Here is a 57,671-nt window from a genome sequence, read left to right as displayed (position 1 = left end):
ATTAGCAACTGCCTCATATCCTTTTTGTACCGCTCGCAAAAAGCTAAATGTTGTTTTTTGCTTCCCACTTGGTGAAGGGTATTTCATAATTTGATCAATTTTCGTTAACGCTTCTTCCAATGTAGCAATTTCATAGTGAAACATTTTATAAACAGCTTTCATATCTTCTAACAGCGCTTGCTCTGATTTAAACTGGACAATTACCGTTCCATGTTGTTTATCTTCTGTAACTGGCAAAATTTGATTTATTGTTGCTGTCGTTGGGTTTGGCGATACAGGAAGTACCTTTTCACCGAGCAATGCGTTAGCAAATGATGATTTCCCAGCACTAAAAGCTCCAAATAACGCTACTGTAAATTGCTTCGTTTCTACACGCTGTCTTTTGCCAACTACTTCTTGCTGTAGATGTTTCAGTGTAGGCAATGGATCTAATATCGTTTCAGCTTTCTTCACTTTTTCTAATATACGCTGAATATTTAAAGCTTTCGTTCCTTTAATCTCTTCTTCACTAGCCGCTACGTTATCATTTACAATTTCTTGCTCTTGTAGTGTAAACTTCTCACTAACAACTTGTTTTTTACTTTGTAATATTTCGTCTATTTGCAATCCATCTGGTATAGAAATATTTTCATTCCAAATATCTCCTAAATAGTTCTCATATTCCTCATACGTCTTAATGTACTGTAATTTTGTTTCTTTTGCTGTTTGTAACATCGTGTATTTTTCAATTTCTTCTTCAATACGAGCAATCTCTATCTTCACTTTCTTCTGCAATATACCCGTACTTTTTCCAAAGATTTGCTGAGATTTCATAAAGTATCTTTTCTTTAACTCATTTGCAACGTCAGCAGTATAAAGAAGTAAGTAATCACCTGTAAATCCAGCCCCCTGTTTAATTGGTTCAGCCAACACTTCCGGTCCGAAAGCAATTTCTAACGCATATATGTCTTTCCCTATTTCCTCTGTAAATAACCCTTCTTCTTTTAAGAAGGCTACAATAAATTCTTTCACATGAAAATCAAGTTGCGTTTCAACAGTCTTTTGAAGAGCAGAATAAAAAGCATCTACACGTCTCTGTTTTTCTTGCTCCGTCTTTCCTTTCGCAAATAACAAGCCAACTTTAAACTTCGTTAATTTCGTTTCTAAATATTTATTTGCCAATTCTCTCATTTCAAATGGCATTAAATACGCGTTATCTAATATGGCTTGTAAACCTTTTATAAATTCATTTCTCACATCAGATTCTTTACTAGCCACCCGATTTTTATTTTCAGTTAACTCTTCCTTTTTTTCAACTATCTCTGAAAGTGACAGTGGTGATGTTAATTCTTCTTCATATTTCATGAGATGTTTTTCATTTTCAGAAAGAATAAACGAACAATGTTCTTGCAGTAAATATTCTGTTTCTCGCTCCATTCCCTTTCTTACATACTGCTCTTTTTCTTTCATGATAGAAAAGATTAATGCTTCTAAACTTTGAATTTCATTGTATGGATGATTCATCATTCGCAATGATGTATAGAAAATACCATCTACTTCAATATCCCAGTTAGAAAAAGACTGTTTTACACTATCTCTATACTCTTCAAACGATAACTCATTTGCTTTATGTTTATCTATTTGGTTTACAACGAGATAAACCGTTTTATTACGTTGTTTCAATTCTTTAACAAACTGTAAGTTAACCTCTGATTGGACATGGTTATAATCCATCATATAGAAAATAACATCTGCTAGATGCAGTGTTGATTCCGTCGCTAATTGGTGGGCATCATCTGTAGAATCAATTCCCGGCGTATCAACTAACATAACCCCATCAGGAATTGGCGCATCATTTCGATAAATATGAACACCAATTACTTCATCACCGTCTTTACATATTTGTTTTAATTCTTCTGCTGAATATGCGCCGTCATATTCATACTGTTCTCCAGACTTAATCGTTACAACAACACGATCAGATCCTCTTTCAATTTTAACAACGTTAGCACTCGTTGGAATCGGACTTGTCGGTAATAATTGCGCTTTATATAGGTGATTCATCATTGTCGATTTCCCCGCAGAAAAATGACCACAAAAAGCTAGCATAAGCTGCTCTTGTTTATATTTTTGAATCACTTCAAACAACTTCAAACTATTCTCTACATCGCCGTTTTTTTGCCACTCTTCATAAAAACAAACAAGTTTTTTCATACCGTTTGTCTGTACTATGTTTGTCATCCCCTTGTTCCCCTTTATCCAAGATGTATATACTTTATCCCGCTATTTGTGGGCAGTAAAAACCCGTTTCGTGCGGGCTAGTAATCAGTGAGGGATAGACCTCCCCGCTGATTAAAGTTTCACTTTATTATCATACTAAATTTTCAGCATATTCACATCAAAAATAAAAAATCCCTTTCATTCTTTTTACAAATGAAAGGGATTTTATGTAATATTATTCATTTTGTTGTTCCTACTCCATTTAAAACATACTTTGTAACACCAACATATATAGCAATCGTTCCTGCAACAAGTGCATACACCATATTAACACACCAACCTTTTTTGATAATGATTATCACTTTTGAATACATTTTATCATTAAAGAGAATCATTATCAACAAATTTATAAAAAAAGAAAGCTCCTTCGGGAAAAGGAGCTTTACTGCCTGTTTTAAAGAAGTTTAAAACTTGCTGTGCACTCTTATTATATCTCATAATGCACATCTTAGCAGTTTTAAAAATTGGAAATTACCTATATACCCTCCTCTTTACATTTTGTATAATAAAAGGGAATTACTTAACAAGGAGGAAAATAATGACACAAAATATTTCACAAGGCGAGAGGATACATTCCATCGATATTATTAGAGGAATAGCTGTACTAGGTATTTTTCTTGTTAACTGGCCTGTTATCGCTGGGATCGACTCACGTGATCTTTCAGGAGTCTATGAGGGGCTAAATAGCTATATCCGTCTATTTTACGATATGTTTATTCAAACAAAGTTTTATACTATCTTTTCGTTTTTATTCGGCCTAGGCTTTTACATTTTTATGACTCGTGCTGAAGCGAAAACGGATCGCCCAAAAACTTTATTTGTTCGTCGCTTGCTCATTTTATTATTATTTGGTTTCTTGCATTACGTTCTTTTATGGGACGGAGACATCTTACATAGTTATGCCATCGCTGGATTTTTCTTATTGTTATTTTATAAGAGAGAGCCTCGTACTATTTTAATATGGGCATTAGTTTTACTAAGTATTTTTCAATTTTTCATGCTAATCGCTAGTATAGTGGTTGCCTTAGTACCAAAGGCAGAGTTAGGGTTTTCCTTACCGATCATGCCACTTGAAGACTGGGTGTCACAAATACAAAATCGTTTCCATGCATTTTATTCTGAAGGAATTGGACTAAATGTATTCATGCTCCCAGAAACAGTTGGACTATTTTTACTTGGTTTATACGCCGGCAAAAAAGATATTTTCCGCCGCACGAAAGAGTTAGATCCAAAGCTTAAAAAATGGCAAATCATTATGTTCATTTTGACATTACCAATGTGGTTCTTCATGGTCCGTTACTTCTTATCAAAACCATCTTATGAACCATTTTATATGCAGGCCTTTACAATGTTTAGTGGAAAAACATTATTCATATTCTACATTTTCACACTCATGCGTTTATTACAAAAAGAAAGATGGCAAACATTATTACGCCCATTCCAATATGTCGGACGAATGGCGTTAACAAATTACATCACGCATACGATTGTTACGTTACTTGTATTCGGCCTATTTTTCAAAAAGTATTATCCCGCTCCATTATGGGTGGGACCACTATTTTGCATCGGCTTTTATACGTTACAAATCTTTATTAGCCGCTGGTGGCTTTCACGTTACCAATATGGGCCACTTGAATACATTTGGCGCCTTGGTACGTACGGTAAGATGATGCCACTTAAAAAGAAAAGCAAGGTCTCATAATGAGACCTTGCTTTTTACGCTTCTCTTACTGCACTTTGCATAGAGACTGGTTCTTCTTTTACTTTTACTTTGCGATGCGGCACCATATTAAATACGATATTTAAAAGTACTGCTGACGCACTTCCAAGTACAATTCCGTTATCTGTTAAAATACGGATGTTTTCCGGAAGCTGTGAAAATAACGTTGGAACAACTGTAACTCCAAGTCCGATTCCGACAGAACATGCGACAATTAATAAATTTTCTTGTTTTCCAAAATCAACACTGCTTAACATTTTAATACCATATGCCATAACCATGCCGAACATTGCTAGCATTGCACCGCCAAGTACTGATTTCGGAATAATTGTTGTAATGGCTGCGATTTTAGGAATAAACCCAAGAGCAATTAACATACCACCACAAGTATAGATAATGACGCGATTTCTTACTCCAGTTAATTGAACAAGTCCTACGTTTTGAGAATATGTTGTGTATGGAAATGCGTTAAAAACACCACCTAGAACCATTGCTAATCCTTCTGCGCGATAACCTTTTGTTAATTCTTTTTCACCGATCTTCTTATTACAAATATCAGATAATGCAAAATATACCCCTGTTGCTTCCACAATTCCTACGCAAGCAACGAGAATCATCGTAATAATTGGCGTTAATTCAAATGTTGGTGTACCGAAGTAAAACGGCTGAATACCGTGGAACCAATCTGCCTCTCCAACCGCTTGCAAGCTTACTTTCCCCATAAATGCTGCGACGATTGTACCGAACAAAAGACCAAGTAATATAGAGATTGAACGGATAAATCCATCAAAGAAACGATACATAATAATGATAAATAATAAAACACCAAATGCTAACGCTAAATTTTCTAGACTTCCGAAATCTTTACTTCCAACTCCTCCAGCCATATCATTAATAGCTGCTGGAACAAGTGTAACCCCAATAACTGTAACGACAGATCCTGTTACAACAGGAGGAAACAGTTTTACAAGCTTCCCAAATAATTTCGCGAAAATAACAACAAATAATCCCGCAGCAATAATTGCTCCATATATAGAGGACACGCCGTATTGTTTACCAATTGCAATCATCGGTCCAACCGCTGTAAATGTACAACCAAGTACAACCGGAAGCCCAATACCGAAAAAGCGATTTGATAATGCTTGTAAAATCGTTGCTACGCCGCACATTAATAAGTCAATCGATACTAAATACGTTAATTCTTGTTGATTTAAACCAAGTCCCCCGCCGACAATAAGAGGAACAATAATTGCGCCAGCGTACATGGCAAGCATGTGCTGCATACCAAGCGATGCGATTTTAAATGGGTGCTGCTTCATCGTTAGTTCACCTCCGCAGTTTCTTGCTGTACAAATGTAACTGTGCCGTTATCAAGTGATGCAATTTCTGCTAGTGATTCAACACGAACACCCTGTTCACGCAGCTTCTTTCCTCCATCTTGAAATGCTTTTTCAATAACAATGCCAATTCCCGCAATACTTGCCCCGGCTTGCTCTACTAAACTCATTAAACCTAAAGCAGCCTGACCATTTGCTAAAAAGTCATCAATAATTAATACATGATCATTTTCATCAATATGATTTCGAGATAATGAAATCTCGTTCGTTTCTTGTTTTGTAAATGAATATACGTTTGCAACATACATATTATCTTGTAACGTTAACGATTTACGCTTTCTTGCAAAAACTACTTTTACACCAAGCTCTAAAGCAGCCATAACCGCTGGCGCAATGCCTGAAGATTCAATCGTCACGATTTTTGTAATGTTCTCTTCTTTAAAACGCTTAGCAAATTCTTTTCCGATTTCTTGCATAAGTACTGGATCAATTTGATGATTTAAAAATGCATCTACCTTTAATACATCACCAGATAAAACCTTTCCTTCGTTCAAAATCTTTTCTTGTAATACTTTCATGTTAGTTCCTCCTCTTATGCAAATAAAAAACTCCAAAAGCCGCCACCACTCGTTACAAGTGAGAGACGTGCTTTTGGAGTTTCGCAAAAAAGAATGCTAAACAAGCAAATATATTCGTCCTCACTCATAGTCAAAGTATTTACGGTACTTCGGTAGAAACTTGCAGGCCATATCCCCGCGATTATATGAGTGTAGCTAACTTATTTATTTATAGAAGGATTATAACGCACTTTTTTCACTTTGAAAAGCATTTATCGAAAAAACACGTACGAATTTTATGAAAACACCATTTTTGTTCGAGTTTTTCAAACTTTCACATTTCATATTACAACGTCGTTAATATGATAGGACCATCCTTCGTAATCGCAATTGTATGCTCATACTGTGCAGATAATTTCCCATCCATCGTCCGTGCAGTCCATCCGTTTAAATCTACTTTAGAATATCGCATACCGGCATTTACAATAGGTTCAATTGTAATTACCATTCCTTCTTGTAATTCTGGTCCTTGCCTTGGCTTACCAAAATGAAAAATTGCTGGTTCCTCATGAATTTCTTTACCAATTCCGTGTCCCGTAAAGTCTCTTGCAACAGAAAACCCTTCAGAGGCTACATAACTTTCAATTGCGTATCCAATATCTCCAACATGGTTACCACTTATTGCTTGCTCAATCCCTTTATATAAAGCACTCTCTGCTACTAACAATAACCTTTTTGCTTCATCAGAACTATCTCCAACTATATACGTCCATGCAGAATCCGAAAGCGCACCATTTAAGTTTACTACCATGTCAATTGTCACAATATCCCCTTCACTTAAGGGAACATCTGTTGGAAACCCATGACACATTTCATTGTTCACAGATGCACATATTGCGTATGGATAATCGTTATACCCTTTCTGTTCGGATCTGGCACCATGCTCTTCTAAATATGCTTCAACAAACGTATCAATTTCTTGTGTAGTGATACCTGGTTTCATCATTTTTGCAATTTCTCTATGACAAGAAGCTAGTAACTTCCCCGATTCATGCATCAAATCTATTTCATTTTTCGTTTTAATTATAATCATACTACCTCTCCTTACTAAACTTGCTATTTGCTACTAAACTTCAATCATACACATCCTCTTCCAAAATTTCAAAACTTCTAATTACAACAAGTACAAAAACAAACATCATTTATTTCTACATCAAAATAAAAAAACAGAAGCTCTCCTCTGTTTTTTAATCATTTTCACATATATAATTCATTTTCAAAAACTCAAAACAACTACCATTTGTTTTCTGTATAAACGTTCCAACAGCTTCGAATCCTGCTCTTTTATACACTTTAATCGCTCTTTCATTAAATGTCGCTACTGATAGTGTTATATAATTGCATCCGTATTTTTCTTTACTAAAATCTAATCCAGCTTTTACGAACTGTAAACCTAATCCATTGCCTGTTATATCAGGTCTCATTCCAAGTCCTATATCAACTGTTTGATTATTTATGTTACTAAAACTAAAGAAACCAATGAGAGTACCATTTTCCTTCACAGAAAATGTATGATTCCCTCTACTCTCATCCTCTAAAAACTCAGCTAAATCTTCTTCATCTGCCTCTATATCATAAAAGGAATACTCCCCTTCATAATGCCAGTTGTATGCAATTTCTTCTGCTTCCGCTTGCGACATTACTGTAAACATATAGCCCATTTCTCTCACCCCCTCATAAAAAAAAGCTGCAATTAAGCAGCTCCTGTTTTATAACTCATAAATCTCTTTATATTTAGCTTCTAAATAATCAGCTAAGTAGTTTGCATTTAAACCTTCACCTGTCACATCTTTTAAAATTTCAAGTGGTTTTTTCGTTTTTCCATATTGGTGAATATTCTCTGTTAACCATTCACGAATTGGTGTCACGTTTCCTTCTTCTAATAATGCATCAAAGTTTGGAATATCCTTTAGCATCCTATGTTTAAATTGCGCTGCATACATATAACCAAGCGCATAGGATGGGAAGTATCCAAATGAACCACCAGCCCAGTGAACATCTTGCAATACACCTTGTGCATCGTTTTCCGGACGAATTCCTAAATATGCTTCCATCTTATCATTCCAAGCCGATGGCAAATCCTTCACTTGTAATGTACCATCAAATAATTCTTTCTCAAGTTCATAACGAACCATGACGTGAAGCGGATATGTAAGCTCATCTGCTTCTATACGAATAAACGATGGCTTCGATTCGTTAATCGCATCATAAAACTCATCTACTGATATATCATTGAATTGACCATCGCTATACTCTTTTAATAAATCATAATTTTTCTTCCAGAATGATTTATTACGACCGATAAAGTTCTCAAAGAATAATGATTGTGACTCATGAATACCCATAGAAGTTCCACTACATAGCGGTGTACCTTCAAATTTCTCTGCAATATTTTGTTCATATACAGCATGACCACATTCATGAATCGTGCCGAAAACAGCCATACGGAAGTCTTTCTCATCGTAACGAGTCGTAATACGAACATCCCCTCTATTTAATGTAATTTCAAAAGGATGTACCGTTTCATCAAGACGACCCGCTTCAAAGTTATAGTTCAATTGTTTTAATAACTCTAAAGTAAAATTCTTTTGTTTTTCTTTTGAAAAATGTTCAGCTAAAGCATTTGTTTTCAACTCTTTTTTAGACTCAGAAATTTCTTTCACAAGCGGAACGATACGTTCACGTAGTTGACCAAATACATGATCTAACACTTCTACTGTGATTCCCGGCTCATACATGTCTAATAGCGTGTTATATTTGTACGTTTCGTAACCCCAATATGTAATAAACTTCTTTTTGAATTCAACAATTTTTTCTAAATACGGACGGAACATTTCGAAGTCAGATTTTTCGCGAGCTTCTTCCCATACACTTTCCGCTTTCGCTTCTAATTTCACATACGCTTCATATTCCGCTTGTGGAATTTTCTTATTTCTATCATATTCTTTACGACACTCTTCAACCATTTTCTTTGTCGTTTCAGAAAGTTTATTTTCAATAATTAAAGATTCTAGTTCAGTTAAATAGTTCCCCATCTCATCTGAAGTCGACATCGCAAACACTTCGGATGAAAGCATTCCAATTACTTCTGAACGCTGGTCTACTCCTTGCTTTGGTGCACCTGTTCTTAAATCCCAAAACATTAAACTTAATGCCTCTCCGTAATTCTCTATCTTCTTCACATATGTTAAAAATTGTTTTTCCACTTCATATGTAGCAACTGTCATAGTATAAAAAACCTCCTTTTTCTACCTCAAACTTATTTCGACACTGAAACATAAATTCCTTTTCTAATAGAAAAAAAGCTTGGCAAATGCCAAACTTTTCCCTACAACATTTTTTCGCTTAAAGTACTTTTCCTTCTACCGGAAGTACTTTCTTCACTGCTTCTATCACTTTTTCATCTTCATTATCTGATAAGAATAATGATATAGCACCTTTATCTTCACTTGTACGAATTAAACGTCCAATTCCTTGGCGAAGACGTAAAATCATATAAGGCACATCTACGTCCCAGAATGGATCATTCACATGTTTACGCTTCGCCTCAAACACAGGATCGTTTGGAGGGAATGGTAATGACCAAATAATAACATGTGATAATGATGAACCTGGAATGTCTAAACCTTCCCATAAATGAACGGCACAAAGTACAGTCTCTTCTTCATTTTGGAAACGAGAAACGAGCTGACTAATTTCTTGATCTCCTTCATATAGGAACGGCACTGACATTTGCTCTTTACTTACATATTCTTTAAACGCTGCAAGTTCTTGCGTTGTACGGAATAATACGAGTGTACGTCCATTTGTTTTTTGTATATTTTCAAGTGTATATTGACACTTTCTTTCCCATTCATTTTCTTTCGTATACGGAAGTAAGTTTACTGTCATTTGCTCTTCATAATCAAACGGCGAAGCAACTGAGAATGATAAGTAATCTTTTACCCCTAGACTATTTGCAGTAAATGCGAACGAATCATTGTCAGATAATGTCGCAGAAGAGAAAATATATGGAATCTTCTTCGAGAATACTTTTTCTTGTAACACTTCTTCAACTGCACGCGGCATAATAACTAACGTGAAAGCACCATCGCCTTCTTCACCCCACGTAATTACATTTTTCTCGTGCATGAAAAGACGAAGTGAATGCTCTAACACATCTAAATGCTCATCAACAATATTTAAATCGTATGTGTTTACTGTATGCATTTCACTTTCAAATACTAATGCATCACCGACTTCACCGATTTTCGCATAAAGTCTTTTCGCTTCTGCAGTTACCTTTTCTGTCACAGTAATTTCTAAACGATCAGAACCTTCAATTTCCTTTTTATTCTCTTGTAGTACCCCAAAGAATTGTTCAGTTTGCCAAATTGTTTCTTCTACTAAATGTGCGAACTCTTCACGAATATCATTTTGTAATAATCTCGTTAAAAGTTGCTCCATCATCGTTTGTTTTAAACGGTACGTTAAAGCTTTTTGAGCTGCATATTCTACAAGATGCCCTTCATCGAATACAACGCAGCTACTTTCTGGTAATAACGGAATTTGTCCTTCACGTTTGCGAGCTTCGTACGTCCAAATATGATCCATATAGAAATCTTGAGAACAAATGATTAAATCTGCCGCTTTACGATAATGCTCGCGCGAAAGAGTTTGACCACAACGATGACGAGAATCACAAGTGAAGCAATCTTGGAAGTAATCCCAGTTTACCTTTGACCATTCCTCGTCATTTAACAGTGGAAATTCTTTTCGATCACCATAGTGAGTAAAGTTCTGCATCGTACCATGATCGAATACGAACTGAGGTAATTCGTAATATACATCTTCAATTACTTCTGGAGCTCGTCCACTCATAACATCTTCAAGTTTACGTAAACATAAATAATTATCCATTGACTTCGCAAGTCTAACATCAACAGATAGCCCTAATGCTTCAGATAACTTAGCAATGTCTCCTTCTTCTTTCACAAGCTGCTCAATTAACGTTTCATCTGCACAAGCGATAATAGCCGGCTTCCCTGTATAACGTGCATAACAAATTGCATATAGAAGATATACAATTGTTTTCCCTGTTCCTACACCTGCTTCTGCAAACATAACTTTCTTCTCTTGGAAAGCGCGCTCTAACTGAAACGCCATAAAAATCTGTTCATCACGCTCTTCAAAACCTTTTTCCGGAAGAATGTCGTAAAACACATCTCCAATCCACTCATTCAACTTATCATAAAAATTATCTTGTTTTCCTACTTCAAATGGTAACCTATTCTCAGTAAACATCCTTAGCCTCCAACCAAACAGTTTTTCTATAAAAAGATATAGCAACTGCTACTCACATGTGTGCAGCCACTTTCCCCTGTTACAATACATAGAAATACACGAAAAAAAATTTTCCTTTCGAAAAAGGAAAATTTTTTTCTATATTAATGACCTTAAATAACGTTTATCAATCGCTGTTTCATGTGAAAGAGCTGACAAATATTCTTCCTGCGCTTTTTGTATTCCCTCTACAATTGCACCTTGACTATCCACTTCTTTTCCGAGCTCATCATACGTACGGTGAATAGCTTTTTGAATCATCGAGAATTGGAAACTATCCATATCACTTCCTCCTTTACGCATTACATAATAGCCAGTATATGCGTGCTGGAGGAGTTTTATACTATGAATTACGCGGTGGACGCTTTCCGAAGTATTGATAGTAATCTGTACGGATAAATCCGTTAAACAGTTTACGCTTTTTCGATGCATCTTTCCCATAACATTTCTCAAATGCTTCATAACTTGTTAATAAATACATTGACCACGTATCTAATGGGCGGAATACCTCTCCCATTTCTTTATATAATTTTTCAACAAGCGCTCTTTCACTTAAACGTTCTCCGTATGGAGGATTCGTTACAACATAGCCATATTCCTCTTTTGTCGTGAAATCTTTTACTTGCATTTGTTTAAATGATATAAGATCCCCTAATCCAACTTCTTCTGCGTTATCTTGGGCAACTCTTATCATACGGTGATCGATATCTGATCCAATGATTTGCAATGGTTGATTATAATTAGCTAAATCTTCAGCTTCTTGACGAGCTTCGCGCCAATTTTGTTTACCAACCCAGCCCCATTCATCCGATGCAAAGCCTCGGTTAAATCCTGGTGCGATATTTTGTCCAATTAATGCAGCTTCAATTGGAATTGTACCAGACCCACAGAAAGGATCAACGAAAGGACGATCCGCCTTCCAGTTTGTTAACTTAATTAAAGACGCAGCTAATGTTTCTTTTAAAGGCGCTTCACCTTGCTCAAGACGGTATCCACGTTTATGAAGACCTACACCACTCGCATCGATTGTTAACGTCGCAATATCCTTGAGCATTGCAATTTCAATACGGAATAACGGTCCATCTTCTTCAAACCAAGTTGTGCGTCTATACGTTGTTTTTAATTTCTCAACAACAGCCTTTTTAACGATACGTTGGCAGTCTGAAACGCTAAATAATGTTGATTTCAAAGATTTCCCAATAACGGGAAATTCTCCATTCTCTGGAATATAATCTCCCCAATTTAACGCTTTTGTTTTTTCAAATAACTCATCGAATGTTGTTGCTTTAAATTCGCCGACTTTAATTTTCACACGGTCTGCAGTACGTAACCATAAATTCGTACGACAAATCGCTTTTTCATCCGCTTCAAACGTTACCTTTCCGTTTTCCACTTCACATTCATAACCAAGATCGCGAACTTCTCGGGCAACTAACGCTTCAATACCCATTGCCGCTGTTGCAATTAAAGTAACTTTTCCCATTTGCATTCACCTCTTATGTATAATCAAACAATAATTAATAACATGTTTTCCTATTAATTATCACATATTACGAAGAATATTCTCATTTACCATTTTAACTCACAACTTATAACTTCATACAAATAAAAAGCCCTCCTCTAACAAAGGAGAGCTGAGTTATTTCATAGTTGGTTCATAACGTTCTGTAAGCCATGTTCTGTTCCTTTGTACTGCAAACGGCCCACGCCTCGTACTCCGGTGGTAATCATCTATCTACAGGTTACGAAAACCTGTCCTTTTCCGTCGTTCATTTCCTTGGAAAAGATTCCCCTACCATTATTTGGGTTTCTCGCTCGTGGGGTTTACCTCGTTCCACTCCTATCATTTCTTCAAGGACTTCGTCACTGTGGCACTTTAAAGGTAGTCAAACCATATCCGAAAGGACTTAGGTTTTTTCCCTGCCGTTAAACCAGCCTTGCAGCCAGAATACCCTAGCTTATGACTTGGCTAGGCACGAACACTACAGCCATCTCAGGCCGTGCGAGCATGGACTTTCCTCTACAACGTTGGCGTTGCAGCGATTACCCAAACGTTATGACAAACATTAGTATAGTGGAAACAAAAAGATTTTGCAATGTTTTTTTCTATGTAAAATACTTTAACCTTTTTGTTACCTTAATTTATTCGTATAACTTACTTCCAAATACAGCTTTTTCTAAATTAGATAGACGTTTTAAAATATCCGTATTCGTATTGTTATACACTGGTTGTGCAACTGGTGTTTGTACCGGTTGTTGCGGAACTTGTGTTGCCGCTACTTTCTGCTCTTCTAATTCACGTTTCAAACGAACGTTTTGTTGTTTTAATTGATCAAATTCCTTATGAAAAGCTTCATAATCTTTAATAATCATATCAAGAAACTTATCTACTTCTTCTTGTTGATAACCTCTCATACCTGTTTTAAATTCTTTTTCTAAAATATCTTTCGCTGTTAATTTAATTTTATCCGAAATCATTTTCTTCACCTCTAATTTTTGCCAAAGCTTTCATTAACTAAATTTTTTCAGAAACAATGCCTTTTGTCAATCAAATATACGAGTACTATATTACATATTACTCTGCATTATTCCACTGTTCCTCTTCCATTATATCTTGTAAATCAGAAAAAAGAATAAAATAACTGTGATAATTTTCTATTTCTCCTTTTTTCTTAGCTGCTTCTACAATATATTTAGGGCTCCCAGACTTTTCTTCATCATATACAGCTAAAAGTGCATCGCTTTTTTCAATAAAAAACTGATTCTTTAATTTAAATTGCTCTGGGCTTTCGTACTTCCGTTTCGTAATACTATCAATGTGATCTGCTTGCGAAAGAATAAATTCGTAATATTCACGGTTATCTTCCTTCCAATTTTCTTCTTGTTCTAAAAAAGGAGTAAATACCGCTAATTTTAAATCTGGATATTCTACTTGAATTTCAAAAACAACTTCAGCAGCCCATAGCTCTACTCCTAACTGGCCGCTAATAATAACCCATTCCAAGCCTTCTTCTACAAAAACAGTTAATTTACGACGCAGCGCCTTTTTTATACACTCTACTCCTGGATGATCATTTTTAAATATTCCAAGTTCAAACGGCTTATATCCTGTTACAGCAACAACCTTCATATCAACACTCCAATTACAAAAAAAGAACTAGCATTTCGCTAGTTCTAACATATCATTTACTTTTTAAACATTCCACCAACGTTTGGTCCGATATTTGGTCCAAATGGTGATACATTCGGTCCTGGTCCAAATGGTGATACGTTCGGTCCTGGTCCAAATGGTGATACATTCGGTCCTGGTCCAAATGGTGATATTTGATGCCCATGGTGATGATGGCCATGACCGCATGGTCCACATCCTCCGCCGAATCCTGGATCCCCAGGATCTACAACGTTTACGTTCGAGTTTGTTTGTGGGAAGAAGCTTTGATTTTTAATTTGTTGATGATGAACATGCGTTGTATGGGTTGGAAAAATGTGTGGCACCACCGTTGTTGAAAAAGAATGTGTTACGCATTGTTTTGTTGGATGAATGACAGGAGCTGTCGTACAAATAGGTCCTACAGGCTTATGCCCTCCAAAGCAAGGATGACAATGATGCATAGTTTTTTCTCTCCTCTCTCATTAAAAAAATCTGACTACACTTTACAATATGAGCGAGGGGGTAAAGCCGCTTGTTATATATACCCATTTATTTCATGGAAATTTGTCTAGTATCCAAATTCATACGTAATACCTATTATAGACAACCCCCTACTATTATTTACCAAAAAAGCCCCCGACTTGCTTAACAATCCCTGTTACTTGATTCATCGCGTTCATCATTTGTCCAGCTGTGTTCATCATTTTATTTACATCGTAGTTACCATCTGATGATTTAAATTGTGAAACAAAACTAGAAAACTGACTTGGTTGCTGTTGCTGTTGCTTTTGTTTATTCATCGTTGGATATGGTTGTTTTGGTGGATAAAACATAGCTTGTTGATTTACATATTGAGCTGGCGACATGTAGTTTTGTGAATTCATATACGCTTGCTGTGGTTGATTCGTATACATTTGCTGCGGCTGATCCATGTGCGGTTGTTGCGGTTGATTCATATACGCCTGTTGCGACTGATTCATGTGCGGTTGTTGCGGTTGATTCATATGCGCTTGCTGTGGTTGATTCGTATATGCTTGTTGCGGTTGATTCATATGCGCTTGCTGCGGTTGATTCCCAAAAGACACTTCAAATGGTTGATAATAATTTTGGTTTCCATAATGAGGCTCGAAAGGATACATATTATATCGCAAATATGTATCCTCATTATATTGGTACATATTTTGCTGTGCATATGGATTTGCTTGCTGATATACATTAGGTTGTTGAAACATGCATTCTCTCCTCCTTGGCATAAGTTTCTACATATAGAATATGTACCTATAAAATAAAATGTGTGACGGAGTACCTGTCTGTTTTTGTCGGAAGTTTAAATTTTTAAAAAAATTAGAAAGTAAACCCTTCCATGCTATGATAATAAGGAAGAAGATTCTCATGGGGGAGGAATCAACATGGTATTAGGGGATTTAAAACAAGCGTTTTCTCAAAAAAAGGGGTATTACACAGAAAATTCGAATGAACTGTTAGACTTTGCAAGACATTGTTATCTTGAAGGAAAAATATGCATATCAGATTACCGAACATTAATACGTGAATTAGAAATAAACGGTGCAACAAAACCTACAACAGTGACCGAGGCATAAAAAAACAAGAGGGTTTTCCCTCTTGTTATTTACATTGATCTACGATATTTTGCAAAGTATACGAAATAGCTTGATGAGTTTCAAAGAAACGTTTACCTTTTCCCTTATTAACAAAACATTGTAGCACATTAGTTTGTAAATTATCATACACTTGATCAATTTGTTGTACATGTATATACTTAGGTCTTTCTTCCTTTATCCACCTATAAGCTAATTCTTTCCACATCTCTAACTCCGCATCTACAATATCAACAAATGGCTTCATATCCTTATAAAAATCATATTCAGCCATCTCTCTTTTTTTCACATTCGCTTCATCATTATACTGCATTAACTTCTCCGAAGACTGGATTAATGCTTCATGTCCCATTTTGTTCCCACCTTATTATGCACTCACTACGACGTTTTGAAATGTCTTTACCCAGCTCCCTTTTTCTTCGTGATGCACTAATTTATTTTCCATATGTTCTATATGCATTTCTGTTATTTCTATCTTATTGCATATTTTTTCACCTTTATCCTTCAATGCATGATTCATTCTAATCCCAATCTTCATTTCCAGCAAATCGAGAGAACTTAACATTTGATCCATTTTTTTCATAACATCTTCCTTCTGAACCATCGCCATATTTAAAACGCCCCCTTCTTTGCCTTTCCTTTGTCATGTAATTTCGCCGATTGATTAATTACTCCTTCTCACATGACAAAACTAGTTGATATTCGTCAAAGAAATCATTTAGTATGCCATTTTTAGAAATGGTAACAATACAAAAAGGAGGTGTATTACGATGGCAAAAAATAAAAACGAAAAAAAGAAAAAGCAAAACAAACAACAAAACCAACCTGAGACTGGTAATCCAAAGCTTGATGGTCCAAATTTCCCCGCTACATAAAGTGAAACTTTAATCAGTCGGGTTTTGTTCATCCCCCACTGATTATCAGCCCGCACCAATCGGGTGTTTACGGACAGCAGGGCTTCCACCTACCTTCTTTGCTCCAGCCAAATTTTGAGGTGGGAGTTTTACTGTCCACAAATAGCGGGATAAAATGACACTTTAACCAAAGTGGCTTTTACAAACAACTATTTTCTAGTCTACCTTACCTCTTCGCTTTCGATAAGTGTTGAAGTTAAAGTCGTACTGCCGGCAAATAGCCGATTAGAAAGTAACTTGTTGTAGAGCTTATTACTTTTAATAAAGAAGTCCCGCCTTCATTTAAGAAGGCGGGACTTCTTTATTATATCATGAACTCATCTATTCTTTTAACAAAACTACTTAATATAGAAAGAGTATGTATTTGCTCCCTCTTCTTTCTATACCATTCTGTTATATTAATTTCCCCCTTAGGTTTTTCAAGTAAAAATAATGAATCTATTTCCAACCCGTCACTAAACCAATCTTTTTCAATTAATTTTTCATGAGTGACAATAGAATACACATCCCGAAGAGCCGGCGTACATGATTTTCTAATTCCCCTTATATTACATTCATAATCCATCCTAGATCCTGTATGCCTAGTTTGCACTGCAAATTTATAAAAAGAAGCCTTATACTTTGAATGAAATAATAACCAAGCTAATTGCTTCCCCAGTTCTATACGTTTTTGCAACGTTTCAAATTGATAAACTGAAAATCCATACATTCCCCCTTCCACCATTGGAAAAATAACTGCACTAACGTGAAATATTTCTTGAAATTTGAATAGTGCAGTATCAAATACATGTTTTTGAAAGTATGCATTCTCAATTACTGGTTTTTGAATTTTATTTTGTTCATTAATAATAAGTGCCGTCATAAGCCTATTTATATCTTTTTTCTCCCAAAACGCGACCCATTCTTTTTCCATAAAAATTGATATGTTGAAAAATTGTAACAAATGAAAGAGCGGCGCACATCTCTTTTTACTTTCCTCATACAGTAATAGTTGAGGAAATGCATCTAAAAAAATGAGCCAATTGGCTTTCTCATACAAAAGAAATAATCGTCTCTTAACTGTTTGAGATAAAAGATTAGAATAATATTCTCCTTCTAAATCTGTCATGTTCCATCCCCCATTCCTTGAAACCATGCTTGCTAAAAAAGACCATCTAATTTCTCTATTTCTCAAATAATATTCTTGGTAAGATTGTGTACGTGAAATATTATCTACGTTAGCTACATCCGTGCTCTCCTTAATATTAAGAACTATAGCTTTTTCCTCTTCTGTACAAAAAATATCATTACGGGTCTGTTTAATTTTTTCGTAATCATTCCATCGAAACATGAGTAAGTCACCATACCTTTCTTGAAAAAGGTCACATCTTTTTTCATTTTTTGATATAATCACCTTTGTAAGTAAATCTTATCAAGTTGGGAGTGGACAAAATATGACCATTCGTTACCCAAATGGAAAAAGGTACGATCAAGCTTCACAACCTCATAAAACACCAATAAAAAAACATACTTACAGTAATAGAGGTATGTCCCTTGAAGAGGAATTGAATGACACCAATCAATATTACTTAACCCATAATATTGCATGCGTACATAAAAAACCTACACCTCTTCAAATTGTAAAAGTAGATTACCCCGCTCGAAGTGCTGCAGTGGTAAAAGAAGCGTATTTCAAACAACCTTCTACAACAGATTACAACGGTGTATACAAAGGGAAATACATCGATTTTGAAGCGAAAGAAACTAAAAATAAAACCAGTTTTCCACTTCAAAACTTCCACCTTCATCAAATTGAACATATGAAGCAAGTAGTCGCTCATAATGGAATTGCATTTGTTATTATTAAATTTACACTTTTTGATGAATTTTATTTATTAGATGCAAAACATATTATTGCATTTTGGAATCGTCAAAATACTGGTGGACGTAAATCGATTACAAAACAAGAAATAGAAGAGCATGGGTCTTTATTATCATGCGGTTATCACCCTCGAATTGATTATATCCGCGTACTAGACACGGTTTATTTTTCGTGATAGAGTCATCACTAAGGCTCTTTTTTCGACTTTTGGGGGAGAGAATGAAAGGTAGGAGAAAGTATAATGTCAGATAATTATCGTTCTCGTACAGAACGAAATCATGTAAAAAATCAAACGAAAGAAACAAATAATAAAGAAGAAAAACCAAAGAAAAAAGGTTCCTTTTTCAAGAGATTTCTTATAGGTTGTCTACTTCTTGGTATCGTCGGTCTCGTAGCTGGCGTTTCGGCCTTCTTTGTTATGGTAAAGGACGCTCCAAAACTAGACAAATCAAAGCTAGTCAATCCTTTATCAACAAAATTCCTTGATAAAAACGGGAATTTCTTCTATGAATACGGTGCTGAAAAACGAACCCATGTTACATACGATCAAATTCCAAAAGTAATTGAAAGTGCATTCCTTGCGACTGAGGATGCTCGTTTCTACGATCATAATGGAATTGATTTTAGACGTACTGGAATGGCAGTCATGGAAAATGTCACTGGTGGTTTTGGATCACAAGGTGGTAGTACGATTACACAGCAAGTAGTTAAAAACTATTTTCTAACGATGGACAAAACTGCAAAAAGAAAAGTGCAGGAATGGTACTTATCTTATAAGTTAGAGCAACAGTACTCAAAACATGAAATTTTAGAAATGTACTTAAATAAGATTAACTTAGGTAATCGCTCTTATGGTATTTCCACAGCTGCCAAAAAATATTACGGCAAGGATTTAAAAGACATACAACTACACGAAGCTGCAATGCTCGCTGGTTTACCCCAAGGTCCTAACATTTATGATCCAACAAAACCAGATAACGTTGATAGAGCAACAAAACGTCGTAATATCGTATTAACATTAATGAACCGACACGGGTATATAACGAAACAAGAAATGAATGATGCGATGCAAATCCCTGTAACACAAGGACTTCTTCCATCTTCAGAAGTGACTGAAATGAAGTATCAAGCATTTATAGATGCTGCTGTAAAGGAAGTTGAAAAAGAATACCCTGATGTAAATATCGGTTCAGATGGTTTAACGATTCATACAACACTTGATCAAGATGCTCAAGATTACGCTGAAAAAATTATGGATGGGAATCTCATCAAGTATCCAAACGATCAATTCCAAGGATCATTCGTATTTATGGATACTCAGTCTGGAGAAGTTCGAGCAATCGGCGCTGGTCGTAAAGAAAGTAAGTCTACTTTCAAAGGTCATAATATGGCAGTTGATTTAAAACGCCAAGTTGGTTCAACAATGAAACCAATTTTCGACTATGGTCCTGCAATTGAAAACCTTCAATGGTCTACTTATCATCAATTAAATGACTCTGATTACACTTACTCTAATGGCACAAAGATTAAAAATGCTACGGGTAATTTTAAAGGTGACGTTTCACTTCGTGAAGCATTGAAGAAGTCATTAAACATCCCGGCTTTAAAGACAGCTCAAACAGTTGGTCTTACTAAGTCACAAGAGTTTGCTGAAGGTTTAGGCATGACGTTTGAATATGGAGTACATGAATCTACTGCAATTGGTAGTAACGATAGTTCTCCATTAGCAGTAGCAGGTGCATATGCAGCGTTTGGTAATGATGGTGTATACAATAAACCTCATTTCGTTAAAGAAGTCATCTTCCCAGATGGGAAAAAGAAAAGCTTTAAACCGAAAGAACAACGCGCGATGCACGACTATACAGCTTACATGGTCACTGACGTTCTTCGTGACGTAGTAAAACCTGGTTCTGGCGGTACAGGTCCAACAGCATATGTTTCTGGATTCGACGTTGCTGGTAAAACAGGAACACAAAACTTTGATGCAAAAGATATAAAAAAATATGGCATCCCAGCTGATGCAAACAGAGATAGCTGGTTCGCTGGATATACACCACAATATACGATGGCTGTGTGGACTGGTTACGAAAAGAATGGTCCAGAAAATTATATTAGCGATCGTTATACTAAAATTGCACAACAAATGTTCCAAGTAATGATGAGCAAATTCGCTACAGATAAATCTCGTTTCGAACGTCCTTCTTCTGTACAAGAAATAAATGAAGAATTGTACATTAAAGGTGCGAAAAAAGATGCAGTTAAAGAAATTAAAGTAGATCCACCTAGTGGCCTTAATGTCGCTTTCGATGGCGCTAGCACAGTGACACTGAACTGGTCTGGACCATCATCAAATGTTGATGCATACGCAGCAAGCTATAAAGCTACTGACGGTTCTAGTGGTAGCTTATCAGTAAGCGGTACGACAGCTACTCTTGGTGGTATTAAACCAGGTGTTACTTACAGTTTCTCTGTAGTAGCGAAAAAGGGTACTGGAACAAGCCCTGCAGTTGGTGCATCCTTCACTGCCCCTGGCGGAACTCCAGATGCGAAAAAAGCTGACGAAGAAGCTAAGAAAAAAGCTGACGAAGAAGCCCTGAAAAAGACCAATGAAGATAAACTAAAACAAGAAGAAGCTAAGAAAAAAGCTGATGAAGATCAGCGTAAACAGCAAGAACAGCAGCAACAGCAACAACAGCAAGAACAACAACGTAAACAACAAGAACAACAGCAGCAACAAGAACAACAACGTAAACAGCAAGAAGAAGCTCAAAAGAAAGCCGCTGACGAAGAGGCTAAGAAGAAAGCTGACGAAGAAGCTAAGAGAAAAGCTGAAGAAGAAGCTAGAAAAAAAGCTGAAGAAGAAGCTAGAAAAAAAGCTGAAGAGCAACAACACCAACAAAATACCGGAGGAGATACACCTCACGCGGACGGAAATGTTGTTACAACAGAGTCTTAATAAACAAAAAAAGAAGTCGGTTTCTCTTAATGAGAAATCGACTTCTTTTTTGTTATCATTTTCTTTACATATAGCTTTTCTATTTCGATATACAACTGTACTAATTGAATATACGAATGGTAATTACTCGGTTTCTTTATAATAAATGAATATCGCTCCATAAAGTTAACAGGTTGTACTTCCAATTTATTCGTATTTACTTGCATCTCATTCAAACTATGAACAGGCTGCTCATTTAACCAATATATAACCGATAGAAAGTGCGCTGCAAAAAGAATCATCGGACCCTCAGCTTCTTGTTTTTTTCTGTTCCGAAATAGTATAGCAATTTCTTCATGCTTGCTTTTCCATATATTTAACACCGCTGGAATACTTGTTTCAATTTCATTCCATGGTTCATATTGTCTTTCAATATCAAATATAAAGTAAGTATTTTGTATTATTTCTTCAAAAGATTGGTCTGTGTGATACGTAATCGAATTTGCACTCTCTTTAAAAAATGGTACGCACCGAAACTCTTTCGGTATTTCTATAACTCGCTCCATCCTTTATTTCCCCTTCATTCGTTTCTTTCCTTCACGACATATTTCTAGTAATCGACACTCTTCACATTGTGGTCGCTGCGCCTTACAGTAATAACGTCCGAAGAAAATCATACGGTGGTGTGTAACTCCCCACTCATCCATTGGAATTTTCTTCATCAATGTCTTTTCCACTTCTAACACAGAATCTTTCCATCTACAAATCGCTAACCGTTTACTCACTCTCTCTACATGCGTATCAACAGCAATCGCTGGAATCCCAAATGCTACCGAAACAACTACATTCGCTGTCTTTCTCCCTACTCCTGGTAATTTCGTCAGCTCATCACGGTCTTCTGGAACTTTCCCGTTATAATCATCTAGTAACATCCGGCACAATTTTTGAATATTTTTCGCCTTATTTCTAAACAATCCAATGGAACGTATATCTTGTTGTAATTCTTCTAAAGACACACTTAAATAATCTTCTGGTGTTTTATATTTTTGAAATAAGTTTTTCGTCACCTTATTCACAAGTACATCTGTGCATTGTGCAGATAATGCCACTGCGATTACAAGTTCAAATGGATTATCATGAATTAATTCACAATGCGCTTCTGGATACATATCCGCCATTGTATCTAAACAATAACGAATTTGCGTTTTGTTCAACATATCTTTCCTCCTACACTACTGCTCCAACCAATTATAAAAAGGCACTTTCCCAGTAAATTTCGTCTCTTGTTTTGTCGTTTGTTGTGTGCGTTGTTGATTCGCTCTAAATTTCTGGCCTTGATTTTGCGCTTGATCTACCGTTTTAATTCCGTTTTTTTTCCACTCAAACAAAATACGATCAATATACCGGAAATTAAGTTTACCACTCATAACAGCTTCACGAAGAGCCGCTTGAATTAAATTCGGATGGTGTTGATCTTGATCTTCCCACATCCCTAATGTTTCACATTCAAATGGCGAAAGTGGTCTTCCGAATTCTTTTTCAAATACTGTATATAAATTTACTTGAATTTGTTTTTGTTCTTTTTGCTCTTCCTCTATAGATTCATTCATTAAAAAGTGCAATATTTTTTCCCACAGTGGTTGTAAAGAATAACTTTCACACATCATCGCTTCAGATCTTCGTCCACCTTCTAGTGCTAAAAAACCTTTTTGGATTAAAGTCTGAATCACTTCCATGCATTTCATTTCTGTTATCGTCATCCGTTCTGAAATCTCCGAAGGAGTCGGGAACGAATTACCTGATTCTAAAAATGTGTGTACATGAAGTACTACCATAAATTCCGTCTCATTTAAACCTAGCTTTTTATAATGCATCATAAGCAATTTAGGAATCGCTATGCTTCCCTGTTCAAACCAGTGTAACATCATTTTCTTTTTCATCACCAAACACCTCGTTCTCTAGTATAACACACCTTTAGCCATTTCTTTTTGCCACAATTCGTCAAAAAAACCTCCCTATATATAGGGAGGTTTTTTGCCATTTACTACAAGAAACAGACGATTAAGCCTGTACCTTACTTTTCATGAACGTATGAATTCGTTCTAATGCTTTCTCAACTTGCTCAAGAGATGTCGCATACGATAATCGAACGTTATTTGGTGCACCAAATCCTGTACCTGGAACAAGAGCCACCTTTTCTTCTTCTAATAATGCTTTTGCCCACTCATCAACTGTATCATACCCAGCTAACGCTACGGCTTCTTTTACATTTGGGAATAAGTAAAAAGCACCGTGTGGTTTGATACAAGTGAAACCAGGAATTTGAATTAATTTATCATAAATAATGTTCAATCTTTCTTCAAACGCTTGACGCATTGTTTCTACGGGTTCTTGTGAGCCTGCATACGCAGCAATTGCACCGTATTGAGCAATTGAAGTAGGGTTTGACGTACTATGACTCGCTAAGTTCGTCATCGCTTTAATAAGCTGCTTATTTCCTGCTGCATATCCAATACGCCAACCTGTCATAGAATGTGATTTAGATACACCATTAATAATAAGTGTTTGTTCTTTTAGTGCATTAGAAAGCTGGGCAATTGAAGTATATTCCGCGTCACCATAAATTAATTTTTCATAAATCTCATCTGAAACGATTAAGATATCATGCTCTAAACATACTTCCCCAAGCTGTTGTAATTCTTCTTTGCTGTAAATCATCCCTGTTGGATTGCTCGGTGAATTAATAATAACAGCTTTCGTTTTCTCTGTAATTGCCTCACGCAGCTGCTTTGCTGTAATTTTGTACTCATTGCCTTCTAGACCTTCTACATAAACTGGCTTACCACCAGCAAGCTTTACTTGCTCAGGATAACTTACCCAATAAGGAGTTGGGATGATAACTTCATCTCCTTCATCAAGTAACACTTGGAATAATGTATATAATGCATGCTTGGCACCATTACATACAATAATTTCAGATGGATCATACGCAATTCCTTGATCACGAGTAAACTTCTTCACAATTTCTTGTTTTAACGCTTGTAATCCACCTGTTGGTGTATATTTCGTATGTCCTTCTAACATCGCTTTATGCGCAGCATCCATAATATGTTTTGGCGTATTAAAGTCAGGTTCTCCTGCTCCTAATGCAATTACATCATGACCTTCTGCTTTTAATGCTTGTGCCTTTGCTGTAATTTCTAAAGTTGCAGATGGTGTTAAAGCAGCTACTCGCTTTGCTAATTTCATTTGTAGTTCCCCCTACATCTATTTTTCAATGCTATAGTGTCCAGCATAAACCCCATTTTGAAACTCTAAATAGTAATACGTATAACGATCTTCCTGATCAATATATGTAATTTCCCACAATGGAATATCGTTTTGAGCACCTAATTTTACTTTTATAATTTCTTTTGGTTTCGGCTTCGGCTCAGCACCTTCTCCTGTAGCTTGTTCAGCCAATTTTTGCAAAGCTTCTTTTTTAGAAATACCTTCGCTCTTTTTCTTCACAAGGACATTTCCTTTTTTATCAGGCACCCAAACGATAAGTTGTTCTCCTTTTTCATCTGCACCTTGTACGACTGTATATGAAGATTTTCCATTATAATAATCAACAGTATTTACCTTTGTAAGCTTTGCCTTTTCTTTCGCAATTTCTACAGACTTTGACTCTTTTGGAATTTTCTTTTCCATCGCTTTATTATAAACATATGCCCCATATATTCCGCTAGCAACGATAACGATAATGATTGTAAAGATCCACTTTTTCATTGTATCACTACGTTCTGTAAATCGTAAATACAGCTGTTTCTTTATCTTTTTCGTCTAATGCTAATCCGAACATGAGGTCCTGCTCTTTTAACGTACGATTCAAACCATCAACAATTTTATACAAGTCAGACGAATATTTAATACGCGTCGTTGATAGGACTTCGATTTTCTTATCCATGAAAAAACTCCTCCGTTACACAAAAATTTCTAATTATAGAAGAACGCAATGCGGTTACAATAAGAGTACATTCTTTACAACCCCTGCTTCATCACCCATCTATTATAGCAGGACATGTACAGCAAAAAAAGGTTTCAAATCGAAAAGCAATATATTTTGTATACAAGAAGTAAGAAAAATAAAATTCCTCCTACCCACATTTTTTACGCCTGAAGTTTAAATGTACTTCAGGCGTATTTTTCTTCCAATTTTATTCATTTGACGATTCTTCTAACTGTACTAACAATTCTTCTAACGGTCCTTCATAGAGCGGTACAGTTGGGATTGATTGTAAAAATCGTTTTCCATAAGAAGAACTTGTCAAACGACGATCTAATACAAATACAGTTCCCGTATCTGTATTTGTTCTAATAAGACGACCAAACCCTTGTTTAAAACGCAAGATTGCTTGTGGGAGCGCCAACTTATCGAATACGTCTTCTCCTTGATTTTTTAACCACTCTCCTTTTGCTTCCATCATCGGCTGATGAGGAGGGGTAAAAGGCAGACGGACAATGACAAGACAACTCAGAGCATCTCCAGGTATATCTATCCCTTCCCAAAAACTACTTGTTCCTAACAAAATCGATTTGTCGAACTCCTGGAATTTGCGGATTAGACGACTTCGGCTCTTATTATTCACACTTTGCGTTAATAATAAATATCCTTCTAATGTCTCATCATTTTTCAAATTCGTATACGCTTCTTTCAACATTTCATACGAAGTGAATAAAACGAGCATTCTACCTTTTGTAGCTTTCGCTATTTTCGCAATATGTGCCGATATAGACTCAATATATTCTTCATTACTTGCTTTCTTAATAAAAGGTACATCCGTTGAAACCATTAATTTCATTTGCTCTTCAAAACGGAATGGTGATGGAACCTTTAATGTATTGGGAGCAAAATCATGTAAACCTAGCTCCTCTTTTATATAGTCGAATGAATCATTAACTGTTAACGTTGCTGATGTGAAAATAACACTCTTTTTCTGGGTTAAAAATTCATCAGCAAATCTTTCACCAATATGAACAGGCTGCGCATATAGAACTGTTGAATGAATCGTTCCCTTCGTTTCAGTCTCCATCCATGTCACGTATGAATTTTTTTCTAAAATGAGTAATTGTAAAGATTGTGCCATCTTTCTCAACAACTCAATTAAATGCATAAATTCACCTGTAACGACATGCATCTCCCATTCTAATTTACTTTGCAATATTTCAACTTGCTTCTCAAGTGTAGTCAATAACTTTCTTACATCATACACAAATCGATTTGTTAACTCGGTAATGCTATCCCATAACTTACCTTTCTCTACTTCCGTGTTATATCGATAAATGAGTGGCATATTGCTCATCCCTTGTTCCTGCTTTGTTTGTTTAAATACGAAAGTCCGTAACATTTGAAATAGTTCATCCGCATCAAATTTCAATTCCTTCAAACTATGACTCACCATACGGAAAGTCGAACGCGATGCTTGCTCTGATTTTTTCATCATTTTATATACTTTAGAAAGTACATCATCTGTTTCTAGCGTACCAAGACGAGATAAAGCTACTTGAAAATACATGCATGAGAACTGTTCACCTAATGTTCTACTCGCCGCTTCCTCGATATGATGAGCTTCATCAAAAATAATATGTTCACATGAAGCAAATAGTGGTTCTTCACTTGAAAAATCTTGAAATAATAACGCATGATTTGTAATAACGATATCTGCAAATAATGCTTTATTCTTTGCTCTTTGATAAAAACAACGACTATACCAGTTGCTTTGCATCCCGCCTGGACTATGTACATCACTACAAATACGGTTCCAAAGTAACTTGCCGCCCTCAGGAATATTTAATTCATCACGATCGCCAGTTTCCGTTTGCAATAACCACACTAAAATTTTTGCTTTTGTGAGCGCCATATCATAATTTTTCTCTTCCTCTTGCAAAGCATATTCAAATTTATGTAGACACAGATAATGCTTTCTTCCTTTCAGAAGAGCTACTTCAAATGAAAATGGCATTATTTTCTTTAATAAAGGAATTTCTTTTTCTAGTATTTGTTGTTGCAATTGTACAGTTTGTGTACTTATAATGACAGGTTCTTCTTTTTTCTTTGCGAAATAAATACTTGGAAGTAAATATGCAAGCGTCTTCCCCGTACCTGTTCCTGCTTCAATCAGTGAAAACCTAGAATCTCTTAGCGCTGTATATATTTCCTTCATCATAATCTGTTGGCTTTCTCTTTTTTCAAACTTTGGCATATTCAATTCAAGTTTATCGATTGTCTTATGTAAGAAAGCATCAAATTTAGATGAGTATATTTCACTGAGGCTTAAAGAATAATTCCGCTTTCGAAGCGCAATATTTCGATACACCTCATAATCCTCTGCATCTTCTTTACCATGCATCATTTTCTTTAAAATATTTTCAGAAAGTACATCAGCTATATCACTTTGGAAAACATCACTTAATTCATAAAGCGATTGTAATGTGACAAGTGGTAACTTTTCAATTTCACTTAAAAATTGTAAAAACAACTCCGCTGTTGCAAGAGCATCACTATCCGCACGATGTGGTTGATCGTGCTCTAGTTCATGCTGCTTAGCTAAATCACGTAATTTATAACTATCAGCTGTCGGCAAAAGAATTTGCGCCAATTCAACTGTATCAATTTTAGGACAATGTACTTCTGTATATCCAGCCTGCCTTAATTCTTCATTTAAAAAATTCCAATCAAAGTGAACGTTATGTGCAACAAAAGCCGCACCTTGTAATAGCTCAACAATCATCGGGGCTACATCTCGAAATAACGGGGCTTGCTTTACAAGATCTTCATCAATCCCAGTTAATTCTGTAATAAATAGGGGAATCTCTCTCTTCGGATTAATAAAAGATGAAAAAATCTCTAATATCTCTCCATCTTCCACTACAACAGCTGCAATTTGGGTGATTTTATCCTTCCCATCCTTCCAGGAGTTCCCTGTCGTCTCTAAATCAACAACGACATAACGCTTACTCATATATGTAACACCTCAATTTCTTACCTATCAAACACAAAAATTATATAATGTTACTATACCACGTTTTACCTCATCTTAATGAAAAGATGCACAAAAAAGCTATCCCCTTAATTAGAGATAGCCTTCCTACTTATAATATCGTGCCAGCTTTTTCAGCACCTAACATTTCAATAATTTGATTATCATCGTCTAATACTGCAATTTTCGGCTCTTGTTTATGAATATTTTCTTCTGCCACTAAACCATAGCAAATAATAATAACTTTATCACCCGGCTGTACAAGCCTTGCAGCTGCACCATTTAAACACACAACACCGCTACCGCGCTCTCCTTTAATAACATATGTCTCTAAGCGAGCTCCATTGTTGTTATTTACAATTTGTACTTTTTCATTTTCTACAATATTTACCGCATCCATTAAATCTTCATCAATTGTAATACTACCTACATAATTTAAATTTGCTTCTGTTACAGTTGCACGATGTAACTTCGCTCTCATCATTGTGCGAAACATAGATGCTCCCCCTTATTTCCCCATTAATGTTATATTGTCAATTAATCGTACATTTTCAAACTTAACTGCAATCGCTAAAATGATTCTTCCTTCAATTTTATTTATCGCTTTTAAAGAAGGATATGCATATAAATCAGCATAATCTACAGTGCCTTTCGTATACTTCTCAATATGCTCTTTCACAAGATTCATAATGATTTCCGGATTACGTTCGCCTGCCTCAATTCGTTCTTTCGCTATACATAGACTGCCGTATAAATGAGGAGCCTCTTCACGTTCTTCTAGTGATAAATACACATTACGAGAACTTTTCGCTAATCCATCTTCTTCCCTTACAATATCAACTGGTACGATCGTAACGGGAATATTAAAATCAGTTACGAATCCTTCAATTACAGCTACTTGCTGTGCATCTTTCATGCCGAAATAAGCACGCGTTGGCAATGTAATATTAAATAGTTTCATTAGTACAGTCGCAACACCAGCGAAATGACCAGGTCTTTGTTTGCCACATAATACGTCGGTACGCTTCACAACTTCTACTGTTGTCGTTTGTTCTGCTGGATACATCTCTTCTACACTCGGATAAAATAAATAATCAACACCATTTTCTTTTGCTACATTTTCATCTCTATCAATATCACGTGGGTATCGATCTAAATCTTCATTTGGTCCAAATTGTAGTGGATTTACAAATACACTTAAAACTACAATTTCATTTTCTTCCCTTGCCTTACGTAGTAACGTAGCATGCCCTTCGTGTAAATACCCCATCGTTGGAACAAAACCGATACTTTTTCCACTTGCATGCAGTTCGTTTGTAATTTGCTGCATCTCTTGCACTGTAGTTATGATTTTCATTATTGTTTTCCTCCGTATAACGCTAAGCACTCTTCCTCTTTCATTGTGAATGAATGTTTTTCTTCAGGAAATTGCCCTGTCTTTACTTCAGTAACGTATTGCGAAATCCCTCGCACAATCTCCTCTTGAACAGACGTATATTGCTTCACAAATTTCGGAACACGATTTACGCCGTACGAGATAAGATCGTGGTATACAAGAACTTGCCCATCTACTTTTTGTCCTGCTCCAATTCCGATTGTAGGAATTGTTAACTGCTCTGAAATAAGTTCTGCTAATTGCATTGGCACACATTCTAGCACAAGTGCTATCGCACCAGCTTCCTCACATTTCTTTGCATCTTCTATTAATTTTTTTGCACTTTCAGCATCTTTCCCTTGTACTTTATACCCACCTAGCACTCCTACAGATTGAGGAGTTAAACCTAAATGCGCCACAACGGGAATTCCCGCATTCGTTAAGTAGTGAATAGTTGATATAACTTCTCCAGCACCTTCTACCTTTAATGCATGTGCCCCGCTCTCTTGAACAATGCGACGTGCATTAATCATCGTATCTTGCAATGAGACATGATAAGACATAAATGGCATATCAGTTACAATAAACGTCTCTTTCGCTCCGCGGCGTACAGCTTTCGTATGATGAATCATATCCTCTACTGTTACTGGAACTGTTGAATCATACCCAAGTACAACCATTCCTAGAGAATCACCCACTAAAATCATATCGACTTTAGCTTCTTCTGCTAATTTAGCAGATGGATAATCATACGCCGTTAGCATTGTAATCGGCTCACCTTGCTCTTTCATTTTCAAAAAATCTGTTGTTGTTTTCAAAAACTACTCCTCCTTTATGCAGGAGAGAGGAGATGGCCGAAATCATATAAAAAACCCCTCTGGCCATAAAAGGGCAGAAGGGTTGTGTGTTAGTCGGCATTATTCATCCCTCTGTCCCAGTCCGTTATTGGATCAAGGCAGAATCCAAATTATTATTTTTTCATACTGCGTAAAATAATGGTGCAGTTCGCTTTGATACTGCCCATATTCGAACTAATTATAGCAAACTCTGAAAAGGAATTGCTACATTTTTTCGAAAAAATAATTTTCTATCCCTATTACGGTATGTGAAATTTATTAGTATCTAAATGACAAAAAGAAGCTCCAAAATAGGAACTTCTTTTACTTAATTTCTATATCAGCAGAATGAATGTGGTGCACTTGTCCTTGATGATCCTCAAGTAACAATACACCATCCTCCGTAATTCCTTTTGCTAGCCCATTAATAGTTTCCTTCATCGTTCGAGCTGTAATTTCTTTTCCGATACTTACTGCGTAACTTTCCCAAAGAATTTTAATAACAGAGAAGCCATTTTTTAAATACTCTTCATACAATTTCTCTAGTTGCAAGAAAATTTGTTGCATAAGTTCCGCACGAACAATCGGCTTACCCGATTCAATTGCTAATGAAGTTGCAATTTGCTGAATTTCCTCATCAAAATGTTCTTGTTTCTGATTTGCATTAATGCCAATTCCCATAATAACAGCATTAATTTTATCTGGATCAGCTTGCATCTCCGTTAATATACCGACAGCTTTTTTACCTTGAATTAAAATATCATTCGGCCATTTAATCCCTACGTTTACACCGGTACATTTTTCAATTGCTTGCGCTACGCTAACAGCTGCTAATAAAGTAAGCTGTGGTGCATGATGAACTGGAATCGAGGGACGCAAAATAATACTCATCCAAATTCCTGTTCCTTTTGGGGAATACCATTTTCTACTTAAACGTCCTCTACCTGCTGTTTGTTCTTCAGCAACGACAATTGTTCCCTCTTCTGCGCCTTCATAAGCAAGTCTCGCTGCAATATGCTGAGTAGACTCAACCGATTCTTCAAAATAAACCGTTCTACCGATACGCTCTGTTTGTAATCCTAATTGAATCTCATTCGCAGTTACTTTATCTGGTTTACTAGCAATTCGGTACCCTAAGCGGCGTACAGCTTCTAGTTCATACCCTTCATTACGAAGGTCCTCCATATGCTTCCATACAGCGGTTCTCGAACAACCAAGTTTGTCACTAAGTATTTGACCAGATACAAATGCACCATCTGCTTCAGAAAAAACTTGTAATAACTGCTTTCTTATAGTAGATTGCATCTTTGTAGCCACTCCCTTATATCCTCTTTCTTATTAACTAAATCTCCTTGTACGATTGCTTCTTCAATATTTTGAAGCATTTCGGCAACCCACGGACCTGGCTTTTTATCTGTCCAGCTTAATAAATCATTACCAGTCACATTCATTTCTTGACGATTTTTTATCGGCAATGCATGAAATAATGATTGTACTTGCTTAACAGACGCACTATTATAACTTTCTATTATCGCTTCATATACTCTTTCCGCCATCTCAGCGATGCGAATCCCAGTTTTATAAAGAAGGATTGTATCCCACTCCTTCTCCTTTCTAGAACGAATTGCTAATATAACCGCTACGATATCTTTAATCTTTTTATTCGAGAACTTCCATTGTCGCAAAAAGACAGATGGATGCTCTTCTCCGATACAATATAAGAAAAATGCCCAAGCCTCAACGTCTGTTTCAAAAGAATCCCATTTATACTGCGTAGCTTTCAAGAGTCTTTCTTCTGACATTTGCAAATATGGCAGATGAGAAAATAGCTTAGTTTCTACTAACTCTTGAAGACCATTCACACAATATGTACCGGTCAACAATTTTTCAAATTCAACTGTAATTCTTTCAATCGCTATATGTTCGAGCAAATGCCCATACGTTTCAATTGCTTGTTTCGTCTTTATTTCCAAAGAGAAACCTAACGTACTTACGAACCGAATACCACGCATCATTCGCAGTGCATCTTCTTGAAAACGGTCTGCAGCATCTCCAACCGTTGTAATTTCCTTCAGACGAATCGCTTCTTTCCCAGCAAATAAATCCACCATTTCGCCTTCCTTTGTCATTGCAATTGCATTCATCGTGAAATCACGTCGTTTTAAATCCTCTTCTAATGAACGGACAAATTGAACACTACTAGGTCTTCGAAAATCTTCATATTCGCTTTCTGTTCGAAAAGTAGTTACCTCATACGGTTCACCATTTTCTACAACAATTACAGTTCCATGCTCAAGACCAACCGGAACATGTCTTGGGAAAATAGCCATTACTTCTTCTGGTAAAGCAGATGTTGCGATATCGATATCTCCAATCGGTCTATCGATAATAAGATCGCGTACACTTCCACCAACGAAGTAAGCCTCATGTCCGTGCTGTTTTAACATCTCAATAATTGAACTAGCTTTTTTAAATCTTTCCATTCTTGTCATCCCTTAGTATGTCATAATAAATCGCCTCATACTGTGAAACGATTTTTTCCGAACGAAACTGCTCATATACAGATTTCATCGCTCGCTCTCCCATATTACGGTGAAGTTCTTCATTTTCTAGTAGCTGAATTGCTTGCTTAGCTATTCCGTCTGTATCTCCAACTTCACATATATATCCTGTTTCACCATGTTGAATGACCTCTGGAATGCCCCCAACCCTCGTTCCGATACTAGGCACACCACACGCCATCGCTTCTAATATAACAAGACCAAAACTTTCCTTTTCTGATAAAAGTAGCATTAAATCACTCATCGCAAGAAGCTCTGCAACATTATCTTGCTTTCCTAGGAATAAGACACGTTCCTCAATATGTAAACTTTTCACCAATTGTAAAATAGTACAGAACTCTGGTCCATCACCAACAAGAAGCAATTTCGCATCTACTTCCTTTACAATTTTGGCAAATGACTGCACAACATCCTGTACACGCTTAACCTTTCGGAAATTTGAAATATGAATCAACACTTTTTCATTTTCTCGTATACCATATTCTTTTTTTAATTGAGACATATCACGTTTGAAATAAACACGTTCATCTACAAAATTGTATACCGTCTCAATTTCTTTATCTGGTTTTACAAGTTCATTTGTTTCTTCAATTAACGAATGTGACACAGCTGTAACAACATCCGATTGTTCAATACCAAAGCGAATTAAATTATTTAACGAAGGGTCGGAACCTAACACAGTAATATCCGTTCCATGTAAGGTCGTAACAATTTTAATACGCTCCCCAATCATTTGTTTTGCTAAATATGCACAAATAGCATGAGGGATTGCATAATGCACATGTAAAATATCAAGGTTTTCTCTTTGAGCAACCTCTGCCATTTTACTCGCTAATGCTAAATCGTAAGGTGGATATTGAAAAACAGAATATTGATTTACTGTTACTTCGTGAAAATAAATATTCGGGTACACTTTATTCAACCGAAATGGTACACCCGATGTAATAAAATGAATTTCATGCCCGCGTTCCGCCAATTGCTTTCCTAACTCTGTCCCAACAACCCCAGAACCACCTACAGAAGGATAACATGTAATACCTATTTTCAATTTCATTTACATCCCCCTATTAAATCAGCATGTAATAAAACCGGTTTCTTACTCATAAATCCTTCGGCATACAGCACTCCAACTTCTTTCCCAAACATCTTCTCCCGAGCGATTACAGTTTCAACGTATCCTTCGGTTAATGGCGTCTTAACACCATCACTCCCTGTTGAAAACTGACTTTCATACGCTTCTAACGCTTCCACCTTTTTAGAAAGGTATTCACTAATATCTATACAAAAATTCGGTTTATGAAAACCATTAATCATATAATTATAAAAAGACTCTACACGGTGCGGCGGAAGTTCAGGCATATATTTACGAATTCCCGCTGAAAAGATAGCTTCTTCCACAAGTTTCGCGCAATTAGCATGGTCTGGATGACGATCTTCGTAGTATGGTGCGAAAATTAGTGTTGGTTTATATGTACGAATAATCTTTACAATTTCACGTATATATTCTTCTTTCATATACAAACCACGGTCTGGCATTGCTAAATTAATTCTCGTTTTTACTCCCATAATACGAGCTGCAGCCTTTGCTTCTTCTTTTCTTAGTTCTACCGTTCCATTTGAAGAAAGATCAGCTTCTGTTAAATCGCAAATGCCTACTTCATATCCTTGCTTCGTATACTTTGCAATGGTACCTGCCATGCCGATTTCAACATCATCGGCATGAGCACCAAACGCTAATATATGTAATCCACTCATAATTGTTCCCCTCATTTTCTTAACTTTCGGTAATCTAAATCTCCCCGCTCTAATGCATGCATTAGCATTTCAGCACTTGCCATATTTGTTGCTAATGGGATGGCGTATACATCACATAAACGAAGTAACGCATTAACATCTGGTTCATGCGGCTGGGCTGTTAGTGGATCCCGGAAAAAAATCACCATATCCATCTCATTTTTTGCAATCATTGCACCAATTTCTTGATCGCCACCAAGAGGACCGGATTGATATCTTGTTACAACTAAACCAGTTGCCTCCATAATACGAAGTCCTGTCGTTCCTGTTGCAAAAAGTTCATGTTTTTCAAAAATTGGTTTATATGCGTATGCGAACGAAACCATATCATCTTTCTTTTTGTCATGTGCGATTAAGGCAATTTTCATCCGTTGTCTCCCCTTTAGTCGATAATATTTTCTAAACCGTACACAAGATGATCAAGGTTCATTACTGTTTCAATTGATAGTTTTACACCTGACATAAATGATGCACGGTTGAATGAATCATGACGAACTGTTAACATTTGTCCATCTCCGCCGAACATTACTTCTTGGTGTGCAATAAGCCCTGGTAGACGTACGCTATGAATGTGAATACCGTCTACATTTGCACCACGTGCCCCTTCTAATTGTTCCGTTTCATTAGGATGCCCTTGCTCTTTTGGCACACGATTTTGACGGATTAATTCTACTGTTTTTACAGCTGTACCAGATGGTGCGTCTAATTTTTGATCATGGTGTAATTCAATTACTTCAACATCTTGGAAGTACTTCGCTGCCATTTGTGAAAATTTCATCATAAGAACTGCACCAATCGCAAAATTTGGAGCGATAATTGTTCCTACTTCTTTTTCTTTTGCGTTTTCTGTTAATTGCTTTAGTTCTTCTTCAGTAAATCCAGTTGTACCAATAACTGATCGAAGTCCACGTTCAACTGCAAGTGTCACATGTTTCTTTCCAATTTCTGGTGTTGTTAAATCTAACAATACATCTGCTTCTACTTCATCTAAACAAGTATGTAAATCCGCGTAAATAGGTGCATCTAGCGCTGGCATTCCCGGTAAATCAGAAATTTTTTCTCCGCCATGCTTATAATCAATTGCTGCTACTAAATTGAAATGCGCTGTTCTTTCCATAAGAAGGACTGCTTCATATCCCATGCGTCCTCGTGGTCCAGCGATAATTACTTTAATTTCTTTCATGCGTCTTTCTCTCCCTCATCAATACGTGTCCAACGATCTTTATCACGTGTATTAAATTTATTCATTACAATGTTATGCGCTGTTTCTAAATCAATATTTAAACTATTTGCCATACAAATCATAACAAATAAAACATCTCCAAGCTCTTCCTCAACACTTCGTTCTTTCTCAGTCGTTTTCTTTGGTTTCTCACCATAATAATGATTAACCTCTCTTGCAAGCTCTCCCATTTCTTCAGTTAAACGAGCCATCATTGCAAGCGGACTAAAATAACCTTCTTTAAATTGACCGATATATGCATCTACTTCTTTCTGCATATCTTTCATCGTTTTTGCTTCCATACTAGTCACCTCTTATTCCTTCCTCTTTCATGTTAGCCAATTCATCGCGATTTGACAAATATTATTCCCTCATATCACTATTTACGACTCTTTTTAGGATAGACTATAATAAAGTGAAACTTCTTTTGCGTGATTTTTGCAAAAAATCAGCCTGAACCAATCGGGTCCCTGCGGCTGGTTCGACCTTTTCTTCTTCGCTTTTCCCTCTACCAGTCGTTGGGACGGGATAAAGTGAAACTTTCTTTTGCATTTTTTCCGCACAATATCAGGCTGAACTAATTAAGCTCTTATACCATTCTCTATTTTTACTATCAACTAGAAATAACTTATTATTATGTTCTATCGTTTAAGAGGAGCAATGCAATCATTACATAATTAGGGGGATTTCTAAATGACATCAAATTTGAAGATTCGAAATATCATTTTTATTTTAATCGGTTCCGCTATTTTTTCTTTCGGTATTGTGAATATCAATATTGAAAATCATCTTGCAGAGGGTGGATTTACCGGCATTACGCTATTATTATATTTTAAATTTTCACTTGATCCTTCCTATACAAACTTAATTTTAAACGTCCCTCTATTTTTCATTGGCTGGAAATTACTCGGCCGAACAACATTTTTATACACATTAATCGGTACATTTAGCGTCTCTTTATTCCTTTGGGTGTTTCAGCGCTACGAGGTTCTCAACTTACATTTAAACTTGCAAAAGGATATGACACTGGCTGCTTTATTCGCTGGGGCATTTATCGGCATAGGACTTGGAATTATATTCAAATACGGCGGGACTACTGGCGGTGTTGATATTATCGCAAGGCTAGCTCACAAATATGTTGGCTGGAGTATGGGAAAAACGATGTTTATGTTTGATGCGGTCGTTATCATTATCTCTATTCTTACATATTTATCATATCGCGAGGGCATGTATACGTTAGTTGCTGTTTTTATCGGGGCTAAGGTTATTGATTTCATGCAAGAAGGTGCTTATGCAGCAAAAGGAGCAACTATTATTTCTGATAAAAACGATGAAATTGCTTCAAAAATTTTATCAGAAATGGAGCGCGGAGCAACCTTTTTAAAAGCAGTTGGATCCTATACAAAAATAGAACGTAATGTACTATATTGTGTTGTTGCTAAAAATGAAATCGTAAAATTAAAAAATATCATTATTTCAGTAGATCCACATGCCTTTGTCGCTGTAAGTGATGTACACGATGTTGTTGGTGAAGGATTTACATTAGATGAAAATAAAAAACCGTTACATAATTAAAAGGCTATCATTTTTGATAGCCTTTTAGTTATGCCGTAACCACATCTGGTGTAATTTCTTCAGCTTCTTCACTCTCTGTAAACTGTACCTTATCAAAAGAATTTACTATTGTTTTATGACTGTGAAATAAATATTCAAATTCTTTTCTCTTTCTATTTGCAGAATACATTAATTGATACATCTTAGTAGGTACTTCAGAGTACATTTTTGCAATTTCTTCATTAAAATCATAAGTTGTAATCCAATGATAATCACATAATCTTAAAATCTGTTCGCTAAGTTCTACATGATTTTCGTGATTAAAGAAATTAGTATATAAATTCTTTCCCTGTTTATAATACGGTGGATCAAAGAAAATAAATGTCTCCTCAGATCTTAATTTTTCTATAATTACATCTTTTATAAATTTTTTTGCATCTTGATTTGATACATATATATTTTCTTTTTTACCTGCTATTGAATAGATGCCGCCAAATTAACCACATCAAAATTATCTATGAGGAAATCAAGTATATTCTCTTGAGATAACTCATCAACGAAAACCCGTGGATTTTCTTCATCTAAATAAATATCTGCCACATTTAATCTTTCTATTTTCCAATTTAAATACCCCATAATTCATACTCCTAATTATAAAAAAATTTAAATACTGATATAATCATCCTTTTTTATTATGACATTTTATGAACCATAATTGTACATTAATATTCATTTTTCCCAATTCTTAATATTCACTCTTACAATAAACTTCTTAGCCTAAAATATTTTTCAACCTTTCTAAATCCTCATAAATCAACTCCAATAAACTGCGATTATAAAAAATTGAAGCCGGATGAAAAGTAGGAAATATATTATATTCTTTTTCAGTCCATATAAACTCTGCCTGTTGTATATTCTTTAGCTTTTGGATCGGCTGCTTTAATAATTGTCCGTGAACATCTGTAATCTTTTTATTATTTCCGGCTAAACGCTTTAACGCAATATTACCAAGCGTCACGATAACTGGTGAATCCATATGTGCCAATTCATAATCTAACAATGGCGCATGGACAAGTATCTCACTTTGATTCGGTGTTCTATTGTACTTCTTTTGTATTATTTCGCCGCTTCGCTCTCTTTTCTCTCTCCACTTATACGGCCTACTCCGAACCGCACTCGTAATATATACTTCTTCCCTTTTGAGACTCCCACGACTAAAGTCGCAAGCCCGAATCCTTACGGATTTACGGGTGGGATTCTTGAATGACTAAACGTTCGCAGTCCATTTCTGTTTTAAACAGCCTTCAAGATGAGGGCATCTCATTGCCCCTCCTAAACCAGACCATATAGGTGCTTAGGCTGATTGACTGTTACCATCAATCACAGGTGCGTAGCGAATATTCATCGCCCCAACGATATCACGATGTGTCCCAAACCCACATGGACACTTGTACTTTCTGTCTTGTGCCTTATTCTTTTCAGCGCATTTCGGACAGCTTTGACTTGTATAAGCCGGATTTACATATTCAACCTGAATACCAACTAATGTTGCTTTATACGCAATAAATCGTGACAAACGATAGAATGACCAAGCGTGTAAGTTTTTTTCGTTTTTACGGCTTGTTCTTGCCGTCTGTCTTATATTCGTTAGTTGCTCTAAACGAATGACAGAAATATGATTAGCAATCGCAAAATCAATGATTTCACGACTTATTTTGTGATCTTTATCTTGCATCCATCTTTGTTCTTTATCATCAAATCGCCGAATCGCATTCACTTTTTTGTCTTTTCCTAACTTCTTACGAACACTACGAAACTTACGCTTCCTATATTTATTTTGCCTACCATTCCCAAAGAAACGAACCTTGTCATCGTCTGTGATTGCTACCGCAGGGACTTTGAGACCTAGGTCTACTCCTAAAATTTTCGCCCCTGCTCTTTCATTTGTAGGAAGTGTGACAGATATTTGGGCCATCCACTTATTCGATTTCTTTGTGATACGAAGTGTACCTAACTTATGTTTTAACAAGTCCAAATTGCGATTTGTTTTATCGATTAATAAAGCACGGACCTTTAAACGAGTTGACTTTCCTTTTACCTTAAACGGGATTGAAATATGAGTGGAGTCAAATGAATAATTTTGATTGTTCCATACACAAACAGGCCTCTTTAAAATCGGAATGATTTTACACTTGCTTTTCTTTACTTTTGTAGCAAACAAACTTTTCGCGTCTTTAATTGCTTGATTCTTCACCGCACTTGGAATATTAGCTTCAATATCCTTTGTGCTTTTTTTCGTGCTTTTCTTTGCTTCAACCATTTCCAATATAAGTGTATTTATAACTTTAATATACTCGTGGCTACTTTGTTCCAATAAACGGATTTGTTCTTTTGTGGGAAGCAATTTCACTTTCACTGTTAGGGTCTGTGACATACGTTTCACCCCTTTGTTTTTTGATTCTCAACATACTGTTTTATTGTCTCATTTGATACATTTCCAGCAGTAGAAACAAAATGGGAACGTGTCTATAAACTTTGCAAGTGCATGTGATGAGGGAATTCTTCTCTCAAACGCTTTGATGTCACTTCTTTTATTTTTGCCATTGTATCAGCAGGACTAAGTGTTGACAGTGTATTTAAAACAAATGAACGTGGTTGGTATCCTATTCCATTGCGATACTAACAATATCAAGTTCGTTACATATCTCTTCAACCAACACTTTGAAACGTTCTTCTATAATCATTTATCATAGTTACAATGTATCATTTATTTCCGAAAAATCACAACAAACAGACCCAAAGAAACTACCTATACTTTGGATACTTAAAGTACCACGAACCTTACGATTTATAGTGGTACTCCGTATCCAACCTCACTTTCATCCCATGCCTAAAGGCAATGGGCTTTCTCGTTCGGAAAGGGCTGTAACGTGAATACGTTCTAAAAATTCCATTAAATGTTTTCCCGCTCTCCCACTAAATGGGATCCCATTATTAATTTCTGTTTCACCAGGTGCTTCTCCAACAAGCATTAATTTCGGGTTTTTAGGGCCCTGTCCACTTAAAAAACCTTCTAATTGGTATGTAGCACTACGCTCCTTCACTTGTTTAACTAAATAATATGGATATTCTATGTCCGTCACCTTCTTTCATCATTCCATACTTATCTTTATTTTAACTAGTTCTATACCCCATATTCTCTCTATTATTTCCATTTGTAACATATTATAAGATTCAATCCACAAAACAAAAAAAGACTATCAAAATTGATAGTCTTTAATCGTCGCTACGCTGCATACCAGTATAAATTAATACGAGACGTAATAATTCAAATACTGCTACAGCAGCTGCTGCTACATATGTTAATGCTGCCGCATTTAATACTTTACGAGCTTGACCGTACTCATCTGTTGATACGATACCAAGTGCTTCAATTTGTTGCATTGCGCGTTTTGATGCATCAAACTCAACTGGTAATGTAACAAGTTGGAAAATAACACCTGCTGCCATTAAAATAATTCCTAGTAACAACAAACCAGACATTTGTGCAAATACACCAATTAGGACAAAAACCCATGACATGTTTGAACCAAAATTAGCAACTGGCACTAACGAATGGCGTAAACGCATAAAGTTATAATCTTTCGCATCTTGAATTGCGTGTCCTACTTCATGTGCTGCTACAGCTGTACCAGCAACTGAATGACCATAATAGTTATCTGTCGATAATCTAACCGTCTTTACACGCGGGTCATAATGATCTGACAAATGACCTGGCGTTTCTTCTACGGCTACATTGTACAATCCATTTTCATCTAAAATTTTTCGAGCCACTTCCGCTCCTGTCATACCTGATGTTGAATAAACTTGTGAATACTTGCTATAGGCACTACGTACTTTTGACTGTGCATACAACGGTATGATCAAAATGATCGCGAAGTAAATTAAATAAAACATCATAAACCTCCATTGAAGTTTTAATTATAGTACTTCTCATTCTATTTTTTTCTTCCACCGTTGTCAATAAATAAACCTTACAATCCGTATCTTTATTTATGCGTATTATCTATCTTTAGAATGCAAGTTGCTTCTCCGCTTCTCTCTCTCCCCTTTATACTTTCTCCATCCAACATACGTTAAAGTGAACAAAATAAGTCCTCCAGTAATTGTCATAAACCAAATGAGAGAGGGAGCAATCTCATCTTTTTTTACTGTATGAAATATTTTTTGCAAATCACCTTTAATAATCCCTAGTTGCATTTGTCCACCTTTCGTTTTTAACATAACGTTACGAAATTCATCCAAATAAGATAAATGTGCATTTACACGCTGCGCTTCGTTTTCTGGCAGAGCAATCATTAAACTAGGATAAATAATATTAAATTCATTTAAAAATGTATTTAGCGTCTGTTGGAACTGTCCATCATCGTCTTTTTCCATCGCCTTTTCTACTTGAGAAAAAGCATTCATTATCTTTCTTTCTCTTTCCATCCAAAGTGGCTGATATTTAGATACTTGTGCATCAACAGCAAGTTGTAACGCTAACATATTATCCACTTTAACTTGCCTATCTGAATCTTCCGCGAGAGATTGTTTCGCCTTATCGTATGCTAAAGAAACGACTCTAATTTGTCCCGGAGTTACTTTTGAATTATTTTCATTCTCCTTTGATAGAAATTGCTCTGAGAAATGGTACAGTACTTGTATTGCCTTTTCATCTTCTTTTTTCTTCACTAACTGCAAAGAGTCATCTAGCAATCCAGTTAGTTCGCTCCACTCTTCAGCATATATACGTACTGGAAACATTATAATTAGAAATGCTATCAGTCCAATTAATGTTCTCTTCATCCCGGTCCCCCCTATAACTACTAGTACAAAATATGTGGAATTGGACAAGAATAGAACAGAACAAAACCAAAAAATATATTATCTCTATGAAAACAAAAAAATTCTCTTTAAACAGAGAATTTTTTCTTTGAAACCCTTTTCTTTTTCACTAAATATTTATACACACCGTAACAAAGCATGCTACCACCTAAAATCAATAATAAAATAATACATGCAGCATGCATAAAGAATTCTTCCGGTAACATTAAAATAACCGGATCTGTTTCAATATCAAACATCCAATAATCATTGCTAAATAAAAGCTTATGAAATAATACGAAACTCTTTTCAAAATTAATAGCAATTGGTAACGTAAGAGCTATTGGAAAAATAATTGTAAGAATCGCTCCGTGAAGTAAAAACTTTTCTTTTTTCTTTTTTAATAAATACGCTCCTCCTAATACAGCAATTACAATCGTTCCATACATTATATATTGAATCTTTACTAAAATATTTTTAACATCTACAAAATGAATGCGTCCATTTGTGGACATATCTAATGTCGGCAATTGTAATGCACCTTCATAAAACGGCGATAAATATGTAATAAGCACATCATAGTTTCTCTTAATTTCATCTTTCGTCATATCCGCTAAATCTGGAATATTTAAAAAATCAATTTCAAAATAATACAACCATTTTCCATATACAACTATCGTTGTCGCGAGAGCGAAAACAGAAAACGCTATGCTATAGGAAACTACTAAAGTGATCAATCGATCCAATATGTTTATACCGCTCTTATTTTTCTTCATTTTCTCCCCCTAAATGTCCTCACCATCATAAAGAAAACTGTTTTCGGTTCTCACGTAAGCAATAATAATATGTAATACACAGTACAGCAATACTTAACCAAAACGTAAAATAACCAATTTTCTCTACAAACAAATGCATAATCCCATATCTCGGCATTTGCCAAAATAAATAATCAATTGCATCATTATGTAATGTCCATATGCCAGCTACAGTGAAGTGCCATTTTTTTATCCGATAAAACGGAGCATATAACATTCCCTGCACTGCCATCGCAAAATGAGATAACATTAACATATATCCCATAAGGCCAATAGGGCCCTTTACATAAATCATAATTGCATTTACAACAACAGCCCAAACACCATATTTTATTAAAGTAACTATCGCTAGCGCTTCTATTAACCCCCAGTTCTTCTTCATCAAAAAAGCAATTAAAACAAAGACAAAAAAGAGAGTCGCCATAGGGCTATCTGGTACAAACGGCCAAAATATAGGTGAGGTTTCTTTTAATTGATTTCCATACCATATGAATCCGTAAATTGTACCTAATATGTTAACAACCAATAAAAATAATAGTACCGAACGTTGCCTTAACATTGCATACAAGTAAGCCAATCTGTATGTCCAACACCTTTCAAACAAAGTAATTCTTTCATCGAACTCTACTCTATTATATAGCAAACTTTCCGTCATCGTAGAGTAGAAAACTGAAACAGATTAAATTTTATTTAGGGATGGCTTTGCTATCCCTTTTCTGTTTCAGCTTCCCCTCATCAAATCGTACGTGAGGTTTTCCCTCATACAGCTTTCCGATGCTCTTCCTTCTTTAGCTTTCAGTTTGTTCTAGCTTCCTACTTTCACGAGTGTGTATGTTATTTTCTACATCAAGTCCTTGATACGACCATGTTTCTTTTCTTATTCCAGAAAAGGTTAAGTCGTTCTAAGACGTACCAATCTATTTTACCGAGCCACTTCTGTCCAATTGAAGATAGGCTATAATAATTTTTAAATCCTTGTAGAATTCTATTTAAACCTTTCACCATCAAACAGTGCCCAGCTTAGCTGAGCACGCAAAATAAAAAGCTGACCACAGATTTTGTAGTCAGCTTTTCTATTATTTTTTATTATACTTTGCAACGAATTCCGAAAGCTTTTTCAATTCCTCATCTGTACCTTTAAATACACCTTTAGGCATTGAACCTTTTCCATCTTTCGCAATTTTAGCGATTTCTTCTGGTTTTAAAGTTAAGTTTTGCAAAGCCGGTGCTGCCGCTCCGCCCTGTAAATTGTCACCATGACATGTTAAACAAGTATTTTTTTGCATCAACTTGTAGCCGTCATCATTTTTATCAACTGGTGCTGTTTTTACAATTGCTCCTTGTTTTTTTGCAGCTTCCCAATCGTGGTGTGCTACAGATTCCCAAGTTAAAAAAATAATCGATGCAATTGCTAAAAGCATAAATCCCGTTGCTACAGGACGCTTCAATGGTGCTCTTTCTGGGCCTCGATCTAGAAACGGAGCTAATAGTAACGCTCCAAACGCAATCCCCGGCATAATAAACGCACCAATTACAGTAAATGAGCCTGAAGCATACGAATACTTTAATAACTGATACAAGAATAAGAAATACCAATCTGGAAGTGGTATATATCCTGCATCTGTAGGATCCGCCATTCTCTCAAGCGGTGACGGATGCGCCACTGTTAAACATAAATAACCGACTAAAAAAACTGCACCAACCATCCATTCTTTTAACAAGAAATTCGGCCAAAACGCTTCTGTTTTCCCTGGATATTCAGAATAATCTTTCGGAATATTTGGTTTCCGGGCTACTGGTACCCGAGAATCTCCTACAAACTTCATCCCTTTGCCGCGATGCATAATCTCCCTCCTTTTGTTCTTTCCCCTTTAATTTAGCAATCTCTTATAGCGGACCGGAAATACCTTGTTTGCGAATCATGATGAAGTGGAAGGCCATTAAACCTAGAAGTGCTGCTGGTAAGAAGAAGACGTGAATAGCAAAGAAGCGAGTTAATGTTTGAGCGCCAACGATTTCGGAATGACCAGCGAGTAATGTTTTAATATAAGGACCAATGAGCGGCGTTTGCTCTGCAATTTGAATCCCTACTTTCGTAGCAAATAACGCTTTCATATCCCACGGTAATAAATATCCGGTAAAACCAAGACCTAACATAACAAAGAAAATAAGAACACCAACAATCCAGTTTAACTCACGAGGCTTTTTATACGCACCTTGGAAGAAAACTCTGAGTGTATGTAAAAACATCATTACAATTACGAGACTAGCGCCCCAGTGATGCATACCACGAACAATTTGTCCGTAAGCTACTTCATTTTGTAAATAATAAACCGACTCCCAAGCATTTTTAATATCCGGCACATAATACATCGTCAAAAACATTCCGGACAAAATTTGAATTACAGTAACGAAAAAGGTAAGTCCTCCAAAGCAATAGACGAATGCAGAAAAGTGATGTGCCGGGTTAACATGCTCAGGTACTTCATGATCAGCGATATCACGCCATATCGGTGTAATATCTAAACGTTCGTCTACCCAATCATAAATTTTATTTAGCATCTACTTTGCACCCCCTCTTGGCTTCGCTTTTCCTAAATACAGCGTTCCATCTTTCACTTTAGACTCGTACACATCAAGCGGAGCAAGAGGCGGTGTGCCTTTAATGTTCATCCCATCTTTTGTGTAACGTCCCCCGTGACACGGGCAAAAGAATTGATTAGGATGTGCTTTGTCCGAATTCCAGTTCACTGTGCAACCTAAATGTTTACATACTGGAGAAAACGCAACAATTTCTCCACCTTCATCTTTATGCACCCAAGCAGATTTTGGCTCTTCAGACTTGTACCATCCGTCAACCTGCTTCACCTTAAAATCGAAGCGCTTCGGCTCTGTTGTAATATCCTTTACTTGCCCAACAGCAACCATATCTGTTCCCGCTTCTTTTCTTAACACCGGATCAAGCGCAAACCTCGTCATCGGCAGTAAAATACCCGCCGCCATAAAGCCTCCTACCCCTGTAAGTGTGTAATTTAAAAACTGTCTTCTTGACACACGATGTTCTTTCTCGCTCACGAAAATTTCCCCCCTCTATCAGAAATTGTCCCCTCGTGAAAAAATTATATAAAAAATAAAAACTAGGACACTATCATGATATAATACCCTCTTGTATAGGTCAATATCATACTACTCATAATAATAAGAACTTTCTGTTTATTATTATTTTATCCATCTTTCTTCCAACATTTCCATAATATTTTTTATGTGTGCACGAATAACTTCCCTTTTCGCTTGGTCACTAAATTGCTCTAATGATAACGATGGAAACCAAAATAAATCACCCTGCACATCTCTCATATCTTCTTTCCATGAAAAGTCACTTGTCACATAGGCAATATGCTTAAAACCTTGCCTTTGCAAATGATCTGTCCATTCTTGCAAACGGTCTTTTTCATTCTTTTGGCTCTCTACCAAATACGTAAATGCGGGCAGTAAAAGCACTCTTCCTTTATACTCCCTTTCCAACTCCATACTCAAAGCCTCAATAAATTCACCTTGCTCTACAACCATTTTCATCCCTTTTGCTGCCGAAATAGACAAAAGGGGTATAATCCCTGTATCTACATACTCCCTCGCTTGCTCAAACTGTTCTACATCTTTTACAATCCATTTCACCTTTTCTCCCCTCCTCCATTCGAAATAACAGAACTTTCACTTTATATATATTAAACCATACTAAAAGAGGTAAAAAAAGAAAAACTACCTATTATTAAGTAGTTTTTCTTAAAAAGTCTGAATTTCGTAAAGATTACATAATCAAAATGAATTCTATAAAATTTTCAACTCTGCTGTTAACCTATGAAATGCTTCCTTATCTTGCTTATCCAAAGCTTCATCAATTTGTTTCAAAAGACGTTCTCTTCTAAATGAGAATACACTTTCTTCTAAAAATCGTTCTGCAAGCAATCGATCTTTTTCATTCACTTCAATATGCTTTGGCAAATATGGGTTTTCTTCTAATACAGCTACATAGTTTGCATTTTGGAACGATGATTTAAAATTAAGCTGAATATAAATATCCTCATCTCGATTCAAACGAATATCATGAAACGATTTTTCTGCATCTGTTGTCATTACATTTTGTTTGAAAAAGTGAAACGGTGTGTCTTTCACACAATTTGCTGACATTACTAAGCCACGCGGACAATATTTTGCATGTTCTACGAAGTGGACTTTATGCATTAATTGATCGTGACTCATTAAATAATTCAAAATCCATACACATTCACGCTGTTTCAGTTGGTAATTATTCAAAAACCATTTTACAAAATCCTTCTTCTCGTTTACAGAAACAGGGGTATTCATAGCGATTAAGTCCCTCCTCTGTCTTTCTCTTTTCTTTTTAGATTCAAGAAGCGGCATTCAGTTTCCTTCCAACTTATGAAAAATCCTCTAAATTATATAACAATTCTTCAATATGAATTTGTGTCGGGTCTAGTTGTATTAACTGCGTAAATACTTCTTTCGCCTCTTTTCGCATTCCTTCTTCTAATAAGAAATAACCGTACTCTTCCAAGAAATCTGGATGATTCTTAAAAGAAGTATATGCACTTTCATAGTGTTTTAATGCATCCGAATACATTTCTAATTGTTTTTTTGCAAATGCAAGATCCCAAAGTAGTTGTGTATCTGGTTCTCCACTGTCAATTGCACGCTCTACAACTGCAATTAGCTCTTCGTATTTCTCTTGTTCTTTTAAAATATACGCATATTTTAATATCGCACCTAAATGTCCCGGATCTAGCTCCAGCGCTTTTTGAAGCACTTCTTCAGCCTCCGCTATTTTACCTAATTTCGCCGCAATATTCGCTAATTCTACATAGAAAGGAACAGACAGCTCATCTACTTTAATTCCTTCTTGAAGTGTTTCATAGCTTTCTTGAAGCATGCCTTCTTTTTCATAGCTTTTCGCTAAATACATGTATAACGATGCGTATTCAGGATCTAATTCTTTTAATTCTTGCCAAGCACCAATTGCTCTTTGATATTCTTCTCCTTGGTATAATGTGAAGGCATATCCAAATAATGAGTGAATATCTTTTTGCTCTTCTAACCCCGCTTCATAGTAAGAGATTGCCTCTTCCCAGTTTCCAATAGCACTTAAAGTTTCTGCTAGACGAAGCGCAATGACAACACCACCCATAACTTTATGTTCTGCTAGTAACGATTCATAATAAGTGATCGCCTTTTGCTCTTCACCTTTACTACTATATAATTCTGCTAACCCAAACGTAATAACAGGTTCGTCTGGCATCATTTCTTTCGCCTTTAATAGTTTTTGTTCTGCTACATCATCAAAACCTTGCATTTGGAATAAATCCGCTACAAGTAATAACGATTGAACATATAAATCATCGTTTTCTGGAATATCATGAAGCACTTCAATCGCTTCATCTTCTTTATCTAAATCAATATATAATTCTGCTAAAAATACCGTGAATTCACTTTCTTCCGGATATAGCAAGCGTAAGTCTTCAGTAATTGCTAACGCCTCATCCATAAACCCAAGTGTATGATAGTAACGAGCGATATCATACTTCTCTTCATCATTAGCAACTCGTAGTTGTTCTTTTAATAATTGTAATCCTTTTTCTGCTTCACCGTTTTCAATATAAGAAACAGCCTGTTCAAACTTTTGCATAAACGTCTCCTTTAATTCAAAAAATATTCTCTTCTGTTCATTTATCATAAGCAACTAGGTGTAAGAACGCAACCTTTTGAGTGAACTACCTCTTCCTATACTTTCTCTCATAGCGCAGCTAATTGTTCGAAAAATTCCGGATACGATACAGCGACCGCATCACTATTCTCTATTTTCACTTCTCCATCTATAATACACGATGCGATTGCAAGCATCATCCCAATACGATGATCGCCGTGACTATTAACAGTATTTCCTTTTAAACTTTGTTTACCATATATAATCATACCATCTGGTGTAGCTTCAATCTTCGCACCTAATTTGCCTAATTCATCTACAACCGTATCGATACGATTTGTTTCTTTTACTTTTAACTCCTCAGCGTTTTTAATAACAGTAATTCCTTCTGCCTGCGTTGCCAATAAAGCAATTACAGGAATTTCATCAATTAATCTTGGAATAAGAGTTCCACCAATTTCTATTCCTTTTAGTTTAGATGTTTCAATCGTAATATCCCCGCACGGTTCAAACTCTTCATTTCTAATATGATCGATAGAAATAAGTGCACCCATCTTTGTTAATACATCTAAAATCCCTGTTCTCGTCGGATTTAAACCAACGTTTTCCAATACAAGCTTACTATTTTGGACAATTGCACCAGCTACTAAGAAAAATGCCGCCGAAGAAATATCTCCTGGAACTTCTATGTCTGCACCTTTAAGTTGTTGTCCACCTTGTAATGAAACGGTCCGTCCATTAACATCTACGGTACAACCGAATGCACGCAACATTCTTTCCGTATGATCACGAGATTGCATAGGCTCTGTTACCGTAGTAATCCCTTCCCCTTGCAAACCCGCAAGTAAAACTGCTGACTTCACTTGTGCGCTTGCTACTGGTGAATGGTAATGCATACCTTTTACCTTACCACCGCGAATAGATAAAGGTGTATATTGTCCGTTTTCTCTACCATCAATTTGAGCATTCATCTTACTAAGCGGGTCTGTAACACGTTTCATAGGACGTTTTCCAATTGATGCATCACCAATTATCGTACTATGGAACGGCGTATTTGCTAAAATCCCAAGCATAAGACGAATAGTCGTCCCTGAATTCCCCACATCTAATACTTCTTTCGGTTCTTGTAAATTATGTAATCCTTTACCGTAAATCGTGACATCGTTACCAAACTGTTCAATCTGGACACCTAGTTTTTGAAAACATGCAATTGTACTTAAACAATCTTCTCCTAATAAAAAATTTGATACTTTCGTCGTCCCTTCCGCTATCGCTCCAAACATAACAGAGCGATGCGAAATAGATTTATCTCCTGGAACAACAATTTTCCCATTCAAACTATTTTTTCGTCCTACTAGTTTCAAACTGTATCCTCCTCACATTTTAAATAAGTTATATGTACAATAGTTCTTCTTATACGTCTACTTCTATTGTAACGTTTTCTTTCTTGAACGTGCAAACAACTCCCCTTATTGCAGTTCAAATGAAAAAGGCTCCTGTAACAGGAGCCTCCACCATTTCTTAAGAATACGTTTCTTCTTTCTTCACTTGTTCTTTTACAAGTTCCGTAAGTAATTCAATAATCTCATCATTTTCTTCTTTTAATCCAACAGTAATACGAATACCATCATGCATACCAAATGCTGCACCAGAACGAACGATATATCCTTTTTTCATTAATCGTTCGAAAGCTTCATTACCAGGTATACCAAGTTTCAAGAAAATGAAATTCGTTTGAGATGGATAGTAGAATACGTTATATTCCTTACAAAATGCATAATATTGATTTAATCCTCCGGCATTTTTCTTCACACACTCTTGTAAAAACTGTTGATCCTCTATTGCCGCTAACGCTACCGCTTGGGCGATAGTTGATGTGTTAAATGGTAGTCTTGCTACCTCTAGCTGCCCAATAAGCTTTGCATCACCAATCGCATATCCAATACGAAAAGCAGCTAATCCATATGCTTTTGAGAATGTGCGTAGCACCATAAGATTTTCGTACTTTTCAAGAAGAGGTAATGTTTGCGGATAACCTTCTGCCCCAGCATATTCATAATATGCTTCGTCCATAATAACGAGCGCTGACTTTGGAACTGATTCTAAAAATGAAAGTAATTTTTGTTTTTCTACATATGTACCTGTCGGATTATTCGGATTACAAATCCATACAATCTTCGTTTTCTCATCTACTTGTTGTAACATTGCATCTAAATCGTGAATACCATCTTCAAGTGGTACTTCACGAACTTCTGCTCCTTCAATAACAGCATGGTGATGGTATTGCGAGAACGTAGGGTTCGCCATTACAACATTTGTTCCATTATGTAGCAAAGCACGACTAATCATTTGAATAACTTCATCTAGTCCACTACCAAATAAAAGTTGTTCCGCTTTTACACCTAAATGCTCTGCTACTTTCTCACGAAGCTCAAATGCCGCCCCGTCCGGATAGAGTGCATATTGATTAGCTAACGAAGTTAATGCTTCTGTCACACGCGCAGAGCAGCCAAATGGGTTTTCATTCGACGCTAACTTCACAATTTTTGACAATCCATATTCTCTTTTTACTTCTTCAATATTTTTCCCAGGTACATATGCTCTCAAAGTTAACAATTGCTCTTTTACTCTCACTTTTCTTCCCCCAGTCATTGATATGATTTATAATGTCTTACTGTCACCTTTAATCATAACCGTCACCATTACGAGAATACCTTTAAATATGCATTTCATACCTGTTCTACGACTTTTTTACACCATATCCTTTTGAAATGCTTCTAACGCAATATGAACAGTCTCATCTGAAATAGATACGACATTCACTCCCCCATATTCCTGCATAAGCACCATATGAATTGTTCCAGCATTTGCTTTTTTATCTTGTTTCATCAACTGAACGAGACGTTCTACATTCAAGTCACTTGGCATTTTTGGATAACCGTATTTCAAGAACCACTGCTTCATTTCTTCATAAGAAAGATCAACTTTGTACACTTGCTCACTTAAAAACATAGCAAATAGCATGCCAACCGCTACTCCATCACCGTGAGTAATATTCCCATATCCTAACTCTTTTTCAAGAGCATGTCCTAACGTATGCCCAAAATTCAAATGGGCACGTACACCTTTTTCTGTTTCGTCTTGCGACACAATATTCGCTTTCACAGGAATCGCCTTCGTTAATATATGAATTAACTTTTCATCACGAAGATCCGTTAACGTTTGCACTTCTTCTTTTAACCAATGATATAGCTCCACATCACCAATAAGAGCATGCTTTATCACTTCTGCATAACCTGATCGCCACTCTTTTTCAGGAAGTGAATGTAAAAATGGCGTATGATATACAACAGCTTCTGGCTGATGAAATGCTCCAATCATATTTTTTCCTAGTGGATGGTTAATTGCTACTTTCCCGCCTACTGCGCTATCGTGAGCTAATAAAGTCGTTGGAACTTGGACAAAGCGAATACCACGCATAAACGACGCAGCAACAAATCCAGCCAAATCTCCAATCATTCCGCCTCCAAGTGCGATGATTAAAGAATTTCTATCTAATTTATTTTCAAGAGCCGAAGTGTGAGCCTCATAGAAATTTTCAAAAGACTTCTCTTTTTCGCCACTCGGTACAACAAACGAAAATACTTTTTGCTCTACTTGCAATGCATCAACAACTGTCTGTAAATGCAGTGATGCAACAGCTTCATCAGAAATGATCATTATGTTAGATACTGCAGGATTCATTTTTTGAATAAGCGTTGTTAAGTGTGACAACGCCTCCCTTCCAACATGTACATCATATTCTTTTGATTTCGTTTGAATATGTATGTTCTCCATTAAAATCCCCTCGCATATTCATTATGTTTCTCAATATTTTCACGTATAAGATCGATACGATCTAATCCAAATTGTTCAATTAAAGCTGTTGCGAGCTCCCAAGCCACAACAGCTTCAGCCACAACGCTAGCTGCTGGCACTGCACAACTATCTGAACGTTCAATACTCGCTGTAAAAGGTTCTTTCGTATCAATATCAACACTTTGAAGCGGTTTATATAATGTCGGTATCGGTTTCATAACACCGCGCACAACAACCGGCATACCAGTTGTCATGCCACCTTCTAATCCACCTGCATTGTTCGTTTTTCTTCTGTACCCTTGCACTTCATCCCAAAGGATTTCATCATGCACTTCACTTCCAGGTCTATGTGCTGCTTCAAAACCAATTCCAATTTCAACACCTTTAAAAGCGTTAATACTCATAATTGCCGCTGCTAATTTTGCATCTAATTTTCTATCATAATGTACATAGCTACCTACCCCAATTGGCATTCCTTCTACAACTACTTCAACAATACCACCGATAGAATCACCATTTGCCTTCGCATCATCAATTGCTTGCATCATCTTTTTACCGGCCTCTTCATCTAAACAACGTACAGGAGATGCTTCTGTAGTACTTTGTAATTCCACAATAGAGTTATATTTAATATTTGCTGCCTGTACACCACCAATCTCGATAACATGTCCCGCTACTTGTATACCTAATTCCGCCAATATTTTTTTTGCAACTGCACCAGCTGCAACACGAACTGTCGTTTCACGTGCTGAAGAACGCTCTAATACATTCCTCATATCTCTATGACCATATTTAATCGCACCATTTAAATCAGCGTGTCCAGGTCTAGGTTTCGTAACTTGTCTTTTCATTTCTTTCTCTTCCTGCTCAGTTAACGGCTCTGCACCCATAACCTTTGTCCAATGTGTAAAATCACGATTTTCAACAACAAGTGCAATCGGGGACCCCATCGTCTTCCCATGCCTAACACCACTTACAATTTGCACTTGGTCTTTCTCAATTTGCATGCGTCTACCGCGTCCATATCCTTTTTGTCTTCTAGCTAATTCTTCATTTATATCATTCGCTACTAAAGATAACCCTGCCGGAACACCTTCTAAAATTGTCGTAAGTTGCGGACCGTGGGATTCACCAGCTGTAATATATCGCATACGTTATTCCTCTTTTCGCATATGTATTTATCCCGCTACATAAAGTAGCTATATTATCTTCCATCACTCTTTAAAATACAAAGAAATTATATAGTAAATCGAATGTTTGCTTTCCCTACTTGTAATTGTTCGATTATTTTCATAATAGTAGACCTTTTACTTTACATACCAATATATCATAACAGTCCTAACTTCGTAACTGATCGAAATAAAAAAAGTGCAAGAAGAATACCCCTATTCTTCTCGCACTTTTTACTATTATCACAGTTATTAAAGCGTTTACAAATTATTTCAAAATAATTAGTAAATCCATTGATTCATTAATTTTGAGTAGTCTACTAATTCTTCTTCCTTAAAGAAAATAGCAATCTCGCGTTCTGCACTTTCTAAAGAATCCGAACCGTGGATAATGTTTTTCGCAACAGTTACACCGAAATCTCCACGAATTGTTCCAGGAGCAGCTTCATGTGGTCGTGTTTTACCCATCATATTGCGTGCTGTATCTACTACACCTTCACCTTGCCATACCATTGCGAATACAGGACCAGATGTAATAAAGTCTACTAATTCACCAAAGAAAGGTCTTTCTTTATGCTCACCGTAGTGTTGTTCAGCAATTTCCGGAGTAACTTGCATTAATTTTGCACCAACTAATTGAAAGCCCTTTTTCTCAAAACGAGCTACAATTTCCCCAATGAAGGCACGTTGTACACCGTCTGGTTTTACCATTAGAAATGTTTTTTCCATAAAAAATCTCTCCACTTCTGAATTATGTATGTAATTGTATATCCCCACACACATATTAACACCCTTATCACAATTGCGCAATAGTTTTGAAATAGAGAGATTATTTTATTTTTCAGACAAAACACTAAAATTTTCGTTTTCCAATATACTTTGCGACATTTTGCAACGCATACTTCGCCTGTCCACGAGGGAGTGGTTTTATTATTTCTAATGCTTTATGTAAATAACGTTCACTAAACGAAAATGCTTTATCAATAGCTTCGCTCGCTTTAATATCATCAATAATTTCTTTCATTTCACTTGCTGTTGTATTTTCATGCACAGATGTAATTTTTTGACGAAGAACTGGATCTTCCATGGCATACAAAACAGGTAATGTAATGTTACCTTGTAATAAATCACCACCAGCAGGCTTTCCAAGCTTCTCTTCTGTCGATACGAAATCTAAAATATCATCAATAATTTGATAAGACATACCAACAAAATATCCGTACCAAAATAGACGATTTACAGTATCACGATTAGCACCAGCAGCAATCGCTCCCAACTGACAACTTGCGGCGATTAACAATGCTGTTTTTCGTTTTATCCTTCTTAAATACGTTCTTAAATTTTGATCATAGTTATACTTATCTTTAATTTGTTCGATTTCACCTTTACAAACTTCTAAAATTGTATGAGACAACGCTTGATGTGCATCTGGAATTTCTATATTTGTTATACATTCAAGAGACTTCGCAAACAAGTAGTCTCCTGTATACATTGCAATACGATCTCCCCATTTCGCATTCACTGTTGCGCTACCGCGTCGTAAAAACGCAGCATCAATGACATCATCGTGAACAAGCGAAGCCATATGAATTAGTTCTAATGCAACCGCAACATGCTTAATTGCATCTAACTTATAATCCCCAAATTTCCCTGCAAGCAAAACAAAAACAGGGCGAATCCGCTTCCCACCTGCTTCAATAAGCTGTAATGCCGCTTCTTCTACTAACGGCTGCTCAGAAGCAACTGTCTTCTTCAATTCTTTTTCTATAACATTAATATCCGATCGTAAAAAAGAGTACATAAGTTGTAACTTCATATTGTTCACCTTAACCTAAAACGTCTTTTTTCTATTTTCTATTTTCTATTTTCTATTTTGATTCTGGTTTAATACCTAAATGCATAGCTGCTACACCAAAAGTAAATGGTTTCACTTGCACATTCTTAAGCCCAGCTTCTTCAAACATATGTGCTAACTCTTTCATCCCTGGGAATGTACTAGCAGATTCCTGAAGCCATGAATATTCTTTATAACTTTTCGCAAACATCTTTCCAAATAACGGCATGATATATTTAAAGTATAAGACATATCCTTGACGAAAACCTATCATCGTTGGTTGGGATGTTTCCAGGCAAATTACTTTTCCACCAGGCTTTACTACACGCGTCATTTCTTTTAATACTTGCATGTAATCCGGAACGTTACGTAACCCAAAACCAATCGTTACATAATCAAACGTATTATCTTCATAAGGAAGTTCCATTGCATTTCCATGCATAAGTTCTACTTGCTTTAATTCTAAAGCTTCTACCTTTTGTTTACCGACAGCTAGCATATTTTCGCTAAAGTCTAAACCGTAAACCTTCCCATCTTCACCTACAGCTCCCGCTAGTGCAATTGTCCAATCTGCCGTCCCGCAGCATACATCAAGTGCCTTACTCCCGGGTTTCACATCCATAATTCGCATCGTTTCTTTGCGCCATGCCTTATGCCTTTGAAAACTAATTACAGAATTCATCACATCGTATTTATCAGAAATTTTCTCAAATACGTCATGTACTCTTTCTTCTTTTGATTGTTGCATGCTCGTACCTTCTTCCAATGTAAAGTTGCTTATTTCCTTGATTTATCTCTTAACATAGAAATTATCTCATTAACTTCTGTATGATTCTCTAAAAAATTTTCTTCCTGCTTTCTCATTTCCATAAGCCATTCATTAATTACTGTTTCCAGATTTTTATCATCATCCAATGAGATTTTTTGGACTGCTTGAAAAACAGGTGAATTTTGTTTATCAGCATACAATTGACACTCTTTTTGAAGACGATTTTTTCCTAACACATAAGTTATATATCGTTTCCAATTAGATAACTGAAAATGATCACATGTTTTTTGCAAAAGCGCAGATTCAATTATTACTACACTTTCCATTATGTCTTGAATCGCCACATGTGCTTTTTGATATAGCATAATTTTATGTTCATTAATCTCCTTAATTCCTTCAGCAAGTGCACGAATTAAGATAATATCACAATTCATTGACAATAAGTAATAGTATAGACCACTATAATAATCCCCTGCAAGAACTGTCAATTGACGACGCTTATGGAATCCACTCGTCTCTTCGTTTGCTTTATTTGATACTTT

General features: G+C 36.2%; 60 protein-coding genes, 1 other RNA gene, 3 pseudogenes and 1 riboswitch (2 of these 65 running past the window's edge). Of the genes and pseudogenes, 6 read left to right on the top strand and 58 right to left on the bottom strand.

From position 1 onward, the window contains the following. Positions 1 to 2,220, bottom strand: partial view of a dynamin family protein gene (locus ABH959_RS00940; protein ID WP_113937076.1) — the 5' portion only. 1,440 nt of this gene lie to the left of the window's left edge; the window shows 2,220 of its 3,660 coding nt (coding positions 1-2,220); it begins with the start codon at positions 2,218 to 2,220; the stop codon falls past the left edge of the window. 577 nt (positions 2,221 to 2,797) lie between these two features. Between ABH959_RS00940 and ABH959_RS00935 the strand changes: the two genes are divergently transcribed. Continuing rightward, positions 2,798 to 3,961, top strand: coding sequence for a DUF418 domain-containing protein (locus ABH959_RS00935; protein ID WP_113937075.1), 1,164 nt, complete (start codon positions 2,798 to 2,800; stop codon positions 3,959 to 3,961). A gap of 14 nt (positions 3,962 to 3,975) precedes the next feature. Here the strand turns inward: ABH959_RS00935 and pbuX are convergent, their stop codons facing one another. The 13 genes from pbuX to ABH959_RS00870 form a co-directional block, all read right to left on the bottom strand. Continuing rightward, a complete protein-coding gene (pbuX, locus tag ABH959_RS00930; RefSeq protein WP_113937074.1) occupies positions 3,976 to 5,298 on the bottom strand; it encodes a xanthine permease PbuX in 1,323 nt (440 codons plus the stop codon). Positions 5,299 to 5,300: 2 nt separating this feature from the next. Then, on the bottom strand, positions 5,301 to 5,894 hold the full coding sequence (locus tag ABH959_RS00925; RefSeq protein ID WP_002086571.1) for a xanthine phosphoribosyltransferase: 594 nt from the start codon (positions 5,892 to 5,894) through the stop codon (positions 5,301 to 5,303). 107 nt (positions 5,895 to 6,001) lie between these two features. Then, a riboswitch (purine riboswitch) is annotated at positions 6,002 to 6,103 on the bottom strand. A gap of 116 nt (positions 6,104 to 6,219) precedes the next feature. Beyond that, positions 6,220 to 6,966: a type I methionyl aminopeptidase gene (locus tag ABH959_RS00920; RefSeq protein WP_113937073.1), complete on the bottom strand. Its 747-nt coding sequence runs from the start codon at positions 6,964 to 6,966 to the stop codon at positions 6,220 to 6,222. A 154-nt stretch (positions 6,967 to 7,120) separates the two neighbouring features. Next, on the bottom strand, positions 7,121 to 7,594 hold the full coding sequence (locus tag ABH959_RS00915; RefSeq protein ID WP_113937072.1) for a GNAT family N-acetyltransferase: 474 nt from the start codon (positions 7,592 to 7,594) through the stop codon (positions 7,121 to 7,123). Between the two features lie 48 nt (positions 7,595 to 7,642). After that, entirely contained in the window at positions 7,643 to 9,160 is a 1,518-nt protein-coding gene (gene ypwA, locus ABH959_RS00910) for a carboxypeptidase (RefSeq protein WP_113937071.1), read from the bottom strand. 118 nt (positions 9,161 to 9,278) lie between these two features. Then, positions 9,279 to 11,216 (bottom strand): ATP-dependent DNA helicase, encoded by a 1,938-nt coding sequence (locus tag ABH959_RS00905; RefSeq protein ID WP_002011942.1) that lies wholly within the window; start codon positions 11,214 to 11,216, stop codon positions 9,279 to 9,281. A 138-nt stretch (positions 11,217 to 11,354) separates the two neighbouring features. Further along, positions 11,355 to 11,537 (bottom strand): DUF3921 family protein, encoded by a 183-nt coding sequence (locus ABH959_RS00900; protein WP_113937070.1) that lies wholly within the window; start codon positions 11,535 to 11,537, stop codon positions 11,355 to 11,357. Positions 11,538 to 11,598: 61 nt separating this feature from the next. After that, positions 11,599 to 12,738, bottom strand: a complete 1,140-nt coding sequence (locus ABH959_RS00895) for a THUMP domain-containing class I SAM-dependent RNA methyltransferase (RefSeq protein WP_002011868.1) — start codon at positions 12,736 to 12,738, stop codon at positions 11,599 to 11,601. Positions 12,739 to 12,918: 180 nt separating this feature from the next. Then, positions 12,919 to 13,310: RNase P RNA component class B (gene rnpB / locus ABH959_RS00890), an RNA gene on the bottom strand. A gap of 87 nt (positions 13,311 to 13,397) precedes the next feature. Then, entirely contained in the window at positions 13,398 to 13,733 is a 336-nt protein-coding gene (gpsB, locus tag ABH959_RS00885) for a cell division regulator GpsB (RefSeq protein WP_000622428.1), read from the bottom strand. 97 nt (positions 13,734 to 13,830) lie between these two features. Then, positions 13,831 to 14,385: an SLOG family protein gene (locus ABH959_RS00880; RefSeq protein WP_002011870.1), complete on the bottom strand. Its 555-nt coding sequence runs from the start codon at positions 14,383 to 14,385 to the stop codon at positions 13,831 to 13,833. A gap of 56 nt (positions 14,386 to 14,441) precedes the next feature. Next, positions 14,442 to 14,867 (bottom strand): CotD family spore coat protein, encoded by a 426-nt coding sequence (locus ABH959_RS00875; RefSeq protein ID WP_002011871.1) that lies wholly within the window; start codon positions 14,865 to 14,867, stop codon positions 14,442 to 14,444. Between the two features lie 156 nt (positions 14,868 to 15,023). Beyond that, positions 15,024 to 15,638, bottom strand: a complete 615-nt coding sequence (locus tag ABH959_RS00870) for a YppG family protein (RefSeq protein WP_404492164.1) — start codon at positions 15,636 to 15,638, stop codon at positions 15,024 to 15,026. 177 nt (positions 15,639 to 15,815) lie between these two features. On the opposite strand from ABH959_RS00870, the gene ABH959_RS00865 reads away from it, so the two are divergent. Further along, positions 15,816 to 16,007: a YppF family protein gene (locus tag ABH959_RS00865; RefSeq protein WP_012260642.1), complete on the top strand. Its 192-nt coding sequence runs from the start codon at positions 15,816 to 15,818 to the stop codon at positions 16,005 to 16,007. Positions 16,008 to 16,032: 25 nt separating this feature from the next. On the opposite strand, the gene ABH959_RS00860 is transcribed toward ABH959_RS00865, so the two are convergent. Both ABH959_RS00860 and ABH959_RS00855 read right to left on the bottom strand, forming a co-directional pair. Then, on the bottom strand, positions 16,033 to 16,377 hold the full coding sequence (locus ABH959_RS00860) for a YppE family protein (protein WP_002011864.1): 345 nt from the start codon (positions 16,375 to 16,377) through the stop codon (positions 16,033 to 16,035). A gap of 15 nt (positions 16,378 to 16,392) precedes the next feature. After that, entirely contained in the window at positions 16,393 to 16,635 is a 243-nt protein-coding gene (locus ABH959_RS00855; protein ID WP_002011865.1) for a hypothetical protein, read from the bottom strand. Positions 16,636 to 16,753: 118 nt separating this feature from the next. Here ABH959_RS00855 and ABH959_RS00850 point away from each other — a divergent pair, with 118 nt between their 5' ends. After that, positions 16,754 to 16,900, top strand: coding sequence for a phage portal protein (locus ABH959_RS00850; RefSeq protein WP_309473010.1), 147 nt, complete (start codon positions 16,754 to 16,756; stop codon positions 16,898 to 16,900). Between the two features lie 343 nt (positions 16,901 to 17,243). Here ABH959_RS00850 and ABH959_RS00845 read toward each other — a convergent pair whose 3' ends face one another. Beyond that, positions 17,244 to 18,269, bottom strand: coding sequence for a DUF2515 domain-containing protein (locus ABH959_RS00845; RefSeq protein ID WP_219301832.1), 1,026 nt, complete (start codon positions 18,267 to 18,269; stop codon positions 17,244 to 17,246). A gap of 103 nt (positions 18,270 to 18,372) precedes the next feature. On the opposite strand from ABH959_RS00845, the gene recU reads away from it, so the two are divergent. Then, positions 18,373 to 18,975, top strand: a complete 603-nt coding sequence (recU, locus tag ABH959_RS00840) for a Holliday junction resolvase RecU (RefSeq protein WP_002030800.1) — start codon at positions 18,373 to 18,375, stop codon at positions 18,973 to 18,975. Positions 18,976 to 19,041: 66 nt separating this feature from the next. Next, positions 19,042 to 21,756: a PBP1A family penicillin-binding protein gene (locus ABH959_RS00835; protein WP_404492163.1), complete on the top strand. Its 2,715-nt coding sequence runs from the start codon at positions 19,042 to 19,044 to the stop codon at positions 21,754 to 21,756. A gap of 26 nt (positions 21,757 to 21,782) precedes the next feature. Here ABH959_RS00835 and ABH959_RS00830 read toward each other — a convergent pair whose 3' ends face one another. The 17 genes from ABH959_RS00830 to ABH959_RS00750 form a co-directional block, all read right to left on the bottom strand. After that, positions 21,783 to 22,301 carry a YpoC family protein gene (locus tag ABH959_RS00830; RefSeq protein WP_113937066.1) on the bottom strand — a complete coding sequence of 173 codons (519 nt, stop codon included), beginning with the start codon at positions 22,299 to 22,301 and terminating at the stop codon, positions 21,783 to 21,785. A gap of 3 nt (positions 22,302 to 22,304) precedes the next feature. After that, complete coding sequence (nth, locus tag ABH959_RS00825; protein ID WP_002030794.1) at positions 22,305 to 22,952, bottom strand: endonuclease III; 648 nt, start codon at positions 22,950 to 22,952, stop codon at positions 22,305 to 22,307. A gap of 15 nt (positions 22,953 to 22,967) precedes the next feature. Next, positions 22,968 to 23,675 (bottom strand): DNA replication protein DnaD, encoded by a 708-nt coding sequence (gene dnaD / locus ABH959_RS00820; RefSeq protein ID WP_404492162.1) that lies wholly within the window; start codon positions 23,673 to 23,675, stop codon positions 22,968 to 22,970. Between the two features lie 121 nt (positions 23,676 to 23,796). Then, positions 23,797 to 24,984: an aspartate transaminase AspB gene (gene aspB, locus ABH959_RS00815; RefSeq protein WP_113937065.1), complete on the bottom strand. Its 1,188-nt coding sequence runs from the start codon at positions 24,982 to 24,984 to the stop codon at positions 23,797 to 23,799. Between the two features lie 18 nt (positions 24,985 to 25,002). Continuing rightward, positions 25,003 to 25,506 (bottom strand): cell wall elongation regulator TseB-like domain-containing protein, encoded by a 504-nt coding sequence (locus ABH959_RS00810; RefSeq protein ID WP_113937064.1) that lies wholly within the window; start codon positions 25,504 to 25,506, stop codon positions 25,003 to 25,005. 7 nt (positions 25,507 to 25,513) lie between these two features. Further along, positions 25,514 to 25,684, bottom strand: a complete 171-nt coding sequence (locus tag ABH959_RS00805) for a YpmA family protein (protein WP_002086589.1) — start codon at positions 25,682 to 25,684, stop codon at positions 25,514 to 25,516. Between the two features lie 250 nt (positions 25,685 to 25,934). After that, entirely contained in the window at positions 25,935 to 28,739 is a 2,805-nt protein-coding gene (gene dinG, locus ABH959_RS00800; protein WP_113937063.1) for an ATP-dependent DNA helicase DinG, read from the bottom strand. A 130-nt stretch (positions 28,740 to 28,869) separates the two neighbouring features. Continuing rightward, positions 28,870 to 29,253 carry an aspartate 1-decarboxylase gene (gene panD / locus ABH959_RS00795; RefSeq protein WP_000490176.1) on the bottom strand — a complete coding sequence of 128 codons (384 nt, stop codon included), beginning with the start codon at positions 29,251 to 29,253 and terminating at the stop codon, positions 28,870 to 28,872. Positions 29,254 to 29,265: 12 nt separating this feature from the next. Further along, positions 29,266 to 30,114, bottom strand: a complete 849-nt coding sequence (panC, locus tag ABH959_RS00790; protein WP_002086591.1) for a pantoate--beta-alanine ligase — start codon at positions 30,112 to 30,114, stop codon at positions 29,266 to 29,268. Further along, on the bottom strand, positions 30,114 to 30,950 hold the full coding sequence (gene panB, locus ABH959_RS00785; RefSeq protein WP_113937062.1) for a 3-methyl-2-oxobutanoate hydroxymethyltransferase: 837 nt from the start codon (positions 30,948 to 30,950) through the stop codon (positions 30,114 to 30,116). The genes panC and panB overlap by 1 nt, the downstream gene beginning before the upstream one ends. 342 nt (positions 30,951 to 31,292) lie before the next feature. Further along, entirely contained in the window at positions 31,293 to 32,273 is a 981-nt protein-coding gene (locus ABH959_RS00780) for a biotin--[acetyl-CoA-carboxylase] ligase (protein WP_002086594.1), read from the bottom strand. Continuing rightward, positions 32,258 to 33,451, bottom strand: coding sequence for a CCA tRNA nucleotidyltransferase (locus tag ABH959_RS00775; protein ID WP_113937061.1), 1,194 nt, complete (start codon positions 33,449 to 33,451; stop codon positions 32,258 to 32,260). Before ABH959_RS00775 ends, ABH959_RS00780 begins: the two co-directional genes overlap by 16 nt. Continuing rightward, positions 33,438 to 34,583, bottom strand: a complete 1,146-nt coding sequence (gene bshA, locus ABH959_RS00770; RefSeq protein WP_002086596.1) for an N-acetyl-alpha-D-glucosaminyl L-malate synthase BshA — start codon at positions 34,581 to 34,583, stop codon at positions 33,438 to 33,440. The genes ABH959_RS00775 and bshA overlap by 14 nt, the downstream gene beginning before the upstream one ends. Beyond that, on the bottom strand, positions 34,580 to 35,284 hold the full coding sequence (gene bshB1 / locus ABH959_RS00765; RefSeq protein WP_002011848.1) for a bacillithiol biosynthesis deacetylase BshB1: 705 nt from the start codon (positions 35,282 to 35,284) through the stop codon (positions 34,580 to 34,582). Before bshB1 ends, bshA begins: the two co-directional genes overlap by 4 nt. 11 nt (positions 35,285 to 35,295) lie before the next feature. Beyond that, positions 35,296 to 35,691, bottom strand: a complete 396-nt coding sequence (gene mgsA / locus ABH959_RS00760) for a methylglyoxal synthase (RefSeq protein WP_000684753.1) — start codon at positions 35,689 to 35,691, stop codon at positions 35,296 to 35,298. Between the two features lie 14 nt (positions 35,692 to 35,705). After that, positions 35,706 to 36,506, bottom strand: a complete 801-nt coding sequence (gene dapB / locus ABH959_RS00755; RefSeq protein ID WP_002126457.1) for a dihydrodipicolinate reductase — start codon at positions 36,504 to 36,506, stop codon at positions 35,706 to 35,708. Beyond that, positions 36,503 to 36,847 carry a nucleotide pyrophosphohydrolase gene (locus ABH959_RS00750; RefSeq protein WP_002011846.1) on the bottom strand — a complete coding sequence of 115 codons (345 nt, stop codon included), beginning with the start codon at positions 36,845 to 36,847 and terminating at the stop codon, positions 36,503 to 36,505. Before ABH959_RS00750 ends, dapB begins: the two co-directional genes overlap by 4 nt. A gap of 391 nt (positions 36,848 to 37,238) precedes the next feature. On the opposite strand from ABH959_RS00750, the gene ABH959_RS00745 reads away from it, so the two are divergent. Then, entirely contained in the window at positions 37,239 to 38,120 is an 882-nt protein-coding gene (locus tag ABH959_RS00745; protein WP_113937060.1) for a YitT family protein, read from the top strand. Between the two features lie 28 nt (positions 38,121 to 38,148). Here the strand turns inward: ABH959_RS00745 and ABH959_RS00740 are convergent, their stop codons facing one another. The 24 genes and pseudogenes from ABH959_RS00740 to ABH959_RS00625 form a co-directional block, all read right to left on the bottom strand. Next, complete coding sequence (locus ABH959_RS00740; protein ID WP_181777919.1) at positions 38,149 to 38,325, bottom strand: hypothetical protein; 177 nt, start codon at positions 38,323 to 38,325, stop codon at positions 38,149 to 38,151. Between the two features lie 248 nt (positions 38,326 to 38,573). Then, the gene (locus ABH959_RS00735) at positions 38,574 to 38,735 is read right to left on the bottom strand and encodes a hypothetical protein (protein ID WP_181777918.1); all 162 of its coding nucleotides are present in this window, start codon (positions 38,733 to 38,735) and stop codon (positions 38,574 to 38,576) included. 136 nt (positions 38,736 to 38,871) lie between these two features. Continuing rightward, positions 38,872 to 39,297: pseudogene (locus tag ABH959_RS00730) on the bottom strand (uracil-DNA glycosylase); the annotation flags it as partial. Positions 39,298 to 39,453: 156 nt separating this feature from the next. Beyond that, the gene (locus tag ABH959_RS00725; RefSeq protein WP_113937059.1) at positions 39,454 to 40,533 is read right to left on the bottom strand and encodes an RNA-guided endonuclease TnpB family protein; all 1,080 of its coding nucleotides are present in this window, start codon (positions 40,531 to 40,533) and stop codon (positions 39,454 to 39,456) included. 5 nt (positions 40,534 to 40,538) lie between these two features. Further along, positions 40,539 to 40,837: pseudogene (gene tnpA, locus ABH959_RS00720) on the bottom strand (IS200/IS605 family transposase); the annotation flags it as partial. A gap of 186 nt (positions 40,838 to 41,023) precedes the next feature. Further along, positions 41,024 to 41,242, bottom strand: a pseudogene (locus ABH959_RS00715) (uracil-DNA glycosylase family protein); the annotation flags it as partial. Positions 41,243 to 41,375: 133 nt separating this feature from the next. After that, positions 41,376 to 42,056, bottom strand: a complete 681-nt coding sequence (locus ABH959_RS00710) for a zinc metallopeptidase (RefSeq protein ID WP_113937058.1) — start codon at positions 42,054 to 42,056, stop codon at positions 41,376 to 41,378. A gap of 105 nt (positions 42,057 to 42,161) precedes the next feature. Then, entirely contained in the window at positions 42,162 to 42,947 is a 786-nt protein-coding gene (ypjB, locus tag ABH959_RS00705) for a sporulation protein YpjB (protein ID WP_002168786.1), read from the bottom strand. A 107-nt stretch (positions 42,948 to 43,054) separates the two neighbouring features. Next, positions 43,055 to 43,741 (bottom strand): lipoprotein intramolecular transacylase Lit, encoded by a 687-nt coding sequence (gene lit / locus ABH959_RS00700; protein ID WP_113937057.1) that lies wholly within the window; start codon positions 43,739 to 43,741, stop codon positions 43,055 to 43,057. Positions 43,742 to 43,766: 25 nt separating this feature from the next. After that, the gene (gene lhaT, locus ABH959_RS00695) at positions 43,767 to 44,357 is read right to left on the bottom strand and encodes a lipoprotein heptaprenylglyceryl N-acetyltransferase LhaT (protein ID WP_002086612.1); all 591 of its coding nucleotides are present in this window, start codon (positions 44,355 to 44,357) and stop codon (positions 43,767 to 43,769) included. Positions 44,358 to 44,856: 499 nt separating this feature from the next. Next, positions 44,857 to 45,624 carry a menaquinol-cytochrome c reductase cytochrome b/c subunit gene (gene qcrC / locus ABH959_RS00690; RefSeq protein WP_002011836.1) on the bottom strand — a complete coding sequence of 256 codons (768 nt, stop codon included), beginning with the start codon at positions 45,622 to 45,624 and terminating at the stop codon, positions 44,857 to 44,859. A gap of 43 nt (positions 45,625 to 45,667) precedes the next feature. Further along, on the bottom strand, positions 45,668 to 46,342 hold the full coding sequence (gene qcrB / locus ABH959_RS00685) for a menaquinol-cytochrome c reductase cytochrome b subunit (RefSeq protein WP_000932700.1): 675 nt from the start codon (positions 46,340 to 46,342) through the stop codon (positions 45,668 to 45,670). Further along, positions 46,343 to 46,855, bottom strand: a complete 513-nt coding sequence (qcrA, locus tag ABH959_RS00680; RefSeq protein ID WP_404492161.1) for a menaquinol-cytochrome c reductase iron-sulfur subunit — start codon at positions 46,853 to 46,855, stop codon at positions 46,343 to 46,345. It abuts the gene before it with no gap. A 144-nt stretch (positions 46,856 to 46,999) separates the two neighbouring features. Then, a complete protein-coding gene (locus ABH959_RS00675; protein ID WP_002064531.1) occupies positions 47,000 to 47,455 on the bottom strand; it encodes a YpiF family protein in 456 nt (151 codons plus the stop codon). 153 nt (positions 47,456 to 47,608) lie between these two features. After that, on the bottom strand, positions 47,609 to 48,145 hold the full coding sequence (locus tag ABH959_RS00670; RefSeq protein ID WP_002086615.1) for a ReoY family proteolytic degradation factor: 537 nt from the start codon (positions 48,143 to 48,145) through the stop codon (positions 47,609 to 47,611). 73 nt (positions 48,146 to 48,218) lie between these two features. Next, a complete protein-coding gene (locus ABH959_RS00665; protein ID WP_002086616.1) occupies positions 48,219 to 49,481 on the bottom strand; it encodes a tetratricopeptide repeat protein in 1,263 nt (420 codons plus the stop codon). Positions 49,482 to 49,588: 107 nt separating this feature from the next. Continuing rightward, entirely contained in the window at positions 49,589 to 50,863 is a 1,275-nt protein-coding gene (aroA, locus tag ABH959_RS00660) for a 3-phosphoshikimate 1-carboxyvinyltransferase (protein WP_215587529.1), read from the bottom strand. Positions 50,864 to 51,020: 157 nt separating this feature from the next. Further along, positions 51,021 to 52,133: a histidinol-phosphate transaminase gene (hisC, locus tag ABH959_RS00655; protein ID WP_404492160.1), complete on the bottom strand. Its 1,113-nt coding sequence runs from the start codon at positions 52,131 to 52,133 to the stop codon at positions 51,021 to 51,023. A 117-nt stretch (positions 52,134 to 52,250) separates the two neighbouring features. After that, positions 52,251 to 53,336, bottom strand: a complete 1,086-nt coding sequence (gene aroB / locus ABH959_RS00650; RefSeq protein WP_002011826.1) for a 3-dehydroquinate synthase — start codon at positions 53,334 to 53,336, stop codon at positions 52,251 to 52,253. Next, on the bottom strand, positions 53,336 to 54,508 hold the full coding sequence (gene aroC, locus ABH959_RS00645; protein WP_002030766.1) for a chorismate synthase: 1,173 nt from the start codon (positions 54,506 to 54,508) through the stop codon (positions 53,336 to 53,338). Before aroC ends, aroB begins: the two co-directional genes overlap by 1 nt. Positions 54,509 to 54,808: 300 nt before the next feature. Further along, complete coding sequence (gene ndk / locus ABH959_RS00640; protein ID WP_000415879.1) at positions 54,809 to 55,255, bottom strand: nucleoside-diphosphate kinase; 447 nt, start codon at positions 55,253 to 55,255, stop codon at positions 54,809 to 54,811. A gap of 124 nt (positions 55,256 to 55,379) precedes the next feature. After that, the gene (gene hepT, locus ABH959_RS00635; protein ID WP_002011823.1) at positions 55,380 to 56,342 is read right to left on the bottom strand and encodes a heptaprenyl diphosphate synthase component II; all 963 of its coding nucleotides are present in this window, start codon (positions 56,340 to 56,342) and stop codon (positions 55,380 to 55,382) included. Positions 56,343 to 56,394: 52 nt separating this feature from the next. Continuing rightward, a complete protein-coding gene (gene menG, locus ABH959_RS00630; protein ID WP_113937054.1) occupies positions 56,395 to 57,108 on the bottom strand; it encodes a 2-heptaprenyl-1,4-naphthoquinone methyltransferase in 714 nt (237 codons plus the stop codon). A 29-nt stretch (positions 57,109 to 57,137) separates the two neighbouring features. Next, positions 57,138 to 57,671, bottom strand: partial view of a heptaprenyl diphosphate synthase component 1 gene (locus ABH959_RS00625; protein ID WP_113937053.1) — the 3' portion only. The gene runs 219 nt beyond the window's last position; the window shows 534 of its 753 coding nt (coding positions 220-753); the start codon falls outside the window, past its right edge; the stop codon is at positions 57,138 to 57,140.

Source organism: Bacillus sp. RC51, assembly GCF_044908115.1.
GTDB classification, from domain to species: Bacteria; Bacillota; Bacilli; order Bacillales; family Bacillaceae_G; genus Bacillus_A; species Bacillus_A mycoides.
The sequence above is the reverse complement of the archived record's forward strand: the minus strand, read 5'-3'. Positions and strand labels throughout refer to the sequence as shown.

Excerpts from the sequence above, each read along its gene's own strand:
- ABH959_RS00935 (WP_113937075.1), top strand. The coding sequence starts at position 2,798 with ATGACACAAAATATTTCACAAGGCGAGAGGATACATTCCATCGATATT.
- pbuX (WP_113937074.1), bottom strand. The coding sequence starts at position 5,298 with ATGAAGCAGCACCCATTTAAAATCGCATCGCTTGGTATGCAGCACATG.
- ABH959_RS00925 (WP_002086571.1), bottom strand. The coding sequence starts at position 5,894 with ATGAAAGTATTACAAGAAAAGATTTTGAACGAAGGAAAGGTTTTATCT.
- ABH959_RS00920 (WP_113937073.1), bottom strand. The coding sequence starts at position 6,966 with ATGATTATAATTAAAACGAAAAATGAAATAGATTTGATGCATGAATCG.
- ABH959_RS00915 (WP_113937072.1), bottom strand. The coding sequence starts at position 7,594 with ATGGGCTATATGTTTACAGTAATGTCGCAAGCGGAAGCAGAAGAAATT.
- ypwA (WP_113937071.1), bottom strand. The coding sequence starts at position 9,160 with ATGACAGTTGCTACATATGAAGTGGAAAAACAATTTTTAACATATGTG.
- ABH959_RS00905 (WP_002011942.1), bottom strand. The coding sequence starts at position 11,216 with ATGTTTACTGAGAATAGGTTACCATTTGAAGTAGGAAAACAAGATAAT.
- ABH959_RS00900 (WP_113937070.1), bottom strand. The coding sequence starts at position 11,537 with ATGGATAGTTTCCAATTCTCGATGATTCAAAAAGCTATTCACCGTACG.
- ABH959_RS00895 (WP_002011868.1), bottom strand. The coding sequence starts at position 12,738 with ATGGGAAAAGTTACTTTAATTGCAACAGCGGCAATGGGTATTGAAGCG.
- gpsB (WP_000622428.1), bottom strand. The coding sequence starts at position 13,733 with ATGATTTCGGATAAAATTAAATTAACAGCGAAAGATATTTTAGAAAAA.
- ABH959_RS00880 (WP_002011870.1), bottom strand. The coding sequence starts at position 14,385 with ATGAAGGTTGTTGCTGTAACAGGATATAAGCCGTTTGAACTTGGAATA.
- ABH959_RS00875 (WP_002011871.1), bottom strand. The coding sequence starts at position 14,867 with ATGCATCATTGTCATCCTTGCTTTGGAGGGCATAAGCCTGTAGGACCT.
- ABH959_RS00870 (WP_404492164.1), bottom strand. The coding sequence starts at position 15,638 with ATGTTTCAACAACCTAATGTATATCAGCAAGCAAATCCATATGCACAG.
- ABH959_RS00865 (WP_012260642.1), top strand. The coding sequence starts at position 15,816 with ATGGTATTAGGGGATTTAAAACAAGCGTTTTCTCAAAAAAAGGGGTAT.
- ABH959_RS00860 (WP_002011864.1), bottom strand. The coding sequence starts at position 16,377 with ATGGGACATGAAGCATTAATCCAGTCTTCGGAGAAGTTAATGCAGTAT.
- ABH959_RS00855 (WP_002011865.1), bottom strand. The coding sequence starts at position 16,635 with ATGGCGATGGTTCAGAAGGAAGATGTTATGAAAAAAATGGATCAAATG.
- ABH959_RS00845 (WP_219301832.1), bottom strand. The coding sequence starts at position 18,269 with ATGTTTCGATGGAATGATTACGAAAAAATTAAACAGACCCGTAATGAT.
- recU (WP_002030800.1), top strand. The coding sequence starts at position 18,373 with ATGACCATTCGTTACCCAAATGGAAAAAGGTACGATCAAGCTTCACAA.
- ABH959_RS00835 (WP_404492163.1), top strand. The coding sequence starts at position 19,042 with ATGTCAGATAATTATCGTTCTCGTACAGAACGAAATCATGTAAAAAAT.
- ABH959_RS00830 (WP_113937066.1), bottom strand. The coding sequence starts at position 22,301 with ATGGAGCGAGTTATAGAAATACCGAAAGAGTTTCGGTGCGTACCATTT.
- nth (WP_002030794.1), bottom strand. The coding sequence starts at position 22,952 with ATGTTGAACAAAACGCAAATTCGTTATTGTTTAGATACAATGGCGGAT.
- dnaD (WP_404492162.1), bottom strand. The coding sequence starts at position 23,675 with ATGAAAAAGAAAATGATGTTACACTGGTTTGAACAGGGAAGCATAGCG.
- aspB (WP_113937065.1), bottom strand. The coding sequence starts at position 24,984 with ATGAAATTAGCAAAGCGAGTAGCTGCTTTAACACCATCTGCAACTTTA.
- ABH959_RS00810 (WP_113937064.1), bottom strand. The coding sequence starts at position 25,506 with ATGAAAAAGTGGATCTTTACAATCATTATCGTTATCGTTGCTAGCGGA.
- ABH959_RS00805 (WP_002086589.1), bottom strand. The coding sequence starts at position 25,684 with ATGGATAAGAAAATCGAAGTCCTATCAACGACGCGTATTAAATATTCG.
- dinG (WP_113937063.1), bottom strand. The coding sequence starts at position 28,739 with ATGAGTAAGCGTTATGTCGTTGTTGATTTAGAGACGACAGGGAACTCC.
- panD (WP_000490176.1), bottom strand. The coding sequence starts at position 29,253 with ATGTTTCGCACAATGATGAGAGCGAAGTTACATCGTGCAACTGTAACA.
- panC (WP_002086591.1), bottom strand. The coding sequence starts at position 30,114 with ATGAAAATCATAACTACAGTGCAAGAGATGCAGCAAATTACAAACGAA.
- ABH959_RS00780 (WP_002086594.1), bottom strand. The coding sequence starts at position 32,273 with ATGCAATCTACTATAAGAAAGCAGTTATTACAAGTTTTTTCTGAAGCA.
- ABH959_RS00775 (WP_113937061.1), bottom strand. The coding sequence starts at position 33,451 with ATGGAAAGATTTAAAAAAGCTAGTTCAATTATTGAGATGTTAAAACAG.
- bshA (WP_002086596.1), bottom strand. The coding sequence starts at position 34,583 with ATGAAATTGAAAATAGGTATTACATGTTATCCTTCTGTAGGTGGTTCT.
- bshB1 (WP_002011848.1), bottom strand. The coding sequence starts at position 35,284 with ATGAGTGGATTACATATATTAGCGTTTGGTGCTCATGCCGATGATGTT.
- mgsA (WP_000684753.1), bottom strand. The coding sequence starts at position 35,691 with ATGAAAATTGCCTTAATCGCACATGACAAAAAGAAAGATGATATGGTT.
- dapB (WP_002126457.1), bottom strand. The coding sequence starts at position 36,506 with ATGAAAGAAATTAAAGTAATTATCGCTGGACCACGAGGACGCATGGGA.
- ABH959_RS00750 (WP_002011846.1), bottom strand. The coding sequence starts at position 36,847 with ATGGAAGCAAAAACGATGAAAGATATGCAGAAAGAAGTAGATGCATAT.
- ABH959_RS00745 (WP_113937060.1), top strand. The coding sequence starts at position 37,239 with ATGACATCAAATTTGAAGATTCGAAATATCATTTTTATTTTAATCGGT.
- ABH959_RS00740 (WP_181777919.1), bottom strand. The coding sequence starts at position 38,325 with ATGTACTCTGAAGTACCTACTAAGATGTATCAATTAATGTATTCTGCA.
- ABH959_RS00735 (WP_181777918.1), bottom strand. The coding sequence starts at position 38,735 with ATGGGGTATTTAAATTGGAAAATAGAAAGATTAAATGTGGCAGATATT.
- ABH959_RS00725 (WP_113937059.1), bottom strand. The coding sequence starts at position 40,533 with ATGTCACAGACCCTAACAGTGAAAGTGAAATTGCTTCCCACAAAAGAA.
- ABH959_RS00710 (WP_113937058.1), bottom strand. The coding sequence starts at position 42,056 with ATGTTTTATTTAATTTACTTCGCGATCATTTTGATCATACCGTTGTAT.
- ypjB (WP_002168786.1), bottom strand. The coding sequence starts at position 42,947 with ATGAAGAGAACATTAATTGGACTGATAGCATTTCTAATTATAATGTTT.
- lit (WP_113937057.1), bottom strand. The coding sequence starts at position 43,741 with ATGAAGAAAAATAAGAGCGGTATAAACATATTGGATCGATTGATCACT.
- qcrC (WP_002011836.1), bottom strand. The coding sequence starts at position 45,624 with ATGCATCGCGGCAAAGGGATGAAGTTTGTAGGAGATTCTCGGGTACCA.
- qcrB (WP_000932700.1), bottom strand. The coding sequence starts at position 46,342 with ATGCTAAATAAAATTTATGATTGGGTAGACGAACGTTTAGATATTACA.
- ABH959_RS00670 (WP_002086615.1), bottom strand. The coding sequence starts at position 48,145 with ATGAATACCCCTGTTTCTGTAAACGAGAAGAAGGATTTTGTAAAATGG.
- ABH959_RS00665 (WP_002086616.1), bottom strand. The coding sequence starts at position 49,481 with ATGCAAAAGTTTGAACAGGCTGTTTCTTATATTGAAAACGGTGAAGCA.
- aroB (WP_002011826.1), bottom strand. The coding sequence starts at position 53,336 with ATGGAGAACATACATATTCAAACGAAATCAAAAGAATATGATGTACAT.
- aroC (WP_002030766.1), bottom strand. The coding sequence starts at position 54,508 with ATGCGATATATTACAGCTGGTGAATCCCACGGTCCGCAACTTACGACA.
- ndk (WP_000415879.1), bottom strand. The coding sequence starts at position 55,255 with ATGGAAAAAACATTTCTAATGGTAAAACCAGACGGTGTACAACGTGCC.
- hepT (WP_002011823.1), bottom strand. The coding sequence starts at position 56,342 with ATGAAGTTACAACTTATGTACTCTTTTTTACGATCGGATATTAATGTT.
- menG (WP_113937054.1), bottom strand. The coding sequence starts at position 57,108 with ATGCAACAATCAAAAGAAGAAAGAGTACATGACGTATTTGAGAAAATT.